The sequence below is a fragment of the Azospirillum sp. UFLA03-27 genome (genome assembly GCF_059803775.1).
This window is the reverse complement of the sequence record NZ_JAUQTX010000013.1, coordinates 1-49,638: the sequence shown is the minus strand read 5'-3', so window position 1 is coordinate 49,638 and position 49,638 is coordinate 1. Positions and strand designations below refer to the sequence as shown.

The 49,638-nt window shown below is 68.0% G+C and carries 45 protein-coding genes and 2 tRNA genes; 22 read left to right on the top strand and 25 right to left on the bottom strand.

Annotated features, from left to right (window positions below; translation table 11 throughout):
* From mfd to Q4I23_RS03745, 3 genes are all read right to left on the bottom strand, one after another.
* Positions 1-3,558, bottom strand: a 3,558-nt coding sequence (mfd, locus tag Q4I23_RS03755; RefSeq protein WP_498525349.1) for a transcription-repair coupling factor, incomplete at its 3' end; no start/stop codon positions are given.
* Between the two features lie 10 nt (positions 3,559-3,568).
* The gene (locus Q4I23_RS03750) at positions 3,569-3,871 is read right to left on the bottom strand and encodes an FAD assembly factor SdhE (RefSeq protein WP_038530795.1); all 303 of its coding nucleotides are present in this window, start codon (positions 3,869-3,871) and stop codon (positions 3,569-3,571) included.
* 132 nt (positions 3,872-4,003) lie between these two features.
* The gene (locus Q4I23_RS03745) at positions 4,004-4,795 is read right to left on the bottom strand and encodes a crotonase/enoyl-CoA hydratase family protein (protein WP_498525348.1); all 792 of its coding nucleotides are present in this window, start codon (positions 4,793-4,795) and stop codon (positions 4,004-4,006) included.
* Positions 4,796-4,993: 198 nt separating this feature from the next.
* Here Q4I23_RS03745 and Q4I23_RS03740 point away from each other — a divergent pair, with 198 nt between their 5' ends.
* The 3 genes from Q4I23_RS03740 to Q4I23_RS03730 all read left to right on the top strand — a co-directional run bounded on the left by Q4I23_RS03740 (position 4,994) and on the right by Q4I23_RS03730 (position 7,480).
* Positions 4,994-5,590, top strand: coding sequence for a hypothetical protein (locus tag Q4I23_RS03740; RefSeq protein ID WP_498525347.1), 597 nt, complete (start codon positions 4,994-4,996; stop codon positions 5,588-5,590).
* Positions 5,591-5,765: 175 nt separating this feature from the next.
* On the top strand, positions 5,766-7,064 hold the full coding sequence (egtB, locus tag Q4I23_RS03735) for an ergothioneine biosynthesis protein EgtB (RefSeq protein ID WP_454018512.1): 1,299 nt from the start codon (positions 5,766-5,768) through the stop codon (positions 7,062-7,064).
* Positions 7,065-7,147: 83 nt separating this feature from the next.
* A complete protein-coding gene (locus Q4I23_RS03730; protein ID WP_237903438.1) occupies positions 7,148-7,480 on the top strand; it encodes a (2Fe-2S) ferredoxin domain-containing protein in 333 nt (110 codons plus the stop codon).
* 61 nt (positions 7,481-7,541) lie between these two features.
* Here Q4I23_RS03730 and Q4I23_RS03725 read toward each other — a convergent pair whose 3' ends face one another.
* Positions 7,542-8,705 (bottom strand): nicotinate phosphoribosyltransferase, encoded by a 1,164-nt coding sequence (locus Q4I23_RS03725; RefSeq protein ID WP_145625986.1) that lies wholly within the window; start codon positions 8,703-8,705, stop codon positions 7,542-7,544.
* Between the two features lie 363 nt (positions 8,706-9,068).
* On the opposite strand from Q4I23_RS03725, the gene Q4I23_RS03720 reads away from it, so the two are divergent.
* From Q4I23_RS03720 to Q4I23_RS03710, 3 genes are all read left to right on the top strand, one after another.
* Positions 9,069-9,581 (top strand): flagellar basal body-associated FliL family protein, encoded by a 513-nt coding sequence (locus Q4I23_RS03720; protein ID WP_498525346.1) that lies wholly within the window; start codon positions 9,069-9,071, stop codon positions 9,579-9,581.
* Between the two features lie 112 nt (positions 9,582-9,693).
* Complete coding sequence (gene gor / locus Q4I23_RS03715; protein WP_498525345.1) at positions 9,694-11,046, top strand: glutathione-disulfide reductase; 1,353 nt, start codon at positions 9,694-9,696, stop codon at positions 11,044-11,046.
* 169 nt (positions 11,047-11,215) lie between these two features.
* Complete coding sequence (locus Q4I23_RS03710) at positions 11,216-12,112, top strand: manganese catalase family protein (protein WP_145699941.1); 897 nt, start codon at positions 11,216-11,218, stop codon at positions 12,110-12,112.
* Positions 12,113-12,254: 142 nt separating this feature from the next.
* Here Q4I23_RS03710 and Q4I23_RS03705 read toward each other — a convergent pair whose 3' ends face one another.
* Positions 12,255-13,598: an AmpG family muropeptide MFS transporter gene (locus Q4I23_RS03705; protein ID WP_498525344.1), complete on the bottom strand. Its 1,344-nt coding sequence runs from the start codon at positions 13,596-13,598 to the stop codon at positions 12,255-12,257.
* Between the two features lie 216 nt (positions 13,599-13,814).
* Here Q4I23_RS03705 and Q4I23_RS03700 point away from each other — a divergent pair, with 216 nt between their 5' ends.
* Positions 13,815-15,200 (top strand): class II 3-deoxy-7-phosphoheptulonate synthase, encoded by a 1,386-nt coding sequence (locus tag Q4I23_RS03700; RefSeq protein ID WP_014240660.1) that lies wholly within the window; start codon positions 13,815-13,817, stop codon positions 15,198-15,200.
* A gap of 99 nt (positions 15,201-15,299) precedes the next feature.
* Here the strand turns inward: Q4I23_RS03700 and Q4I23_RS03695 are convergent, their stop codons facing one another.
* The 6 genes from Q4I23_RS03695 to Q4I23_RS03670 form a co-directional block, all read right to left on the bottom strand.
* The gene (locus tag Q4I23_RS03695; RefSeq protein ID WP_454018516.1) at positions 15,300-15,752 is read right to left on the bottom strand and encodes a flagellar basal body-associated FliL family protein; all 453 of its coding nucleotides are present in this window, start codon (positions 15,750-15,752) and stop codon (positions 15,300-15,302) included.
* A gap of 141 nt (positions 15,753-15,893) precedes the next feature.
* Complete coding sequence (gabD, locus tag Q4I23_RS03690; protein ID WP_498525343.1) at positions 15,894-17,387, bottom strand: NADP-dependent succinate-semialdehyde dehydrogenase; 1,494 nt, start codon at positions 17,385-17,387, stop codon at positions 15,894-15,896.
* 141 nt (positions 17,388-17,528) lie between these two features.
* Positions 17,529-18,419: a pantoate--beta-alanine ligase gene (panC, locus tag Q4I23_RS03685; protein WP_498525342.1), complete on the bottom strand. Its 891-nt coding sequence runs from the start codon at positions 18,417-18,419 to the stop codon at positions 17,529-17,531.
* Positions 18,420-18,570: 151 nt separating this feature from the next.
* Complete coding sequence (locus Q4I23_RS03680) at positions 18,571-18,735, bottom strand: hypothetical protein (protein ID WP_014240656.1); 165 nt, start codon at positions 18,733-18,735, stop codon at positions 18,571-18,573.
* 231 nt (positions 18,736-18,966) lie between these two features.
* Positions 18,967-19,041, bottom strand: a tRNA-Val gene (locus Q4I23_RS03675).
* 132 nt (positions 19,042-19,173) lie between these two features.
* Positions 19,174-19,248: transfer RNA gene (locus Q4I23_RS03670), tRNA-Val, on the bottom strand.
* Between the two features lie 159 nt (positions 19,249-19,407).
* On the opposite strand from Q4I23_RS03670, the gene Q4I23_RS03665 reads away from it, so the two are divergent.
* The gene (locus Q4I23_RS03665) at positions 19,408-20,319 is read left to right on the top strand and encodes a DUF3108 domain-containing protein (RefSeq protein ID WP_498525341.1); all 912 of its coding nucleotides are present in this window, start codon (positions 19,408-19,410) and stop codon (positions 20,317-20,319) included.
* A gap of 4 nt (positions 20,320-20,323) precedes the next feature.
* On the opposite strand, the gene Q4I23_RS03660 is transcribed toward Q4I23_RS03665, so the two are convergent.
* Positions 20,324-20,602: a hypothetical protein gene (locus Q4I23_RS03660; RefSeq protein ID WP_200475224.1), complete on the bottom strand. Its 279-nt coding sequence runs from the start codon at positions 20,600-20,602 to the stop codon at positions 20,324-20,326.
* Between the two features lie 145 nt (positions 20,603-20,747).
* The gene (gph, locus tag Q4I23_RS03655; protein WP_498525340.1) at positions 20,748-21,428 is read right to left on the bottom strand and encodes a phosphoglycolate phosphatase; all 681 of its coding nucleotides are present in this window, start codon (positions 21,426-21,428) and stop codon (positions 20,748-20,750) included.
* Positions 21,429-21,734: 306 nt separating this feature from the next.
* On the opposite strand from gph, the gene glmU reads away from it, so the two are divergent.
* Positions 21,735-23,090 (top strand): bifunctional UDP-N-acetylglucosamine diphosphorylase/glucosamine-1-phosphate N-acetyltransferase GlmU, encoded by a 1,356-nt coding sequence (gene glmU / locus Q4I23_RS03650; protein WP_498525339.1) that lies wholly within the window; start codon positions 21,735-21,737, stop codon positions 23,088-23,090.
* A gap of 57 nt (positions 23,091-23,147) precedes the next feature.
* Positions 23,148-24,974, top strand: a complete 1,827-nt coding sequence (glmS, locus tag Q4I23_RS03645; protein ID WP_454018522.1) for a glutamine--fructose-6-phosphate transaminase (isomerizing) — start codon at positions 23,148-23,150, stop codon at positions 24,972-24,974.
* An 85-nt stretch (positions 24,975-25,059) separates the two neighbouring features.
* Here glmS and mepK read toward each other — a convergent pair whose 3' ends face one another.
* Positions 25,060-25,644: a peptidoglycan L,D-endopeptidase MepK gene (mepK, locus tag Q4I23_RS03640; RefSeq protein ID WP_498525338.1), complete on the bottom strand. Its 585-nt coding sequence runs from the start codon at positions 25,642-25,644 to the stop codon at positions 25,060-25,062.
* 370 nt (positions 25,645-26,014) lie between these two features.
* Between mepK and Q4I23_RS03635 the strand changes: the two genes are divergently transcribed.
* The 4 genes from Q4I23_RS03635 (at position 26,015) to Q4I23_RS03620 (ending at position 28,863) form a co-directional block, all read left to right on the top strand.
* Positions 26,015-27,334: a pentapeptide repeat-containing protein gene (locus Q4I23_RS03635; RefSeq protein ID WP_498525337.1), complete on the top strand. Its 1,320-nt coding sequence runs from the start codon at positions 26,015-26,017 to the stop codon at positions 27,332-27,334.
* 99 nt (positions 27,335-27,433) lie between these two features.
* A complete protein-coding gene (locus Q4I23_RS03630; protein ID WP_454018534.1) occupies positions 27,434-27,715 on the top strand; it encodes a rubredoxin in 282 nt (93 codons plus the stop codon).
* Positions 27,716-27,764: 49 nt separating this feature from the next.
* Complete coding sequence (locus Q4I23_RS03625) at positions 27,765-28,220, top strand: Lrp/AsnC family transcriptional regulator (RefSeq protein ID WP_454018535.1); 456 nt, start codon at positions 27,765-27,767, stop codon at positions 28,218-28,220.
* Between the two features lie 19 nt (positions 28,221-28,239).
* Positions 28,240-28,863: a LysE family translocator gene (locus Q4I23_RS03620; protein WP_498525336.1), complete on the top strand. Its 624-nt coding sequence runs from the start codon at positions 28,240-28,242 to the stop codon at positions 28,861-28,863.
* A 32-nt stretch (positions 28,864-28,895) separates the two neighbouring features.
* On the opposite strand, the gene Q4I23_RS03615 is transcribed toward Q4I23_RS03620, so the two are convergent.
* Entirely contained in the window at positions 28,896-29,024 is a 129-nt protein-coding gene (locus Q4I23_RS03615; RefSeq protein WP_256380053.1) for a hypothetical protein, read from the bottom strand.
* A 323-nt stretch (positions 29,025-29,347) separates the two neighbouring features.
* On the opposite strand from Q4I23_RS03615, the gene Q4I23_RS03610 reads away from it, so the two are divergent.
* A complete protein-coding gene (locus Q4I23_RS03610) occupies positions 29,348-30,394 on the top strand; it encodes a patatin-like phospholipase family protein (RefSeq protein WP_498525335.1) in 1,047 nt (348 codons plus the stop codon).
* Positions 30,395-30,400: 6 nt separating this feature from the next.
* On the opposite strand, the gene Q4I23_RS03605 is transcribed toward Q4I23_RS03610, so the two are convergent.
* Both Q4I23_RS03605 and Q4I23_RS03600 read right to left on the bottom strand, forming a co-directional pair.
* The gene (locus tag Q4I23_RS03605) at positions 30,401-31,360 is read right to left on the bottom strand and encodes an SAM-dependent methyltransferase (protein WP_454018538.1); all 960 of its coding nucleotides are present in this window, start codon (positions 31,358-31,360) and stop codon (positions 30,401-30,403) included.
* A 9-nt stretch (positions 31,361-31,369) separates the two neighbouring features.
* Positions 31,370-32,347, bottom strand: coding sequence for an alpha/beta hydrolase family protein (locus Q4I23_RS03600; RefSeq protein WP_454018782.1), 978 nt, complete (start codon positions 32,345-32,347; stop codon positions 31,370-31,372).
* A gap of 201 nt (positions 32,348-32,548) precedes the next feature.
* Between Q4I23_RS03600 and Q4I23_RS03595 the strand changes: the two genes are divergently transcribed.
* Complete coding sequence (locus Q4I23_RS03595) at positions 32,549-32,815, top strand: (2Fe-2S)-binding protein (protein ID WP_237903411.1); 267 nt, start codon at positions 32,549-32,551, stop codon at positions 32,813-32,815.
* Positions 32,816-33,326: 511 nt separating this feature from the next.
* Positions 33,327-33,647: a hypothetical protein gene (locus Q4I23_RS03590; protein WP_014240637.1), complete on the top strand. Its 321-nt coding sequence runs from the start codon at positions 33,327-33,329 to the stop codon at positions 33,645-33,647.
* A gap of 27 nt (positions 33,648-33,674) precedes the next feature.
* Here Q4I23_RS03590 and Q4I23_RS03585 read toward each other — a convergent pair whose 3' ends face one another.
* From Q4I23_RS03585 to Q4I23_RS03575, 3 genes are all read right to left on the bottom strand, one after another.
* The gene (locus Q4I23_RS03585) at positions 33,675-35,438 is read right to left on the bottom strand and encodes a sensor histidine kinase (protein ID WP_498525334.1); all 1,764 of its coding nucleotides are present in this window, start codon (positions 35,436-35,438) and stop codon (positions 33,675-33,677) included.
* Positions 35,439-35,571: 133 nt separating this feature from the next.
* Positions 35,572-36,174 (bottom strand): response regulator transcription factor, encoded by a 603-nt coding sequence (locus Q4I23_RS03580; RefSeq protein ID WP_237903409.1) that lies wholly within the window; start codon positions 36,172-36,174, stop codon positions 35,572-35,574.
* Positions 36,167-38,197 carry a sensor histidine kinase gene (locus tag Q4I23_RS03575; protein ID WP_498525333.1) on the bottom strand — a complete coding sequence of 677 codons (2,031 nt, stop codon included), beginning with the start codon at positions 38,195-38,197 and terminating at the stop codon, positions 36,167-36,169. The genes Q4I23_RS03580 and Q4I23_RS03575 overlap by 8 nt, the downstream gene beginning before the upstream one ends.
* A 150-nt stretch (positions 38,198-38,347) precedes the next feature.
* Between Q4I23_RS03575 and Q4I23_RS03570 the strand changes: the two genes are divergently transcribed.
* From Q4I23_RS03570 to Q4I23_RS03560, 3 genes are all read left to right on the top strand, one after another.
* Positions 38,348-39,358, top strand: coding sequence for a TRAP transporter substrate-binding protein (locus tag Q4I23_RS03570; protein WP_454018542.1), 1,011 nt, complete (start codon positions 38,348-38,350; stop codon positions 39,356-39,358).
* 122 nt (positions 39,359-39,480) lie between these two features.
* Positions 39,481-40,179, top strand: coding sequence for a TRAP transporter small permease (locus tag Q4I23_RS03565; RefSeq protein ID WP_454018543.1), 699 nt, complete (start codon positions 39,481-39,483; stop codon positions 40,177-40,179).
* Positions 40,176-41,474, top strand: coding sequence for a TRAP transporter large permease (locus Q4I23_RS03560; protein WP_454018544.1), 1,299 nt, complete (start codon positions 40,176-40,178; stop codon positions 41,472-41,474). Before Q4I23_RS03565 ends, Q4I23_RS03560 begins: the two co-directional genes overlap by 4 nt.
* A gap of 90 nt (positions 41,475-41,564) precedes the next feature.
* On the opposite strand, the gene Q4I23_RS03555 is transcribed toward Q4I23_RS03560, so the two are convergent.
* The 3 genes from Q4I23_RS03555 to Q4I23_RS03545 form a co-directional block, all read right to left on the bottom strand.
* Positions 41,565-41,921 carry a zinc ribbon domain-containing protein YjdM gene (locus tag Q4I23_RS03555; RefSeq protein WP_498525332.1) on the bottom strand — a complete coding sequence of 119 codons (357 nt, stop codon included), beginning with the start codon at positions 41,919-41,921 and terminating at the stop codon, positions 41,565-41,567.
* A 119-nt stretch (positions 41,922-42,040) separates the two neighbouring features.
* Positions 42,041-43,639 (bottom strand): methyl-accepting chemotaxis protein, encoded by a 1,599-nt coding sequence (locus tag Q4I23_RS03550; RefSeq protein WP_498525331.1) that lies wholly within the window; start codon positions 43,637-43,639, stop codon positions 42,041-42,043.
* A 60-nt stretch (positions 43,640-43,699) separates the two neighbouring features.
* The gene (locus Q4I23_RS03545) at positions 43,700-44,455 is read right to left on the bottom strand and encodes a transporter substrate-binding domain-containing protein (RefSeq protein WP_498525330.1); all 756 of its coding nucleotides are present in this window, start codon (positions 44,453-44,455) and stop codon (positions 43,700-43,702) included.
* Between the two features lie 223 nt (positions 44,456-44,678).
* Between Q4I23_RS03545 and Q4I23_RS03540 the strand changes: the two genes are divergently transcribed.
* Together Q4I23_RS03540 and Q4I23_RS03535 are read left to right on the top strand one after the other, a co-directional pair.
* Positions 44,679-46,730: a molybdopterin oxidoreductase family protein gene (locus Q4I23_RS03540; protein WP_498525329.1), complete on the top strand. Its 2,052-nt coding sequence runs from the start codon at positions 44,679-44,681 to the stop codon at positions 46,728-46,730.
* A 118-nt stretch (positions 46,731-46,848) separates the two neighbouring features.
* Positions 46,849-47,943 (top strand): NAD(P)H-dependent flavin oxidoreductase, encoded by a 1,095-nt coding sequence (locus Q4I23_RS03535; protein ID WP_498525328.1) that lies wholly within the window; start codon positions 46,849-46,851, stop codon positions 47,941-47,943.
* Between the two features lie 10 nt (positions 47,944-47,953).
* Here Q4I23_RS03535 and Q4I23_RS03530 read toward each other — a convergent pair whose 3' ends face one another.
* On the bottom strand, positions 47,954-48,991 hold the full coding sequence (locus tag Q4I23_RS03530; RefSeq protein ID WP_498525327.1) for a GGDEF domain-containing protein: 1,038 nt from the start codon (positions 48,989-48,991) through the stop codon (positions 47,954-47,956).
* 121 nt (positions 48,992-49,112) lie between these two features.
* Positions 49,113-49,625, bottom strand: coding sequence for a pentapeptide repeat-containing protein (locus tag Q4I23_RS03525; protein WP_454018551.1), 513 nt, complete (start codon positions 49,623-49,625; stop codon positions 49,113-49,115).
* Positions 49,626-49,638 lie beyond the last annotated feature (13 nt).

Here is a 49,638-nt window from a genome sequence, read left to right as displayed (position 1 = left end):
GTTATAGTCTCGTGGGCTCGGAGATGTGTATAAGAGACAGCCCTTCGGCACAGCCCCGCCGCCGGCCATCTGGGCGAGATCGCTCATCAACCGGTTGACGCCGCGCACCCGCTGGGCCTCGTCGGTCCATTCGCGGGTGTAGACCAGCTTGTGGTCGGGCCGCAGCTTCATCAGGCTGATCTGCTGGCTGATGTAGGTCAGCAGCTTGGCCGGCTCGGCGTAGCTGTTGTTGCGGAAGGTCAGCACGGCGCCCTTCGGCCCGGCGTCCACCCGCTCCACCCCCGCCTGACGGCAGAGCTGCTTGATGGTCACCACGTCGAGCAGGTTCTCCACCTCGCCCGGCAGCTTTCCGAAGCGGTCGATCAGCTCCGCCGCGAAGCCGTCGATCTCCGCCCGGTCCACCAGATCAGCGATGCGGCGGTAGAGCGACAGGCGCACCGTCAGATCGGGAACATACTCCTCCGGAATCAGCACCGGAGTGCCCAGGTTGATTTGCGGGGTCCAGGGCTGGTCCTCCGCACCGCTCGGCACCTGCCCGTCCATGTTGGCGCGGGCGTTGGCGACGGCCTCCTCCAGCATGTGCTGGTACAGCTCGACGCCGACCTCCTTGACGTGCCCCGACTGCTCCTCGCCCAGCAGGTTGCCGGCGCCGCGGATGTCCATGTCGTGGCTGGCGAGCTGGAAGCCGGCGCCCAGGCTGTCCAGCGTCTCGATGACGTGCAGCCGCTGCTGCGCCGTTCCGGTAAGCGGCTTGTTCGGCGCGTAGGTGAGGTAGGCGTAGCCGCGCACCTTCGACCGGCCGACGCGCCCGCGGATCTGGTAGAGCTGGGCCAGGCCGAACATGTCTGCCCGGTGCACGATCAGCGTGTTGGCGTTGGGGATGTCGATGCCGCTCTCGATGATGTTGGTGGCGAGCAGCACCTCGAACTTGCCCTCGTCGAAGGCGGTCATCACCTCTTCCAGCTCGCTGGCCGGCATCTGGCCGTGGGCGGTGACGATCTTGACCTCGGGCACCAGTTCCCGCACCCGCTCGGCGACCTTGGGCAGGTCCTCGACACGGGGGCAGACGTAGAAGGTCTGGCCACCCCGATAATGCTCGCGCAGGATCGCCTCGCGCACCACCACCGGGTCGTAGGGCAGCACGAAGGTGCGCACCGCCAGACGGTCCACCGGCGGGGTGGCGATCAGCGACAGCTCGCGAACACCACTCAGCGCCATCTGGAGCGTGCGCGGGATCGGCGTGGCGGTCAGCGTCAGGACGTGCACGTCGGCGCGCAGCTCCTTCAGCCGCTCCTTCTGCTTGACGCCGAAATGCTGCTCCTCGTCGACGATGACCATGCCGAGCTGCTTGAACTGCACGCCCTTGCCGAGCAGAGCGTGGGTGCCGATCACGATGTCGGCGGTGCCCTCCGTCAGCTCCTGCTTGACCTTGGTCTGCTCCTTGGCGGTGACCATGCGCGACAGTTGCACGATGCGCAGCGGCAACCCCGCGAAGCGCGTGGTGAAGGTCTTGAAATGCTGGCGCGCCAGCAGCGTGGTCGGCACCACCACGGCGACCTGCTGGCCGCTCATGGCGACGAGGAAGGCGGCGCGCAGAGCCACCTCCGTCTTGCCGAAGCCGACGTCGCCGCAGACCAGACGGTCCATCGGACGGCCCGAACCGAGATCGGTGAAGACCTCCTCGATGACCTTCAGCTGGTCGTCGGTCTCCGGGTAGGGGAAGCGGGCGGCGAACTCCTGATAGACGCCCTCCGGCGTGTAGACCGGATCGGCCTTCTTCAGCATGCGCTCGGCGGCGATCTTCAGCAGCGCCTCGGCCATGTCCTTCAGGCGCTTCTTGACGCGGGCCTTGCGGCCCTGCCAGCCGGCCCCGCCCAGCTTGTCGAGCTGCGCGTGCGCGTCCTCCGACCCGTAGCGGGTCAGCACCTCGATGTTCTCGACGGGGACATAGAGCTTGTCGCCGCCCTCGTAGATCAGCCGCAGGCAGTCGTGCGGCGCCCCGGACACCTCCAGCGTCTCCAGCCCGTCGTAGCGCCCGATGCCGTGGTCCATGTGCACCACGAGGTCGCCCGCGGCCAGCGCCGTGTATTCGGCGATGAAGTTGGCGGCCTTGCGCTTCTTCTTCGCCGCCGGGCGGACAAGGCGGTCGCCGAGGATGTCCTGCTCGGTGATGACGGCCATGTCGGCGGAGGTGAAGCCGTGCTCCATCCCCAGCACGATCATGCCGATGATGTTGCGGTCGAAGCGGCGGACGTCCTCGATGCTCTCCGCCGGCTCCAGCCCCGGAATGCCGTGGTCGCCCAGCACCGTCATCAGACGGTCGCGGGAGCCGGCGGAATAGCCGGCTACCAGCACGCGCCGCCCGTCGGCCCGAAGGGCGCGGATGTGGTCCTTCACCGCCTCGAAGACGTTGACGTCGGGGCGCGCCCGCTCCTCGGCGAAGTCGTGGCCGCGGCGCCCGCCGGCGTCCAGCGTGCCCTTGATGCCCGGCGGCGTGCCGAAGGGTTGGAGCTGCGCCACGGCGTGGGCGGCGAACAGGTCGTCCCAGGCCTGGGCGTCGAGGAACATCATGCCGACCGGCACCGGCTTGTAGACCGGCGATCCCGTCCGCTTCTCGATGACGATCATGCTCTCGCGGGAGGCGTGGAAGTCCACCACCTGAGCGATCCGCGAATCGCGCGCCTCCGTCGCCTGATGATCCAGCGACAGGATGGCCTTGGGCATGTAGGCCAGCAGCGATTCCATCGTCTCGTGGAACAGCGGCAGCCAGTGCTCCATGCCGCCGTACTTGCGCCCGGCGCTGATCGCCTCGTAGAGCGGGTCGTCGTCGGTGACGGCGCCGAACAGCTCGCGGTAGCCGGAGCGGAAGCGGGCGATCCCCGCCTCGTCCAGGAACACCTCCGACATCGGCTTCAGGTCGATGCCGTCGCGCTTGTCGGTGGTGCGCTGCGACATGGGATCGAAGCTGCGCACGGCCTCCAGCTCGTCGCCGAACAGGTCGAGGCGCAGCGGCTCGTCGGTGCCCGGCGGGAACAGGTCGACGATGCCGCCGCGCACGGCGAACTCGCCCGGCTCGCGCACCGTCTGGGCCCGGGTGTAGCCGTTGCCGGCCAGATAGCGCTGCAGCTTCTCCAGGTCGATCCGGTCGCGCAGCTTCGCCGAGAACACCGCGTCGCGGAAGGCGGCGCGGGGCGGCACCTTCTGGACCATGGCGTTGACGGTGGTCAGCACGACCAGCGGAGCCGCGTCCGCCTTGCGCGCCAGCAGGCGGGTCAGCGTGTCGATACGCTTCGCCACGATACCGCCGTTGGGCGACACCCGGTCGTAGGGCAGGCAGTCCCAGGCCGGGAAGACCTGCACCTCCAGCGACGGCGCGAAGAAGGCCAGCGCCTCCGCCAGCTGGGCGGCGCGGGTGTCGTCGAGCGCGACGTGGAGAAGTCCGGCGCTCCCCGCCCGCTTGGCGAGGTCGGCGAGGACGCGGGCGTCATGACCGGCGGGGGCGCCGCCGACCAGAAGGCGGCCGGAGCGTCCCGGCTGCAACTGTTCGAAGCTGGGCAAGGATCGGGCCTCAGGACCCCTGACGGGGCGTGTAGCGGAACTTGGTCAACAGCTGCATGACGTCGGTGTCATGCTCGGCGGGCAGCGGCTCGCGCCCGGCGTACCAGTTGTAGAGGTCGGGGTCGCTGAGTTCGAGCAGCGCCTCGTAGCGGTCGAGCTGCGCATGGTCGAAGTCCGGGACATGGGCGTCGGCGAAGCTGCCGATCAGCAGGTCCATCTCGCGCATGCCGCGGTGCCACGACCGGAAGCGCAGCCGCTTGCGCCGGTTTTCCAGGGATTCGCCGCTCTCGGACAGGGTGTTCTCGTCGCTCATGCCATCCACGCCAAAAAGCCCCGGCCCCGGAAGATAGGGGGCGGAGCGGTCCACATCCACCCCCGCATCCTGCACACCGGCACGCCCCCGCGCAAACCGAAATGCCGGACGATCCCCCGCAAGGAGCGTGATTCAGCGCGCCAGCCACGCCTCCAGCCCGTCGCGCAGGTCGGCCCCCGGTGCCAGCCGGGCGAAGCGCTCGGCCTCCACCGCCAGCCCTTCGCCGATGGTCATGTTCAGCCCGCGGGTCACCGCCCCCAGGATGCCGGACACCGCCGCCGGGGAATGCCGGACGATCCGCCCGGCCAGTTCGAAGGCCGCGGGCAGCAGCGCGTCGTGGGCCACCACCTGATTGACCAGCCCCACCGCCAGCGCCGTCGCCGGCGGGAAGGCGTCGCCGGTCAGCAGCCATTCCAGGGCCCGCTTGCGCCCGGCGTTGCGGGGAAGCCGCTGCGTCCCGCCGAAGGTCGGCATCATGCCGAGCTTGATCTCCGCCTTGGAGAAACTCGCCCGCTCGCTGGCCACGGCGAGGTGCGCCGCCTCCAGGATCTCGCAGCCGCCGCCGTAGCAGATGCCGTTGACCGCGGCGATGATGGGCTTGGGGAAGGACTCGATGCGCGCGCACAGCGTCTGTCCGGGCCGGAAGGCGCGCACCGCCGCCTCCGGTCCCCGCCGGACGGCCGGGGTGAACTCCGCAATGTCCGCCCCGGCGGAGAAGGCCCGCTCCCCGGCGCCGGTGACGATGATGGCCCGCACCGCCGCGTCGGCCTCCAGCGCGTCCAGTGTGTCGAGCATGGCGGCGGCCAGCGCCGTGCTGATGGCGTTCAGCTTGGCGGGGCGGTTCAGGGTGAGGGTGGCGATCCCCCCGGCGGTGACGCACAGCACGGGATTGGCGGGGTCGGCGTGTTTGGTCGTCAGGGACATGGCGCGGTCCTTTTGTCCTGCGTTTGGGATGCCCCACTGTCGAGCCCGAGCCAGTCCCTGACAAACGAGTACGCCGCGTGTTCGGGTGAGCAACGCTCACCTGAAACGGGGCCTCCGCCGCAAGCCAAAGCGTCACCTTGACAGAATCGCGACCGTTGGTAGACTGAACAGTCCCAGCCACTTTCGGTGGAGGTCGCCATGACCGACGGTTCGATCGGACGCCCAGAGCCTCTGATCCGCTCGGCCGGCGTGGTGGAGCGCACCGGCAGCGCGACCGACCGCAGGAAACGGCGGCAGAATCGGCAGGACCTGCAACAGCAGGAGCGCGAGCAGCAGGAGCGCCGCGACCAGGACGAGGCCAACCACAAGCGGCGGCGCCTCTACGACCTGCTGTTCGACGAGATCGATGAGCTGGACACGCTGAACGCCGGGCAGCGGGCGCGCATCAAGCAGAATCTGCGCGCGCAGCTCGCCAACCGCCGTCCGCCGCCGCACCTCGCCCCCAACCTCGCCCAGCCGCCGCCGGCGGATGAGGACATCGAACGCATCGCGGCGGCGCTTCTCGAGAAAGCCGTCGCGGCCCAGTCGGTCGACCATGACCACATCGTCGGCATGGCGGCGCCGACGCACCCGGCGCTTCCGCCCGGGCAGACGGCGGAGAATGTGGCTCTCGCCAATCAGCTCCGCGATTGCCTGGAGCAGCGGACGACGACATCGCGGCGCGTTGCCGTGTATCTGCGCCTTCTTCTGACGCTCGAAGGCGCCTTCCGTCCGCATCTGGTGGTGGACGCCTGACCACAGTCCCACCGTGGCTGTGATGCGCGAATTCGGAGAAAGCCCCCCTCCGATGCGCCACCCAGGATGGTTGGACCATGCGGCACAATGGGCCTGTTGTTTCTCCGGCGGGGTCCGGGCGCGTTCCCGCGCCGTTCCCGCCGCGGAAAACCCGCTCCCGCAGGGAGGTTCCCCCGTGCCCGACACCCATCTCGCCACGCACGCCCAGCCGTCCGGTGACGCTCTTCGCCAAACTCTCTCCACCCGTTTCCAGAAGATCCGCGCCCGCACCGCCGAACTCGCAGCGCCCTTGTCGCCCGAGGACTTGATGGTCCAATCGGTGGCCGACGGCGCGCCGGCCAAATGGCACCTCGCCCACACGACGTGGCTGTTCGAAACCACCGTCCTGGTGCCCTGCAATCCCGGTTACCGTCCCTTCGACCCGGCCTTCCTGACGTTGTTCGCCGCCCGCGACGACCGGTTCGGCAGCCACCAGCTTCCTTCCCCCACCCTGCGCCTGCTCTCCCGGCCCAACGCGGCGGAGGTGATGCGCTACCGCGACCATGTGAACGCCGCGGTGCTGCACCTGCTGAACCAAGCCGACGAGGCCGACCTGCCGGAAATCGCCGACCGCGTGATCGTCGGCATCACGCATGAGCGGCGCCACCAGGAACGGCTGCTGACCCACATCAAGCACGCCTTCTGGAGCAACCCGCTGCGCCCCGCCTACGACCAGCCGCCACAGGCGGTTCCGACTCCGCCGCAGCTGGAACGCTGGATCGAGCATGAAGGCGGCATCGTCGAGATCGGGTTGACCAATGCCGGGGCTGGCTTCGACCATGAGGGGCCGCGCCACCGCACCCATCTTGAACCCTTCCGCCTCGCCGCCCTGCCGGTGTCCTGCGGCGCCTTCCGGGACTTCATCGAGGATGGGGGCTACGCGAAACGCGCGCTCTGGCTCGCCGATGGCTGGGAGGCGGTGCAGACCGAGGGGTGGCAGGCCCCGCTTTACTGGGAATGGCGCGACGGCGCGTGGCAGATCTTCACCCTCTACGGCATGCGCCCGCTCGATCCCGCCGAGCCGGTCTGCCATGTCAGTTGGTTCGAGGCCGACGCCTTCGCCCGCTGGGCCGGCAAGCGTCTGCCCGAGGAAGCCGAATGGGAGGCCCTGGCGTCCCGCTGCGACAGCATGGGCAACCTGCTGGGCACCGGCAACCGCCACCCGCGCCCCAGCACCTGCCACGGCGACGGCCCGTGGCAATTGTTCGGCGACGTTTGGGAATGGACGCGCAGCCCCTTCGCCCCCTATCCCGGCTACCGTCTACCGGACGGGGTGGACGAGGCCGTTCATGGCCGCTTCATGATCAACCGCATGGTGTTGCGGGGCGGCAGCTGCGTCACCCCCTTCGACCACGCCAACCCGACGACCCGGCATTACCTGCGGCCGGAGTCCCGCCTGTCCTTCACCGGCCTGCGGCTGGCTGAGGATGCCTGACATATTGGAATCGTTTTAAACGGTGGCGCTGCACCGCAGCAAGCTCTATAACCATAATTAAATTATGGCCTATGGAGCCTGTGATGTCCCTCGATCTTCCTCCGGTGTTCCGCCACCACGTTTTCTGTTGCTCCCAGCAACGCCCGCCCGGTCACCCGCGCGGGAGCTGTGCGGCGAAGAATGCCCACCCGCTGTGGGAACAGCTCGGCCAGCGCATCCAGGCCAAGGGATTGTTGGACGTCGGCATGGCCTGGACCGGCTGCCTCGGCTTCTGCTCCGCCGGGCCGCTGATGGTGGTCTATCCGGAGGGCCTGTGGTACCGCCCGGAAACGCCCGCCGACATCGACGAGATCGTCGATTCGCACCTCGTCAACGACACGCCGGTCGAACGGCTGGTGATGGTGCTGACCCGCTGAACGCAAAAGCCCCTCCGCGGCGTGGCCGGCGGAGGGGCTTTCTTCGTGCTGAACGACGATGCTATTTCCGGAACAGGAACTCGCGGCCGACCTTCACGCGCTTCTCTCCGTCATATTCGATGATGTCGGCGGTGGCGTAGGTCTCGGTCCAGCGCTCGGGCAGATAGCTGCCGGTGCCGATGATGTCGACAGGGGCGTTGGCCTCCGCCATCAGGCGGCACTTCGCCGGGCCGAAGCCGGAGCTGGCGACGATTTTCACCGCCGGGAAACCGGCCTCGTCCAGCTTCTCGCGCATGAAATGGATCGCCGCCGCCGACACGCCGGTGCCGATCAGGTAGCGGAGCTGCGTCTCGTCGCGATAGCCGCGGATGGAATGGGGGGCGTGCCGCTCCAGCACCGCGTAGGAGCCCGGCGGGTCCAGCCCTTCCAGGAAGCGCCCGCCCGGCGTGTCGAGCCGCACCGCCAGCTTGCCCTGCGCGGCGAGGCCGGGGAAGCGGCGGCAGACCTCCATCGCGTCGGTCACCTCACGCCCGAAGTAATCGACCAGGACGGTCAGAGGCAGTTCGGGGAATGTCTCGTGGAACATCTCCGCTGCCCGCACGGTCGATCCGGCGTAGCCGATCAGCGCGTGCGGCATCGTGCCCATGCCCTTCTTCTGGCCGAAGAAATGGGCTGTGGCGTCGGTGGCGTTGCCGATGAAGCCCTTGGCGCCGACCTTGCGCTTCGCCCGGTCCGACCCGACCGAGGCGGCGTAGGCCATCATCTCCTCCATCTCCGTGCCGGCGCAGTGGCGCGCCTCCATGGCGAGGAAGGCGGTCTTCGGCAGGTCGGCGCACATGGTGAAGGCGTTGTAGGCGCCGACGCAGGCGGGGCCGAGCTTCTGCAGAATGATCGTCTCGGTGTCGACCAGATGGTAGAAGGAGCCGGTGATGTAGAGGATCGGCTCGCCCGCACCGACCCACTTTCCTTCCGGATAGTTCAGGACGATGTCGAGGTCGAACCCGCGCTCCCGCGCAACCGCCTCCAGCCATTCGATGGCGAGTCGCGGCGCGCAGACCACCGGGCGGCGCATGAAGATGGCGTAGGTGACCTTCTTGTCACCGAATTTCCCGACCGCCTCCTTAGTCCGCTTGAAATAGGTGTCGGTCCATTCGGTGATGGCCGACGCGGGCGGATGGCTGGCGGGCGCGTGACTGGCCGGCGGTTGGTTCCTGGTCTCGTCCATGGCGATGTCCTTGTCTTCCCGCTCTTGCCCTTCGCGACGATCACGTCCGGAGGCCGCCCCCACGGCGGAAACGGCAATCCGATTGAGAAACCAGCATTATACGCCCCGGCCCTCCGGTGGAAGAGGCTTCATCCGCTACGGCCAACCGCCGCAAGCAATGGTGATTTACCGAAAATACGCTACGAAATCCGGCGCATTTCAAACACAAAGAAGCTGAGAAGAGATGCGCAGTTCCTGACTGTAATGCGCTGTCACCAAAAAGTATAAAATACCTGTATTTGACGCCTTCCTTTTACCCATCCACTATACACCCAAGAACAGGCGCCACCCCCTTGCGGTGCCGGGAAAAGCGACGAGGTCGGCATGAGCCGGACAATCCGCCAGAATCCGCCGAACATTGCGGCAGGCCCCTCGACGGCAGCCACCTCGACGCTCGACCGCCTGAGCCGCCGGGTGGTGGTCGGGCTTCTCTGCACCATGGCCGGCCTGGCTGCGGCGGGCACCGGCGGGGCCTTCCTGCTGAAGCCCGGCACGGCGCAGGCCGGGCGTGTGGTGGGGGACACGCTGCGGACCGCCGCCAATTACGCGCGCCTGCCGGCGATGATCTTCACGCTGAGCGACGGCGACCGGCTGCGCGAGCTGCGGGTCCGCGTGGTGCTCGACATGGAGCCGACGGCCCCAGCCAAGACGGTGGAGAGCTACGGGCCGCGCATCGCCAGCGCGATGACCAACGTCATGCTGGAAACCGACCCCGGCGAACTGCGCGGGCGCAACGGCGCCTTCTACGTCAAGGACGCGGTGATGCGCACCGCCGCGAAGGAACTCGGCGCGATGAAGATCCGTCAGGTGCTGGTCCAGGAACTCGTCATGCGCTGAGGGAAGGCCAGCCAGCCGCCTCGATCCGCCATCTCGGCCAACGCTCGACAGGCGTTCCGGAATGGGGAACACTCCTGTCCCGTTCGGATCTTGGGATTGCAAGGAGACGGCCGTGGCCGAGTTCGATTTCGACCTTTTCACCATCGGTGCCGGCTCCGGCGGCGTCGCGGCCAGCCGGCGGGCCGCGGCCATGGGGGCCAAGGTCGCCATCTGCGAAGGCAGCCGGGTCGGCGGCACCTGCGTCATCCGCGGCTGCGTGCCGAAGAAGCTGCTGGTCTACGCCGCCCAGTTCCGCGACGCCTTCGAGGACTCCAGCGCCTATGGCTGGTCCACCGCCACGCCGGCCTTCGACTGGGCCACGCTGATCGGGCGCAAGGACGCGGAGATCGACCGGCTGAACGGCATCTACATCAGGATGCTGGAGACCTCTGGGGTCGCCCTGCACACCGGCTTCGGGCGGCTGATCGACCGCCACACGGTCGAGGTGGCGAACAAGCGCTACACCGCGAAGAACATCCTGGTCGCCACCGGCGGCTGGCCGGCGCTGCCCAAGATTCCGGGGATCGAGCACGCAGTCACCTCCAACGAGGCGTTGCAGCTCGGCACCCTGCCCCACTCGGTCATCATCCTGGGCGGCGGCTACATCGCCGTCGAATTCGCCGGGATCTTCCGGGGCTTGGGCGCCGAGGTCACGATCATGATCCGCGGCGAGGAGCTTCTGAACGGCTTCGACGACGACATCCGCGTCGCTCTGGCCCAGGAGATGCGCAAGCGCGGCATCACCATCCTTACCCGCACTCAGCCGGTGAAGGTGGAGGAAGGCCCCGGCGGCTTCACCGTCATCGACCAGCTGGGGCGGGAGCATTCCGCCGGCCTCGTCATGGCGGCGACCGGGCGCCGTCCGAACACGCGCGACCTCGGGCTGGAAGCCGCCGGCGTCGCGCTTGACGAGAGCGGGGCGATCCGGGTGGACGAGTATTCGCGCACCAATGTGGACAACATCTTCGCCGTGGGCGACGTGACCGACCGCATGGCCCTGACCCCCGTCGCCATCGCCGAGGGGCGCGCCTTCGTGGAGACGCTGTTCAACGACAACCCGACCAGCATCAGCTACGCCAACATCCCGACCGCCGTCTTCTCCATCCCGCCGCTCGGCACCGTCGGCCTGACCGAGGCGGAAGCGCGGGCGAAGCACGCGACGGTAGACATCTATAAGGCCGGTTTCCGCCCGATGAAGCACACCATGTCGGGCCGCGACGAGCGCGTCCTGATGAAGCTGGTCGTGGACGGCGAGAGCCAGCGCGTGCTCGGCTGCCACATGATGGGCATGGACGCGCCGGAAATCGTCCAGGGGCTGGGCATCGCCCTGAACTGCGGCGCCACAAAGAGGGATTTCGACCGCACCATCGCCCTCCACCCCTCTACCGCGGAAGAGTTCGTCCTGATGCGCGAGAAGGTGTCCTGACGATCGGACATAAAACCAAAGGTCAGGAGCCTGATTTCCTGGAACGCTTCTAAGAAGCCTGTGTTGAGGGCACACGACGATGGCGGCGGCGATCACGGCGGCGGTCAAGCACCCCCGCGGAAGCCGTTGCCTCCCATCCTTCATCCAGGCAGCGGGAGGGCTCCTACGCATGTTCATGCACAACAAGAACCTGATGTACACGGTCCGCGTCGCCGAACCGGACCCGAAGCTGGCCAGCCTGATGCTGGAACAGTTCGGCGGTCCCCAGGGCGAGTTGGCGGCGGCCTTGCGCTACTTCACGCAGGGCCTTTCCGACGAGGACCCGGGCCGCAAGGACATGCTGATCGACATCGCGACCGAGGAACTGAGCCATCTGGAGATCATCGGCAGCATCGTCGCCATGCTGACCAAGGGCGTGAAGGGCAAGTTGGCCGAGGGCGCGGAGGAGGTCACCGATCTCTACGCCGACATCGCCAAAGGCAACGGCAGCCACACGTTGGCCCTGCTCTACGGCGGTGGCCCGGCCCTGACCAACTCCGCGGGGCAGCTGTGGACCGGCGGCTACATCGACAGCATCGGCGAGCCGACCGCCGACCTGCGCTCCAACATCGCCGCGGAATCGCGGGCCAAGATCATCTATGAGCGCCTCATCAACATCACCCCCGATCCGGGTGTGAAGGACGCGCTGACCTTCCTGATGACCCGCGAGGTGGCCCACCAGAAGATGTTCGAGAAGGCGCTCTATTCCATCGAGAACAACTTCCCGCCGGGCAAGCTGCCGGGCAACCCCGAATACACCGACAAGTACTACAACATGAGCCAGGGCGACGGCGACATGCGCGGCCCGTGGAACCAGGGCGAGCAGTGGGAGTTCGTCAACATCACCCCCGACCAGGCCCCGGTCAGCGGCGGTGACGGCAACCCCTCGGTCCGGCTGGCGGCGGAAGAGATGAAGGCCGTCAACGAGGCCGCCAAGCGCACCATGTCGCGCACCGACGTGAACCCGGTGACGGGTGCCGACCTCGGCGCCGGCCCCGGCTCCGGCAAAATGACCCCGGTGAAGTAAGGCCCGATCCCCCTCTCCCCCCTGGGGAGAGGGCTGGGGTGAGGGGGCGTCCGTCAGGGCGTCCACGCTCTGCAAGGAGTCAAGGAGTTCGGCTTCACGGCCGCCCCCTCATCCTGACCTTCTCACCAGAGGGGAGAAGGAATTAGGCCTTCACCACCGCCTCGTCCCGCCTTGGCCGCGTCATCAGCCACAGCAGAACCAGCAGCCCCGGCACTGCCCCTCCGGTGGACAGCAGGAAGAAGCTGCTCCAGTCCATCCGCTCGGCCAGCCAGCCGGACGACGCCCCGAACAGGTCCCCGCCCAGCTTGTAGAAGCTGCTGAGCAGCGCGTATTGCGTGGCCGTGTAGGCCGTGTTGCACAGGCTCGACAGATAGGCGACGAAGGCCGCCGTCGCGATTCCACCGCAAACGTTCTCCAGAGCCACCGTCACCGCCAGCGCCGACACGTCGTGCCCGACCTGCGCCAGCATGACGTAGCCGAGGTTGGACAGCATCTGCATCAGCCCGCCGACCAGCAGCCCGCGCAACACGCCGATGCGCCCGACCAGCACACCACCGATCAGCCCGCCGATGATCGTCGCCCACACGCCGAACAGCTTGGTGACGTTGGCGATCTCCGTCTTCTCGAAGCCGAGATCGACGTAGAAGGGCGCCGACATCACCCCCGCCAGCACGTCCCCCAGCTTGTAGCAGGCGATGAACAGCAGGACCGCCGCCCAGGCCGGACGGGTCATGAACTCCACGAAGGGCGCCACGACCGCGCCGTAGACCCAGGCCAGCAGATCCGCCTTCCACCCCGTCAGGTCCGGGCGCGCGGCCAGCCAGTCGGCCACATGCCGTTCCCGCGCGTTGGACTCCGCGGTGTCCGCGACCTTCGGCTCGCGGTTCAGCAGGATCGTCACCATGCCGACCGCGACCAGCCCCGCCATGACGTAGTAGGCGACGTGCCAGCCGAAGAATTCCGCGAGGTACAGGGCCCCCGCCCCCGCCGCCAGCATGCCGAAGCGGTAGCCGAGCACGAGGATGGCCGCACCGGCGGCCTGCTGGCGCTCCTCCAGCACCTCGACGCGGTAGGCGTCGACGACGATGTCCTGGCTGGCCGAGAAAAAGGCGACGACCACGGCCAGCATGGCGGTCCACCACAGGTCGGCCACCGGGTTCGTGCTGCCCAGCCCGATCAGCGCCGCCATCAGCCCGGCCTGCGCCACCAGCGCCCAGCCGCGCCGCCGCCCGAACAGGCGGGTCATCACCGGCAGGCGCAACCGGTCGATCAGAGGCGCCCAGACGAATTTCAGCGCGTAGGGCATGGTGACCAGCGCGAACAGGCCGATGGCGGTCTTGCTGACGCCGCCCTCGCGCAGCCAGATCGACAGGGTGGACCCGGTCAACGCCAGCGGCAGCCCTTCCGAAAAGCCGAGGAACAGAATGGCCAGAACGCGCCGGTCAAGATAGACGGAGGCCGCCTGACCCCAGGAGGATGGTTTCACCCGTTCAACCCTTCCGCACACCTGCGTATCCGTCTGTATAGGCCCCGACCGGATGGCCCGGCCAGCGCGCTTTTTCGGGCACCGCGCCACATCATCCATTGCGGAAGTTGCGGTCGAAACTATGGAAAAATTTCTCGGAGACCGCTATACAGATTACCCCTCCGGCCGTCATCCGGCCCCGGGCGGAACCCTTAGCACAAGGAAAGAGCGGGCGTCATGGTTGAGCGTTGGTCCCCCGACAGCTGGAGGTCGAAGCCGGCGAAGCAGCTTCCGACCTATCCGGACCCGTCCAAGGTCGAAGCGGTGGAGCAGCGCCTGTCCTCCTATCCCCCGCTCGTCTTCGCCGGCGAGGCGCGCCGGCTGAAGGACAGCCTCGCCGCCGCCGCCGCCGGCAACGCCTTCCTGCTCCAGGGCGGCGACTGCGCGGAGAGCTTCGCGGAGTTCCATCCGAACAACATCCGCGACACCTTCCGCGTCCTGCTGCAGATGGCCGTCGTGCTGACCTTCGGCGCGGCCATACCGGTGGTGAAGGTGGGCCGCATGGCCGGGCAGTTCGCCAAGCCGCGCTCCGCCGACACCGAGGTGCTGGAGGGGATCGAGCTTCCGTCCTACCGCGGCGACATCATCAACGGCTTCGACTTCACGCCGGACGCACGCGTTCCCGACCCGGAACGCATGATGCAGGCCTACACCCAGGCCGCCGCCACGCTGAACCTGCTGCGCGCCTTCTCCCAGGGCGGCTACGCCGACCTGCACAAGGTGCACCAGTGGACGCTGGGCTTCGTCGAGCGCTCCCCCGCCGGTGAGCAGTTCCGCGAGATCGCCAACCGGCTGGACGAGACGCTGGGCTTCATGGCGGCCTGCGGCATCACCGCCCAGACCACCCCGCAGATCCGCGAGACCGAGTTCTTCACCAGCCACGAGGCACTGCTGCTGCCGTTCGAGCAGGCGATGACCCGCGTCGACAGCACCACCGGCGACTGGTACGACGTGTCGGCCCACATGCTGTGGATCGGCGACCGCACCCGCCAGCTGGACGGCGCGCATGTGGAGTTCCTGCGCGGCGTGAAGAACCCGATCGGCCTGAAGTGCGGCCCGACGACCGATCCGGACGAACTGATCCGCCTGATCGATCTGCTGAACCCGACCAACGAGCCGGGCCGCCTGACCCTGATCGTCCGCATGGGCGCCGACAAGGTGGCGGAGAAGTTCCCGCCCCTGCTGCGCAAGGTGCAGCGCGAGGGCCGCGTCGTCGTCTGGTCCAGCGACCCGATGCACGGCAACACCGTCAAATCCTCCAGCGGCTACAAGACCCGTCCGGTGGAGAAGGTGCTGTCGGAGGCGCGCGACTTCTTCGCGGTGCACGAGGCTGAGGGCACCCACGCCGGCGGCGTCCATTTCGAGCTGACCGGCCAGGACGTGACGGAGTGCACGGGCGGCGCCCAGGCGATCACCGATCACAAGCTGGCGCTGCGCTACCACACCGCCTGCGACCCGCGGCTGAACGCCAGCCAAGCGCTGGAGCTGGCCTTCCTGCTGGCCGAAGAGCTGAAGCGCGCCCGCCTGAAGCGCGACGCCGACCGCCGCGCGGCGGCGGAGTAAGGCGTTTTCCCTGGGGGCACTGCTGCCCCCACCCCGGCCCTCTCCCGCTTTCGCAGGGGAGGGTTAGGGAGGGGGCACAAGCGGCGCCAATGCCCTCTCCTACCGCACCACCATCCGCTCCAGCAGCACCTCGCGCACGCGAATGGCTTGCGCCTCGCGCTTCATCACGCTCGCCACGGTGTTCTTGATCAGGTTGGCGCCCTCGGCCCCGCTCAACTGGCCCGGCTCAATCTGGCGCAGCCGGTCGGCCATCTGGTCGGCGATGCGGGGAACGAAGGGGGTAGCCGGGTTCGGGTCCCCCGTGGGCTCGATCTCCAGCAGAATGCGGATGTCCACCAGACGCGCGTCGCTGCCCCCCAGCGTGAAGGTCATCGTCGGCAAGGATGCGTAAGTCTTCTGCGGCTTGCCGTCGCCACCGGTGCTACGGGCCCCGGATTTGACGGAGACCACGGTCCAGGTGCCCAGCGCGGCAAGCAGCACCAGGGCCACCGCGACGAGGACGGGCATCAGGGACACCGATTCCCCATCGGAGCGCCGCAGCAGGAACCGCACCGGGCTGCCTTTCCCCCACTATTCCCCTGATTGGGGTATGGGTAAATTTAACGATGATTTATTCTAGATAAAAAAACAGGGCTGGTCAAAGCGCGTCGCGCGACCAGCCCCGCCTTTTTACTTGAAGTCAGCGCCCGGCATTCAGCCTCTGATGCCGCCCATGCACAAATACTTGATTTCCAAGTAATCCTCGATGCCGTACTTGGAACCCTCGCGGCCGATTCCGCTTTCCTTCATGCCGCCGAAGGGAGCGACCTCGGTGGAGATGATGCCCTCGTTGATGCCGACGATGCCGTATTCCAGCGCCTCCGCCACCCGCCAGACACGGCCGATGTCGCGGCTGTAGAAGTAGGCGGCGAGACCGAACTCGGTGGCGTTGGCCATGCGCACGGCCTCCTCCTCCGTCTCGAAGCGGAACAGCGGGGCGACCGGGCCGAAGGTCTCCTCGCGCGCCACCTTCATCGCCGGAGTCACGTCGGCGAGGATGGTCGGTTCGAAGAAGCTGCCGCCCAGCTCATGCCGCTTGCCGCCCAGCACCACGCGGGCGCCCTTCTCCGTGGCGTCGCGGATGTGGTCCTCGACCTTCTCCACCGCGGCCATGTCGATCAGCGGCCCTTGCTGCGCCCCCTCCGTGGTCAGGCCGGGGCCGACCTTCAGCGCCTTCACCGCCTCGGCCAGCTTGGCCGCGAAGGCGTCGTAGACTCCGGACTGCACCAGCAGCCGGTTCGCGCAGACGCAGGTCTGGCCGGTGTTGCGGTATTTGGACGCGATGGCGCCCTTCACCGCCTCGTCGAGGTCGGCGTCGTTGAAGACCAGGAAGGGCGCGTTGCCGCCCAACTCCAGCGAGATCTTCTTCACCGTGCCGGCGCATTGGGCCATCAGCTCCTTGCCGATCTCGGTGGAGCCGGTGAAGGTCAGCTTGCGCACCGTCGGGTTGCCGGTCATCTCGCCGCCGATGGCGCGGGCGGAGCCGGTCACGACGCTGAGGATGCCCGCCGGAATGCCCGCCCGCTCCGCCAGCACCGCCATGGCGAGCGCGGTCAACGGGGTGGCGGTCGCCGGCTTGATGACCATCGGGCAGCCGGCGGCCAGCGCCGGACCGGCCTTGCGGGTGATCATCGCCGCCGGGAAGTTCCACGGCGTGATGGCGGCGGTGACGCCGATCGGCTCCTTCGTCACGACGATGCGGCGGCCCGGCAGATGCTGCGGGATGGTGTCGCCGTAGACGCGCTTGCCCTCCTCGCCGAACCATTCGATGAAGGACGCGGCGTAGGCCACCTCCCCCCGCGCCTCGGCCAGCGGCTTGCCCTGCTCGGCCGTCATGATGCGGGCGATATCCTCCTGGTTCGCCATCATCAGGTCGAACCACGTCCGCAGGGTCTTCGCGCGCTCCTTCGCGGTCAGGGCGCGCCAGGCCGGCCAGGCGCGTTCGGCGGCGTCGATGGCCCGGCGCGTCTCGTCCGCGCCCATCATCGGCACGCTGCCCAGGACGCTGCCGTCGGCAGGGTTGGTCACCTCCACGGTCTTGCCGCTGTCGGCGTCGACCCACCGGCCATCGACGAAGCACTGGAAGCGCAGCAGCTCGGCGTCCTTCAACCCAAGACGGCGGGCGGTGTCCACGGAATCGTACGGCATGGTGCCTTCCTTCCCTCGTTTCTTGCGCGCGGCCTCGCGGTCGGCCGCGCGGTCGGCAGAGAGTATAGGGCACCTCGCCCGCTCTGCGATCCTTCCCGTTGTGTGGGGAAGCCGTGCGGACCGGGGAAGAGAGGTCGGCGGTTACGCCGGAAGGACCAGGACGTTGTCGATCAGGCGGGCCTTGCCCATCCAGGCGGCGGCCAGCAGGCGCGCCGGACGCTCCACGCGGGTCACCGGTGCCAGCGTGTCGGCGTCGCGCAGCTCGACATAGTCGATGGAGCCGAACCCAGCGGCGGTGATGCGCGCCCGCACCGCCTCCAGCACCGTGTCGGCCTCCGCCCCGCCGGCCAGCGCCGAGGCGGCGTCGAGAAGCGCGCGGTTCAGCTCCGGCGCGCGGGCGCGCTCGTCGGCGGACAAATAGGCGTTGCGCGAGGACATGGCGAGCCCGTCAGCCTCGCGCACCGTCGGCAGCCCCTCCACCCGCACCGGGATGTCGAGATCGCGGGCGAAGCGGCGGATGACCATGAGCTGCTGGTAATCCTTCTCCCCGAACACCGCCACGTCGGGCTGGGCCTGCAGGAACAGCTTGGTCACGACCAGGGCGACGCCGCCAAACATCTGCGGCCGGAAGGTACCGCACAGCCCCTCCGCCGGGCCGCCGACCGAAATGGCCGTGGCGAAGCCCTCCGGATACATCGCGCGCACCGTGGGGGCGTAGAGCAGATGGCAGCCCGCCGAGGCGAGCTTGCGCGAATCCCCGGCCTCATCGCGCGGGTAGCGGTCGAAGTCCTCGTGCGGGGCGAACTGGGTCGGGTTGACGAAGACGCTGGCGACCACCTGGTCGGCCAGTTCCCGCGCGCGGCGCACCAAAGCGAGATGGCCGTCGTGCAGCGCGCCCATGGTCGGCACCAGGGCCACCGTCTTGCCGTCGCGGTGCCAGGCGGCGACCTGGGCGCGGAGATCGTCCACGCTGCGGACGATCGGCAGGGGCTGTTCCGACTCCGGCAGGCGGGCGGCGGCGAGGGAGGTCATGGCGGGTGCTCCACAGGCGTCATAAACGGCGCTGGGATAAACCGCCGGATCGGCGCTGTCCAGTCATGGAATTAACCGGGCGAGCCCGAATTTGAAATTTTTCCATCCTGCGGGCGGGTCGGACCGCGCGGTCTCCCGCCCGCGGGCGGGGTCAGCGCATCAGCGTGACGACGACCAGATAGGTCAGGTTCACCCAGGCGCCGAGCGTGGCCAGGAGGACCAGGGTGGCCGGAGACAGGACCACCGAACCGAGGATCACGACGAGCGCCACGACCAGCAGGCCGAGGGCGAGAAGGGTCACGCGCGTATCTTCCATGTCACTGCTTCCAGATGATTGAGCAAATCGGATGCTGGAAGCGATAAACGAAAACCCCACGCGCTGTAGCTGATCTGAATCAACTGCGGTGGCGTTCGTCTCAAAAAGGCACACGCGATTGGGCAAGGGTATTTTGTGGTGTTGCGTCCAAGCACAGGGCCACGCAACCGGCGCGACGACCCATTACTGGCGAATTCCAACGATGTCTGGGAGAAGAGGCGTTGTTTGGGATGGTGGGCGCAGTAGGGATTGAACCTACGACCCCACCCGTGTGAAGGGTGTGCTCTCCCGCTGAGCTATGCGCCCATCCCAAAGAAACAACCGCTGACGCACCGCAGAGACGGAAACACGAGGCCCGACGGACCCCGATCTTGACCGGCCCTTACGATGGAGGGGATGGTACCATCCGCAAAGCCCATGAACCATCGGACCTTGGGATGGTGGGCGCAGTAGGGATTGAACCTACGACCCCACCCGTGTGAAGGGTGTGCTCTCCCGCTGAGCTATGCGCCCATCCCAGTAAAACCGCGTCGGCATCAAGCTCGTTTCGCTGTCGCGTCGTTGCCACCGCTGCGGTGAGGCGGGTTTCTAAAGGCCCCGCCCCCTCCTGTCAAGCACCTGTTTCACACCAATATCAAAGAAGCCCTTCCGCCCGGAGCCCCCGATGAGCCAATGGACATGACGCACCGGATTGCGCTTCCCACCCGGCCCCCTATCAGGCGTCCCTCGGCCGCCCTCGTCGCCGGCCTCATCGCAGGAATGTGCGCGACGTTCTCCGGTCTGTTCCCCCTGCCCGCCCTGGCGCAGCGCTGGCAGTTGGACTACCGCGTCCATGTCGGTGGCGTGGCCGTGCTCGACGCGCGGGCGGAACTGACCCTGACCGAGGGCCGCTACAGCGTCCAGGTCAACGCCGCGACGGACGGCTTTCTGGGGCGCCTCTTTCCCTGGGAAACGCAATCCTTGAGCGTCGGCACGGTCGGGCCGGATGGCGTCGCCCCGATCCGCCATACCCAGTCCGGCGTTCTGCGCGGCTCCCCGCGGACCGTCAGCTTGGGTTATGGGGCGGACGGCCGCGTTCGCACGCAGGTCTCCCCGCCCCCGGAGGAGGAGGACCGCGACCCCGTCCCCGAAGAACTCACTCGGCAGACCCGCGATCCGTTGAGCGGTGTCTTGGAAATGCTGCTCGCCGGGCTTCACGGCGAAGGATGCCAGCGCACGGTGCCCATCTATGACGGGCGCCGCCGGTACGACATGATCTTCACGGATCGGGGGATGACCACAGTCGGGGCATCGCGCCATTCGGTGTTCTCGGGCGCGGCGCGGCAATGCCGGGTGTCCCACAAGCCGATCGCCGGCTACGAGCGCACGCCGCGCCAACCTTTCTGGCAGCGCGGCGGAGGCCGGGAGGAACGCCCGCCCGTCGATCTGTGGATCGCTCCGGTGGAAGGGGACGGCCCGCCCCTGCCCGTCCGGTTGGAAACCGACAGCGGATTCGGCGGGGTCGTCGTCCACCTCATCGCCACCCGCAAAACCGACCAGACGGCGGAACGTCCCGCCGAACCGGCGCCGTCACCGCTTCGTTGACGGGTCAGGCGCGCCCAACGCTGCCGCTGCAGGCGGTGGGATGGTACAGCAACTCGGCCATGGGCCGCTCGGCCAGCGCCTGTTCGCACAGGCGGTTGAACTCGGCCATCTTGCGCTGAAGGTCGCTGTGGTGAGCCATCATCCGATCGAAGTCGGCGGTGGCCGAGTCGATCTGGCTGTTGGCCGGGGTAAAGTTGGCGGTGTGGCCTTCGATGGACAGAACGTCGGCGGAGAGGGTGTTGCCGGTCTGGGTCTTACCGGGGAAGGCAAGGATCTGGGCCATCGGGTGTCTCCTTCGCTCACCACCATTCGATGCACCCATCCAACTACATTTACCTTTCGTTAGCCACCGTTAATCTCTCGTTAACCATGACAAGAAGGAGACCTACGGCGAAGCCCTCGCCGGCCTTGGCAGCCCGGCCGGCCGCTCAGCCGCCCAGCCGCCGCAGGGCGTCCGGCAGATCGGCGATGCGGTCGAGCAGGATGTCGGCGCCCAAATCCTGCACCGGCATGCGGGGATAACCGTAGGTCATCGCCACCACCGGCACTCCGGCGGCGCGGGCGGCCTTAACGTCGTTGCGGTTGTCCCCCACCATCGCGGCACTGCCGCCACCCAATGCCTCGACCACCCAGGACAGATGGCGCCCGTCGGGCTTCTTCACCGGCAGCGTGTCGCCGCCGGCCAGCGCGCCGAACAGCGACGACAGGCCCAGCGAGTCCAGCAGCTTGCGGGTGATCCGCTCCGGCTTGTTGGTGCACAGCCCCAGATTCACGCCGTTCGCCGCCAGCGCCGCCAGTGTTTCCGGGACGCCGGGATAGAGCATCGGGGGTTCGTCGTCCTGGAAATAGGCGTCCAGATAGTCGGCCAGGGCCGTCCGCAGCGCCTCGTCGGTCAGAGCGTCGCCGGTCGCCGCGAAGGCCTGACGGACAAGGGCGGCCGAGCCGTCGCCCACCATGCCGCGCACCTGCTCCTCGCTGACGGCGGGTCGCGCGAAGCGGGACAGTGTGCGGTTGAGGACGCGGGTCATGTCCCGCGCGCTGTCGATCAGCGTGCCGTCGAGGTCGAAGACGACCGCGGAGAAGGGAATGGCGGTGGGCGCGGCAGACATCGGCAGAAGTCCCATGGTGACGCGAAGACGGGCGGATACCCCTTTCGATAGCACGCCCTTCTCCCGGCGGCGAGCCCCTGTTCCCGCAATCCACCGCCGGCATAGGCCCTTCGGCACCGGCGGCGCGGGGTGCGTACACCCTTGGGCCGCGATTTGTGTATGTCAGATTGACACAAAAGTTGACTTGGGGTCCTGGCACCGGATGTGGCACTGAATGGCGGAAGACAGACGTTTTGTCCGGATTTTGATGCGCATGCTTTTCCGCCCGTCCGCCATAACCCGTTTCCAATACTGCAGGGATATCCGATGACTCAGCACCGCCCGCTCGCCTGCGTCATTCTCGCCGCCGGCAAAGGCACCCGCATGAAGTCGGACCTGCCGAAGGTCCTGCACCGCGTCGCCGGCCAGCCGATGGTCGGCCACGTCCTGTCCGCGGTGAGGGCGCTCGACCCCGACCATGTGGTCGTGGTGGTCGGCCCCGGAATGGACAATGTGGCCGACGCGGTCGCCCCCTACCCCACCGCCGTCCAGCACGAGCAGCGCGGCACCGCCGACGCGGTGCGCGCCGCCTTCGGCCTGCTGGAGGGCTTCGACGGGGACGTGGTGGTGCTCTATGGCGACACGCCGCTGGTCACGCCGGACACGCTGCGCGCCATGGTCGCCGCGCGGCGCCAGTCGAGCGACCCGGCGGTCGTCGTTCTGGGCATGCGGCCCGACGATCCCGGCGCCTATGGCCGCCTGATCCTGAACGCCCGCGGCGGGCTTGAGAAGATCGTCGAGTATCTGGACGCATCGGAGGAGGAACGGCAGGTCACCCTGTGCAACGCCGGGCTGATGGCCTTCGACGGCGCGCGGATGTTCGACCTGATCAGCCGCATCGGCAACAGCAACGCCAAGAGCGAATACTACCTCACCGACGTGGTGCAGATCGCCCGCAGCAACGGCATGGCCTGCGCGGTGGTCGAGGCCGCCCCGGCGGAGGTCGTCGGTGTGAACTCCCGCGCCGAGTTGTCGGAGGTGGAGAAGCTGATCCAGCGCCGCCTGCGCAAGGCCGCCATGGACAACGGCGCCACCCTGACCGACCCGGACAGCGTCACCTTCTGCGTGGACACCCGCCTCGGCCGCGACGTGATCGTCGGCCCGCATGTGGTGTTCGGCCCCGGCGTGGTCGTCGCCGACCGGGTGGAGATCAAGGCCTTCAGCCATCTGGAGCAGGTGCGGGTGGACAGCGGCGCCCAGGTCGGTCCCTACGCCCGCCTGCGCCCGGGGGCGGAGATCGGCCCGGACGCCCACATCGGCAACTTCGTCGAGATCAAGAACGCGAAGATCGAGGCCGGCGCCAAGGTCAACCACCTCACCTACATCGGCGACGCGCGGGTGGGGGCGAAGGCCAACATCGGTGCCGGGACCATCACCTGCAATTACGATGGCTACGCCAAGAGCCACACCGACATCGGCGCCGGGGCCTTCATCGGCTCCAACACCGCGCTGGTGGCTCCGGTCAGGGTGGGCGACGGCGCGATCGTCGGGGCAGGCAGCGTGGTCACCACCGACGTGGAGGGCGACGCTCTGGTCGTTGCGCGCGGGCGCCAGCAGGCTTACACCGGCTGGGCCAAGCGTTTCCGCGAACGGAAGCAAAACGAGAAAGCGAAAAAGGCGTAAGATTGCCCCGGTTGACCGTTCACCCGGCCCCGGCCATCATTCAGGAGTTGCAGGTTCATGTGTGGCATCATCGGCATCATCGGCACGCATGACGCGGCCCCCCGTCTTGTCGAGGGTCTCCGCCGCCTCGAGTACCGTGGTTACGACAGCGCCGGCGTCGCCACGCTGGTCAAGGGCGGCATCGAGCGCCGCCGCGCCGAGGGCAAGCTGATCAACCTCGACGCCAAGCTGCGCGAGGCCCCGCTGCCGGGCGTGATCGGCATCGGTCACACCCGTTGGGCCACCCACGGCGGCCCAACCGAGAACAACGCCCACCCGCACGCCACCCACCGCGTGGCCGTGGTGCACAACGGCATCATCGAGAATTACCAGGAGCTGAAGACCGAGCTGATCGAGCACGGCTACGTCTTCGAAAGCGCCACCGACACCGAGGTGATCGCCCACCTCGTCACCTATTACATGGAGAAGGAAGGGCTGGGTCCGGTCGAGGCCGCCTCCGCCTCCTTCAAGCGCTTCACCGGCGCCTTCTCGCTGGTGCTGCTGTTCTCCGGCCGGGAGGACATGCTGATCGGCGCCCGCCACGGCACGCCGCTGGCCGTCGGCTACGGCGAGGGGGAGATGTATTTCGCCTCCGACGCCTTCGCGCTGGCGCCGCTGACCAACCGCATCTGCTATCTGGAGGACGGCGACTGGGTGGAACTGACCCGCACCGCCGCCGTGATCCATGACGCCACCGACGCGGTGGTGGAGCGTCCGGTCAAGACCACCGCCCTGTCCGGCGCCCTGATCGGCAAGGACGGCTACCGGCACTACATGCTCAAGGAGATCTATGAGCAGCCGCAGGTCATCGGCGACACGCTGAACGCCTACATCAACCCGGAGACCGGCCGCGTCACCCTGCCGGAGACCAGCTTCGACATCGCCAAGGCGACGAAGCTGACCATCGTCGCCTGCGGCACCGCCTATTACGCCGGCGTGGTCGCGAAATACTGGTTCGAGACGCTGGCCCGCCTGCCGGTCGAGGTCGACATCGCCTCGGAGTTCCGCTACCGCGAAGCGCCGATGCCCGAGGGCGGCGTGGCCCTGTTCATCAGCCAGTCGGGCGAGACGCTGGATACGCTGGAGGCTCTGCGCTACTGCAAGCGCCAGGGCCAGAAGATCCTGTCCATCGTCAACGTGCCGGAAAGCACCATCGCGCGCGAGTCCGACGCGGTGCTCTACACCATGGCAGGCCCGGAGATCGGCGTCGCCTCGACCAAGGCCTTCACGACTCAGCTGACCACGCTGGCCTGTCTGGCGGTTACGGTCGGTCACGCCCGCGGCGTGATCCCGGCGGAGCGGATGCAGCAGATCGCGCAGGCCCTGCGCGAGGTGCCGGCCCGCGCCGCCGACGTTCTGGCCCACGACGAGCGCCTGCACGAGCTGGCGCAGGAGGTCGCGGAGGCCCGCGACGTGCTGTATCTGGGCCGCGGCGCGATGTACCCGCTGGCTCTGGAAGGCGCGCTGAAACTCAAGGAAATCAGCTACATCCACGCCGAAGGTTACGCGGCGGGTGAACTGAAGCACGGCCCCATCGCGCTGATCGACGAGAGCGTGCCGGTGATCGTCCTGGTGCCGTCGGACAACCTGTTCGAAAAGACCGTGTCCAACGTCCAGGAGGTCTGCGCGCGGTCGGGCAAGGTGCTGCTGATCGCCGACAAGAAGGGCATCGACAAGCTGTCCGACAAGGTCCGCTGGTCGCTGGAGCTTCCGGCCTGCGACCCGCTGGTCGCCCCGCTGCTCTACGCCATCCCGGTCCAGCTGCTGGCCTACCACGTCGCCGTGCTCAAGGGCACCGACGTCGACCAGCCGCGCAACCTCGCCAAGTCGGTCACCGTCGAGTAAGGCGACCCAGTCAAACAAGGTTCCGCCAAAGAAAAAGCCCCCGTCCGACCGGCGGGGGCTTTTTCGTTTCCTCACGGAAGGCCGGTCAGGATGCCCACTGGCGCTTCGGACCGACGTCCACGTGGACGAAATTGCTGTCCGGGTAATAGCCCACCCCGCCCCCGCGCAGGCTGAGCGCCGCGCGTTGCAGGGTGCGCAACGGCAGGCCGGGCACCCGCAGGTCGATGGCCTTGCCCTGCATGTGGAAGCTGTTCTGGGCGACGCCGCTGCCGTCCTGTTCACGCAGCCACGCGTTGGATTCGGGGGAGCGGTAGCCGGAGATGATGTGAACCGGAGTCTTGCTGCCGACCTTGCGGGTCAGGGCGTGCAGCAGGTCCAGAAGCTTCGGGTCGATGGGATGCACCGCACCGGTGCGGTGGTCGCGCAGGAGGTGGTTGATCTCGCGCAGGCCATCGCGCTGGTAGCGGCCCTTGGACCAGTATTCCGCCCGCACCCGCTCGCCAGTGTGGAGGTTGAGCAGGACCAATTGCCGCGGAGGGGCGCGCAACGCCGCCTCCGACACCTCCGGGGCCATCACCATCCCGGCGGCAGCCGTCGCCAGACCGATGCGCAACAGTTCCCTCCGGCCGAGCTTGGCTGCTGGGGTCGGTTGGAATTTGGCCTCGGTCATCATGCCTCCATGGGGTCCCGAACGGGGCTGCGCGCAGAGCACCCCCTTTTTGTCCGATGACTTTTGGCGGCAGAGCCCCCGCTTCTGTCAAGAAACCAATGGTTAATGTCTTTAAAAGGCCCGTGTTTCCTGGGCTTGCCAGGGCGGCCGTGCGATGGCCGGCAAGGCGACGGGTGCGTTACAGCGCTGAAACACAGCGCACCGCGCTTCCGATTCGCCCGAGTCTCACACTGGAACCGATCGTGACAAGGTCAGGGTAAAAAACGGCAACCATAAGGGGTAGCGCCGCGACCTTTACCGTTTAGCCTTCGGTAAGGAATCTACCCCCATAGTTTGGATAGCGAAAACAACTCCCGTCAGAATCCTGCCCGTGCCCCCCGTCGCCACCGCCCCTGCGCCGGCACCCTCCTATCTTCGGCCCGATCAGTTGGCCGAGGTGCTGGACCGGCATGCCCGTTGGATCAAGGGCCAGCCGGGCGGTGCGCGCGCCAATCTGGCGCTTGCCGACCTGGAGGGCGCCGACTTGGCCCAGCGGGACCTGCGCGGCGCCCGGCTGGTCGGGGCGAAGCTGGCGCGCTGCCGGCTCAGCGGCACCAATCTGGCCGGCGCCGACCTGTTCGGCGTGGATCTTCGCGATGCGGACATGACGCGCGCCAATCTCATGCAGACGGATCTGCGCGGTGCCCGGCTGCGCTCCGCCGATTTCTCGAACGCCAACCTGCGCGGTGCCGATCTGCGCGCCGGAACGCTGGAACCGGGCGGCGGCGCCCGCCGTGGCACAGGCCCGGACGCTCAGCCCGACGCCCAGGACGCCGAAGCCACCCGGCAAACCCACCGGACCGCCCTGGCCCGCCTTCAGGGCGGCGCCACGGCGGAGGGCGGCATTCCGACCGACCTGACCGGCGCCGTGCTGGCCGGTGCCAACCTGACGGAAGCCGACCTGTGCGGGGCGGTGCTTCAGAACGCCGACCTGACCGGCGCGGTGCTGACCGACGCCAACCTGTCGGGCGCGCGGCTGAACGGGGCCAACCTGACCGGCGCCCTGCTGGATGGCTGCACCTTCGACAACGCCGATCTGGTCGGTACACGGATGGTCGATTGCGACCTCTCGCAGGCCAAGCTCGGCTCCGCCTGTCTGACCCGCCCGATCGACAGCATGGGATCGGAAATCCAGCGGGCGATCTTTGACCATGAACGTTGGATCGACAGCGTCGGCCAGCGTGGCGAGCGCGCCGAACTGGATGGGACCGACCTCAGCCGCGCCGACCTGCGCGGCGTCAATCTCAGCGCGGCCTCGCTGCGCGGCGCCAACCTGTCCGACGCGGCGCTGACCGGCGCCCGGCTGATGATGGCCGACCTGTCCGGCGCCAATCTGGAGCGCGCGAACCTGATGGGGGCCGACCTGTCCGGCGCCAACCTGAGCTTCGCCCGGCTGGCCGGGGCCGACCTGACGCGGGTCAACCTTGGCCCCGCCGAGATCAAGGACCCCAGCGGGCGTCCCACCGGCCGCTCCTGGGCCGCCAATCTGATGGGCGCCGACCTGCGGCAGGCCATGCTGACCGACTCCCGCATGGTTCAGGCGAACCTGACCGACGCCGATCTGGAGAACGCCGACCTGGATGGGGCGGATCTGGCCGGCGCTAAGCTCCAGCGCGCCCATCTCAAGGGCAAGACGCCGCGGCGGCGCTGACCCGCTCCCCTTCGTTTCCTTTCGCTCCACGACCGTCATCATCCCGCAAAGGATCGCGGAGCATAGTGCGGCACCTCGATCCGCCGGATGCTCTCCGCCATGCCCACTCTTCCCCGCCCCCTTCAGCGGCGTGGCGCCTTGCGCCTGATCCCCGCCGTTATCCTCGCCCTGTTCGTCCGCCCCACGCGGGCCGAGGACCCGCGCCTGTCCGAAATCTGGCGGTGCGGCGGCGGTGACTGCCCCGGCTACGAGTATCACCCCCGCGACGGCGACCCGGAGCACGGCGCGCCGGCGGCCACCGCCTTTCAGGATTTGCCGGCGGATTGGTTCTGCCCACGCTGCGGCGCCGGCAAGCCGGATTTCCGCCGGATGGGCGACTGATCCGAAAATTGACTTGTCGTCACCTGTATAATCAGCAATTATTGCGGCTATGGACGATACAGACCGCAAAATCATTGCGCACATCCAGCAGGACGGACGCGCTTCCTACGCCGACATCGGGACGGCGGCCGGACTCTCGGTGTCCGCCGTGAACGAGCGGCTGAAGAAGCTGCAGGCCAACGGCGTGATCCAGGGTTGGGGGGCACGGCTGTCGCCCAAGGCCGCCGGCCTTGATGTGCTTGCCTTCGTCGAAGTGCTGCTCGACCGTCCGGAGCATGACGCGCCCTTCCGCGACGCCATGCGCGCCACGCCGGCGGTTCAGGAGTGCCACCACGTCACCGGGGACTGGTCCTATCTGCTCAAGGTGCGCGTGGCCGACACGGAGGCGCTGGAGCGCTTCCTGTCCGACCGGCTGAAGGCCCTGCCCGGCGTCGTGCGCTCCCACACCGTGATCGCGCTCTCCTCGGTCAAGGAAACGCCGATCCTTCCCATCGCTTCAGATTGAGCCACCCGGAGCACCCGCCATGGACACGCTGCCCGCCCTGCTGAAGGGCTTGATCATCGGATTCAGCATCGCGGCCCCGGTCGGGCCGATCGGGCTTCTGTGCATCCGGCGCACCCTGGCCGACGGGCCGGCGCATGGCTTCGTCAGCGGACTCGGCGCGGCCAGCGCGGACGCGGTCTATGGCGCCATCGCCGGCTTCGGGGTGGTTCTGGTCACCGACGCGCTCCTGAGCGCGCAGGTGGCGCTGAAGCTGGTCGGCGGGCTGATGCTGCTGTGGCTGGGCTGGAGCACCCTGCGCGCCCGTCCGGCGGAGCGCGCCGCGGACGCCCGCGGCGGCGGTGGTCTGGCCGGAGCCTACGCCTCCACCTTCGCGCTGACCCTCGCCAATCCGGCGACCATCCTCAGCTTCGCCGCGGTGTTCGGCGGGCTGGGCGTGTCGGCGGGCGACGGGAGCAGCACCGGCGTGGCCGCCCTGCTCGTGGCGGGCGTCTTCACCGGGTCGGCGATGTGGTGGTTGGGGCTCAGCGCCTCGGTCGGGGCGCTCCGGCGCCGGGTCACGCCCGCCGCCATGCTGTGGATCAACCGCGTCTCGGGTGCGGTGCTGGGAGTGTTTGGGATCGCGGCCCTCGCCTCCCTCCTGTGAGGAGACGGGATACGCCGGTCACCCGGAGCACATCAGAACAGAATGGTCACCGGGCCGCCCAGCGCGACCGCGGCGACGATCAGGATGGCCACCGCCGTCAGCTTCTCCGCCGCCGACCAGCGCTGCCAATCCTTCTTGAAACTCTTGAGATCCTGGGCCATGGCAACCTCCGCCATCCCTGATTGTCCGTGTTGAGAGCGACATTGGACGCTTCCAGTTGATGTTTGGTTAACGTCGCCCGGAAACTCTTTCATCCATCGCAATGCCACAGGTAATCGGAAGAAAAACTGATGCAAGTCAAATAGAGGGCAAAAGCGGGTACAATTTTCGGCATCCCCCATGAGGAGGGCTCCGGGCGCGTCCCGCGTCCCCCGGATGGAAGGGTTTCCACCGACGGTCCGATGCTCCAAATCCCTTTGGACACCCATCGACGCGTCGGCGCCGGACAAGCCTGACCAAGCCCACAAGACATGAGGTGCTGGCGGTGAGCGGACTGAAGATCGGACTGGCCCTGGGCAGCGGTGCGGCGCGTGGCTGGGCGCACATCGGCGTTCTGCGCGCGTTGGAGGAGATCGGGGTCGAGCCCGACGTGATCTGCGGGACCTCCATCGGCGCGGTGGTCGGCGCGGCCTACCTGACGGACCAGCTGGACGAGTTGCAGGCCTGGGCGCAGAGCATGGGCTGGCTCGGCATGCTCGGCATCATCGACCTGACCTTCCGCCGCGGCGGGCTGCTGGCCGCCGACCGCACCTTCGACCGCTTCCGCAACCATCGCACCGAAGTCACCATCGATCAGCTGCGCAAGCCCTTCGCCGCGGTCGCCACCGACCTCGGCACCGGACGGGAGATCTGGCTGCGCGATGGACCGATGCTCAGCGCGGTGCAGGCGTCGGCCGCCATGCCCGGCCTGTTCCCGGCGGTGCGGCGCGACGACCATTGGCTGGTGGACGGCGCGCTGGTCAACCCGGTGCCGGTGTCGCTCTGCCGTGCGTTGGGGGCGGACGTGGTGATCGCGGTCAACCTGAACAGCGAATTGTCGCCGTTAAGCCGCCCCTCGGGTCGCGGCGCCGCAAAGCTGCGCAAGGCGGCGGAGGCGAAGCCGGCCCAGATGCAGGCGTCTCAGATGCAGGAGGCCCAGATGCAGCAGCCCCAGCCCGTGCCGGAAGTGGCGATGGCCCCGGCGGGGGATGCGACCTCGCCCGTCTTCTCCACCCTGACCTCGCAGATCGCCTCCTGGATGGGACGGCGTCCGGCGGCACGCACGCGCTTCCTCGCCGACCAGCTGACGCGCCCCCCGGCTTCCAACGTCCCGCCCAATGTGATGGACGTGATGGCCGGGTCGATCGACATCATGCAGGACCGCATCACCCGCTCCCGTCTGGCCGGCGAGCCGCCCGACGTGCTCATCGCGCCACGCCTCGCCCACATCGGCATCCTGGAGTTCGACCGCGCGGAGGAGGTGGTGGAGATCGGCTACGGCGCCGCTTCGATCCTCAAACCCGCACTGGAGCTGGCCCTGCGCCGGGCGTAGCCTCGCTCAGACGGGAGCCGCCGGCCACATCCAGGTCAGCTCGTGCTTGTTGTGGTTCAGGTGCAGCACCCGCCCGCCGGGGATCGCGGCGAAGGCGCGGGCCGTCTCGTGGTCCGTCTCAGCCTGGAACTTCAGCGTGCAGATGAAGCGCTTGGCCAGCCCGCTCTCCATCCACTGATTCACCAGCCGCAGCAGGCGCGTGGGGTAGCAGATCACGTCGCAGCACAGCCAATCCACCGGCCCGACGTCCTGCGGCTTCAGGCCGAAGGCGCTCTCCTGGCGGAACTCGATGCGCGGCAGGGCGGCGATGGCCGGATCGAGCGGCGCCTTGTCGACGCTGACCACGCTGGCGCCCAGCTCGTGAAGCACCCAGCTCCAGCCGCCGGGGCAGGCGCCGAGGTCGATGCAGCGGTCGCCCGGCCCCGGCTGTTCGCCGAACAGGGTCAGCGCTTCCCACAGCTTCAGATAGGCGCGGTTGGGCGGCACCGTCCGGTTCTCGACGAAGGTGACCTCGCCGTGGCGGTAGGGGCTGGAACAGCGCGCCGCCGCGACGATGGTGTTCTCATCCAGCAGCGTCCAGGAGCCCAGCGGGGCGGTCGGCAGCGGCGATGGGAAGACCACCGGCTTGGCCGAGACATGGGGCAGGTTGTCCTGGATCAGGCTGGCCCGGCGGTGATGGCGCAGCGTCCAGAGCGCCCAGTTGCGCTGGATGGAGCGCAGGGCCCGCGCGCCCTCCTTGATCGACGCGAACTCGATCCGCACCGGGTCGTGCCAGATGTTCTGGGCCCAGGCGGCGGAACGCGCCGGCCCGTCGGCGAAGACCAGCCGGTCCTCCACCGCCGCCACGTCGCCCAGTTCGGCCACGAGGTCCTGAACGAAGCCCTCGGGCGCCAGATAGATGGTCTGCCCCAGGGGGGTGTGCGCCGGCAAGGGACGGGCGGACGAAGTGTCGGATGAGTCGCTCATGCCGAGGGGCTAGCGCCCCTGGCGTTCGATTGCAAGAGCGCGGTCGAAGAAATCGGCGATCTCCGCGTTGAGCCGCTCGTGAAAGGCCGCGCGGTCGAAGCCCGGCGGGTCCCAGGCGGGCGGCCCGAGCTCCGGCGCAAGGGGCGCCGGCACCGGCATCATGAAGGCGAAGTGCCCGGCATCGCGCACGACGTCGTATTCGGGTGGCACGGGCAACCGGTCACGCAGGCCCTCGACCTGGGAAGCCGCGATCTGCTCGTCCTGCTCCGCCCGGTACAGGCGGATGGGAATCGTCACCCCGGCGAGGCCGTCCTTGGAGAAAGGAACGCCGACCGGCGCCATCAGGACGGCGGCACGGATGCGCCGGTCGCGCGCCTCGACACGAGCCTGCGTCTCCTCGTTCCCAAGATGGCAGAAGCGCTCACCGGCGGGCGGGGTGTGGCAATGGGCGGCGATGCGTCCCAGCTCAGCCACCCCGCCGGCGGCCACCAGAACCGTGTAACCGCCGGCCGAGAAGCCGAGCGCGCCGACGCGTTCGCCGTCGAGCCGGCCGGCCAGATCCGGGTCTGCCAGAACGTGATCGAGCGCGGCGGAAAGCTGGGCCGGGCGGTTCCGCCACATCCGTTCCGTGCCGGCGTCCCGGTCGTCGTCGAAGGCGTTGCCCCGGTGATGGACCGTCGCGACCACATAGCCCCGCCGGGCCAGAGCCATGGCGGTGTCCGCGTGGCCGAAAGCGCTTCCCCCGGACCCGTGGGACACAACCACCAGCGGGTGGCGCCCCTCGGCCACCGGCCCGCCCTCCGCCACCCGGAACGTGAAGGGGCCGCGCCGCACCGGCGTTTCCGGCGCGTCCGTCGGATACCAGACCACCGCGCGGGCCATGCCGCCGTCCGCCGGATCGGTGAAGGCCAGCACGCGCATGCCCATCTCCGCCGCGGCAGCACCAGCCCAAAGGACCGCGCCCCCGGCGATCAGCAGCCACCCCATTCGCAGCACCACATCCTCCCACCGCGTGAAGAAAGGCATCGACGACGGAGGTAGCCGCATCCCCCGTTCGCCAGGGCTGTGACATTCCGCCGCAATCCGCTCAAATTTGGTCGTCATGATTCAGATCAATTGACAATCATTCTCAGTCGCAGCACATTGGCCCCAGCACGACCGCACAACACGCACCGCTGCCGGGGGCCCATGTACGTCTGCATCTGCCATGCGCTGAACGACAAGCAGGTTACCAAGGCGCTGGAGAATGGCGCCCGCACCCCGGCCTCCGTCTTTCGGCATTACGAGCGTCAGGTCCAGTGCGGCAAATGCGTGCCGATGATGCGGGAGATGGCCCAAAGCCATTGCGCGAACCAGTGCGAGGCCTGCCCCAGCCACGCCGCAACGCAGCAGCCAGCCCTGTTGCCGGAGCCGGCCAACGCCGATAGCTTCCCCTACGGCGTCGCGGCCGAGTAACGGGCGCCGCCCTCCCCCTCCCTCCAAGTCACAGCAACAACAGCCGCCATCCCTTCGACGCAAACGTCTCCTTTAATCCAGAAGTCCGCCGATTTATTTCGAGGCTGGCTCACCGTTTTTGTGCCGCATTTCTGCCTCTCGGCACCAATCGGGATCTTCCATTGGGCTGCGACAAATCGCCATAGTCTTATACCCCTGGCCCGCTTGACGGGGCGGGGCCGATGATGCAGAAAGAGTCCGGACGGATTCAAGAAATCCGAAGACTTCGGAGCGGAATGGAACGCTTCCGATTGGGCCAGATACACAAAACGTCAAGTTCTTGGGAACTGGAAATGCCTTTCATACGTCTATGAAAGGCAACCAGAGGGATTTCTTATTTTGGCGCCGCAGCAGAGATTTTGCTGCAACGCACAGAATGCGGAAAATGTCATCCGCAGTGCAGCGCCGCCCCGGACCATAAGCCTGACGATCAGGCGAACGGCCCCAAGCGATCCGAAGGGAGGAGCGAGAGATGAGCTGCCGCAACCGGCACGCTTACGACGTCGAATGCCGCGACCTTCTCCAGGCAACCGCCGACCGGCTGGACCGGCTGCGGTCGCTGGTGGAGCGGTCCGGTCCCGAGGCTCGTGAAGCCATGAGCCGGGAGGACATGGAACGCGCGCTGGACGCCCTGCGCGGCCAGCACAACCGGCTGTGCGCCCGCGTCGAGGCGGCGCGCATCGCCACGGACGATGCCTGGGCCTTTGCCCGCGCCATCGCCGACCAGGCCGCGGAAGAGCTGGTCAGCGGCCTCGACCACATGGAAGCCTGCCTGAGGCGCAAAGCGGCCTGACCGCCACGGACCCGGCACCGGACCGCATCACTCCGCCTTGAACAGCAGGACGGCTCCACGTTCGGCGGGCGGAGTGGGCGATGGGGTACCGGGAAGGACGATGTTCACCACCGTGCCTTCTCCGGGGGCGCTGCTCAACGTCAGCCGACCGCCGTGGGCTTCCACAAAGCGCTTGGCGAGCGGCAGCCCCAGCCCCGTGCCGGAGTGGGCCTTGGTCATGTAGCTGTTCACTTGGCGGAACGGCTCCAGCGCGATCTTGATGTCCTCCGGTGACATGCCGATGCCCGTGTCGGCGACGGTCAGCGACACGCAGCCGTCCCCGCCACGCGCCGCATCCACACGCACCCGTCCACCCGCCGGCGTGAATTTGATGGCGTTGGACAGCAGGTTCAGGACCGCCTGCCGCAAGCGCATGGCGTCGGCCATCACCATCAGGCCGGATTCGACGGGAGAGCATTCCATCCGCACCCCCTTCTGGCCGGCCAGCGCCTCCACCAACTCGACGCACTCGCCGAGCAGGACGGCGACCTGAACCGGCTCCGGATACAGTTCCAGGCGCCCCGCCTCCACCTTCGCCATGTCCAGCACGTCGTTGACCAGCGACAGAAGATGCTGGCCGGAAACATGGATGCTGGCGATGTACTCCTGATGCTTCGGCGGGCTTGAACCGAACAGGCCGGACATCAACGCCTCGCTGAAGCCGATGATCGCGTTCAGCGGTGTGCGCAGTTCGTGGCTCATGTTGGCGAGGAAGTCGGACTTTGCGAGGTTCGCGGCCTCCGCATGCTCCTTTTCCGCCTCCAGCCGGCGGCGCTGCTCCGCCAACATGGCCTCGCGGGCCTGACGGGCCTCGCGCTCCGCATGGCGGCGGCGGCGGACATGGCGCGTCACCACCAGCGACAGCACCAGCGTCGCCAGACCGGCCCCCGCCGCACCGGCCAGGACGGTGGTGCGCGTCTGGTTCAACTGCCCGCTGATCTGCTCGAACGGGACGGCCACGATGATCGACCATCCGGTCTGCTGCGAGCGGTGGACGAGGACCAGCGCCTCATGCCCTTCCCGGGTCGTCGCCGAGAACAGCTTCGGATGCGGCTCCATCAGCCGGGGCACCATCATATCCCTGACCTTCTGACCGACATGCAGGTCAGGGTCATGGGAGCGCGCGGCGATGACCATGGAGGGATCGACCACCGACACCGTCCAAGCCGGAGGAATTCCCGATCCTCGCAGCACGGCGCCCAACCCATCCAGCCCGACCGCCAGCGACAGGACGTGCCGGACGGGCGCGCCCGGAGGGCCTTCCGGGTCCAGGATCGGCGCACGGACGATCAGTGCCGGGCGTCCCGGCGGCCCTCCCGGGGGCAAAACCCCACCGACCACCGTCCGTTGCGTGGTGACCACCTGCCGGGTCACCTCGTCCAGACGCGGGGGCGGCAGGGGGACGCCCAGCGGATATTGGGTATGGAATTGAAGGGACATATCCTCCACCCTCACCATTCCGATCGCCAGCCAGCCCGGCTGGCTTCGCACGGCCTCCGCGGCCTCCGACTTCAGCAGGGCGAGATCGTCCACCGTGTTGCGGCTCAACGCGGCCAGAAGCTCCAGAGGGCGGGCCTTGCTTTCCAGCTCCCGGTCGATGGCGACCATCACGGAACGGGCCTGCGCCGCCAACTCCGCCGCCAGCACGTCCTGCTGCCGGAGATCCAGAATCCAGACCACCACCGCCAGAAACAGCAGCAGCGGGGCGATGGCGGCTAACCCCAGACCAAGCGTCGATGAGGGCAGGCGCAAGGCACTCTCCGACCTTTGACGGAAATGGAATGGCGACCGGACTGGACAGGGGAAGGCAGCATGCACGTCCTACCCCAATGGGTCGCCCGCATCGGTCCGCCTGTCAAGCCCGTCGGTTGCTTTCCTTTGCTCCTCACCCCACCGCCGCGAGTATGCGGGCAAGCTCCACCGCCGTCTTGACGCCCATCTTTTCGAAGACGTGGGCGCGGTGCACCTCGACGGTCCGCATGCTGATCCCCAGCTCGTCGGCGATGACCTTGTTCAGCTTGCCGGCCACCACCAGCCCCATCACCTGCCGTTCGCGCTGGGTTAGGGTCGCCAGCCGGGCGGCGACGCCGGCCTGCCCGGCCTGCCGCGCCCGCTCCCCGGCGTCGAAGGCCAGCGCCTCGATCACCCGGTCGACGAGGTCGTTGTCGTTGAAGGGCTTCTCCACGAAATCGCGGGCACCCTTCTTCAAGGCCGACACGGCGATGGGCACGTCGCCGTGGCCGGTCAGGAACAGCACGGGCATTCGGCAGCCCATGGCGGACAGCCGGTCGAACAGCTCCAGCCCGCTCATCCCCTCCATGCGTATGTCGAGCAGAAGGCAGCCGGCCATGGCCGGATCGTAATCGGCGAGGAACGCCTCCGCCGACGGCCAGGAGGCCACCGGAACGTTGCGGGACTGGAACAGCCAGCCGAGAGCGTCGCGGATCGCCTCGTCGTCATCGACGATGTGCAGCTTTGGCTCACACATCAGTCGCTCTCTCGTCGTGGGAGTCCGCCGCGCCGGTCACCGACGGGTCGCACAGGACCGGCAGGGAGAAGAGGAACACGGTGCCGCCGTCCGCTGCGGGCTCGAACCACAGGCGCCCCTGATGATGTTCGATGATGGACCGGCAGATGTTCAGGCCCATGCCCATGCCCTCGGTCTTGGTGGTGAAGAAGGGAGAGAACAGTTTTTCCGCATTTTCGGGCGAAATGCCACAACCGCGGTCCTGGATGCGCGTCAGGACCGCCCCGTCCATCGCCTGCACCGTCACGCTCAGCCGGCGGCGGTCGCGGCGGGTCGAGGCCATCGCTTCGATGCCGTTGCGCATCAGGTTCACCACCACCTGCTGCAGCAGGATGCGGTCGGCCATCACCGCCGGCAGGTCACGCCCGATCTCCAGCACCAACTTAACCCCTTGCTGGCGGGCGTCGGCCTCCATCAGCGCCACGCAATCCTCCAGAACCTCGGACAGGCAGCAGGGAGCGACGTTCGGTTCGCTCTTGCGCACGAAGTCGTGGATCCGGCGGATGATCTGGCCGGCACGCTTGGCCTGCCCGGACAGCTTCTCCAGCGCCGTGGCCAGCTCGTCCGGCCGGATGCTGCCGGCTTGGAGGCGGTTGAGGCAGCCGGTGCAATAGCTGGCGATGGCCGACAGCGGCTGGTTCAGCTCATGAGCCAGGGTCGAGGCCATCTCGCCCATGGTGATGAGCCGTGCCGTCTGCTGGAGCCGTTCCTGCTGCTGGCGGGCCAGCTCCTCCGCCCGCTTGCGCTCGGTGATGTCGAGGACGGAGCCCATCCAGCCGGTGTGCCGCCCCTTGGCGTCGATCAGCGGGGCCTCGTAGATCAGCGCGTCGAACCGCTCGCCGTTGGCCCGGCGGAAGCGCAGCTCGAAGCCGTTGGCCGGCGCGTTGCCGGCCAGGACGGCGCGGAAGACCTCCTCGGTGTGGACGAGATCCTCGGGCAGCCAGTAGGGCATGATCGGCCCCGCCCCCACCAACTCCTCCGCCGACCAGCCGACCATGCGGCAGAAGGCCGGATTCACATAGATGATGCGCCCGTCCAGGTCGCGGGCGCGCATGCCCACCGTCAGACTGTCCTCCATCGCCTTGCGGAAGGCGTGCTCGGCGCGCAGGGCCTCCTCCGCCCGGATTCGCCGGGCGATGTGGCGGCGCACCGCCCACAGGCTCCACAGGGCCGAAACGGTCAGCGCGAAGATGGCGGCGATCAGGATGTTGCGCCCGAGGTTGCCGGACAGCTGATGCAGCGTGGCGACCAGGGTCAGGCCATGCCCCGGCGGATCGAAGGGCACGATATGGCTGCGCCGGGGCTCCGGCATCGCGATGCGCGACTTGGTCCCTAGCACCCCGCCGTAGGGGTCGATGACTTCCAGCTGGTAGCGCTGGGCGAACCACCAGGGCACGTGATGGGTCAGCAGGGCGTCGATCGACAGCACGCCGGCGAGCGCGCCCGCGAACTGGTCCCCGCGGAAGATGGGGATGACGATCTCGAAGGCGGTGTCCGCGGCCCCCAGCCGGTAGGGCGCCGAATAGGCGCGGCGGCCCGAGGAGCGGGCGATCAGGAAGGCGTCGGCGCGCGGGCTGGGGCCGAAGGCGTCGTCCAGCGCCGGCCCATCGTCCACCGGCGGCTCCGACCGCACCGGCCGTCCCTGCGGGTCCAGCCGCACCACCCGCTGGATCGCCGGATTCACCGTCACGATGTGGCGCGCCATCACCGAGTAGTTCACCGGTGTGGTGTCCTCGCGCCCCAGCGATTCGGCGAGATACTGCAGCTTCTCCTCGTCGGAGGTGAGCTGGAAATGCAGGTTCTGCTCCACCCACAGCACGTCCTTGATGAGGGTGAGAGTCTCCTCCTCCCGCTCGCTGCGGTGGAGCACCCACAGGAAGACGCCGAACAGAAGGACGACCAGCGCCATCGCCACGATGGGCATGGCCTGGACCGGGCCGCGCTGGCCGAGGCCATGGGCGGCGCTGGCCGCACCGCCGGTCATGGGGGGGAGAGGTGTTGGCACGGCAACCAATATGTCACGTTCACAGCTACGGATTTCCACAATAGCGTCAGGGGAGAAATTATCGAACAATGAAAGAATACCAAAGGCCGGACCATCAGTCTGACCAACAACAAGTGGAGGATGACCCCTATGAAGTTCGTTTCGCTGCTGTGCGCCACCGTCGCCGCCGGCTGCCTGATGGCCGCCACCGCCGCCACCGCGCAGGAGCCGATCGTCATCAAGTTCAGCCACGTCGTCGCTCCGGAAACCCCGAAGGGCAAGGGCGCCGAGAAGTTCAAGCAGCTGGCCGAGCAACGCACCGCCGGCAAGGTGAAGGTCGAGGTCTACCCGAACAGCCAGCTCTACAAGGACAAGGAGGAGCTGGAGGCCCTGCAGCTCGGCGCCGTGCAGATGCTGGCCCCGTCGCTGGCCAAGTTCGGCCCGCTGGGCGCCAAGGAATTCGAGATCTTCGATCTGCCCTACATCTTCCCCTGCAAGGCCGCCCTGGTGAAGGTCACCACCGGCACGATCGGCAAGCAGCTGTTCCAGAAGCTGGAGAACAAGGGCATCACCGGTCTGGCCTATTGGGACAACGGCTTCAAGATCATGAGCGCCAACAAGCCGCTGCACGCCACGGCGGACTTCAAGGGCCTCAAGATGCGCATCCAGTCGTCGAAGGTGCTCGACGCGCAGATGCGTGCGCTCGGCGCCCTGCCGCAGGTGATGGCCTTCTCCGAGGTCTATCAGGCCCTGCAGACCGGCGTCGTCGACGGCACCGAGAACCCGCCGTCCAACATGTACACCCAGAAGATGCACGAGGTGCAGAGCCACGCCACGCTCTCCGACCACGGCTATCTGGGCTACGCGGTCATCGTGAACAAGAAGTTCTGGGACGGCCTGCCGGCCGACGTCCGCACCCAGCTCGACGGCGCGATGAAGGAGGCGACCGAGTACGCCAACAACATCGCCCAGGAAGAGAACGACAAGGCGCTGGAGGCGATGAAGGCCGCCGGCAAGACCAAGTTCTACGAGCTGACCAAGGACGAGCGCGCGTCGTGGCGCCAGGCCATGCTGCCGGTCCACGAGGACATGGCGTCGCGCGTCGGCAAGGAATTGCTGGCGAGCATCAAGACCGAGACCGACGCCGCCAAGTGCGAGTAACACGGTTCGGGTAACCGGGCGGCACCCCCGCCCGGTCTTTCAAGAAAACAAGACAAAAGCACGGCCTTCGGCAAGCGCCCGCGCACTCGACGCGGGCGCTTCCTCCTGCGCGCGGAGCCACCATGCCCATGAAAATCCTAGACCATCTGGAGGAGATTCTTATCGCCTTCCTGATGGCCGCGGCGACGACGATCATCTTCGTCGCTGTCGTCCACCGTTATGCGTCCGGCATCCCCGTCATCCAGGACTACATCCTGCATTGGAATCTGGCCTGGGCGCAGGAACTCTGCATCTACATGTTCGTCTGGATGGCAAAGTTCGGCGCCGCGTACGGCGTTCGCACCGGCATCCATGTGGGTGTGGACGTGCTCATCAACAAGCTGTCCGTCCCGATGCGGTCGAAGTTCATCGTGTTCGGCCTGCTGGCCGGCGCGACGTTCACCGGCGTCGTCGGCACGATGGGGTCCACCTTCGTCTGGCACATGTCGAACACCGAGCAGGTCTCGGCGGACCTGGAATGGCCGATGTGGATCATCTATCTGGCGATCCCGGTCGGCTCCTACCTGATGTGCTTCCGTTTCCTTCAGGTGATGGTCAACTTCCTGCGCACCGGCGAGCTCCCGCACCACGACCACGGCCATGTCGAGGGTCTGGAGGAGGACACCACCGACCCGCAGCGCGCCGCGCAGGACGTCAACTGGTACGAGATGGACGACAACCTGCACCCGCACGACATCGCCCATCACGAGGGCCGCAAGCCCGGAAATGGCCCGGCCGCTGGCCCGACCGCCGGTAAGGGACCGAAGGAGAACGACCGATGAACGCCGCCATCATCTTCGGCCTTCTGCTGGTTCTGATGCTCACCGGCATGCCGATCTCGATCTCGCTCGGCCTGACGGTTCTGACCTTCCTCTTCACCATGACCCACGTGCCGATCGAGGCCGTGGCGCTGAAGCTGTTCACCGGCATCGAGAAGTTCGAGATCATGGCGATCCCGTTCTTCATCCTGGCCGGCAACTTCCTGACGCACGGCGGCGTGGCCCGTCGCATGATCAACTTCGCCACGGCGATGGTCGGCCACTGGCACGGCGGCCTCGGCCTCGCCGGCGTGATGGGCTGCGCCCTGTTCGCAGCGGTGTCCGGCTCCAGCCCGGCGACGGTGGTGGCCATCGGCTCCATCGTGCTTCCGGCGATGGTCGCCCAGGGCTTTCCGAAGCAGTTCGGCGCCGGCGTCATCACCACCTCGGGCGCGCTGGGCATCCTGATCCCACCGTCCATCGTGATGGTGATGTACTCGGTCGCCACCAGCGGCAGCCCGCAAGCCGCCTCGGTCGGCCAGCTCTTCATGGCGGGCGTCATCCCCGGCCTGATGCTGGCCTTCGTGCTGGGTGGCGTCACCTGGTACCGCGCGCGCAAGTTCGGCTACCCGCGTCTGCCGAAGGCCAGCCTGGCCCAGCGCCTTAAGGCTCTGCGTGAAGCGATCTGGGGCCTCCTGCTGATCGTCATCGTCATCGGCGGCATCTATTCCGGCGTCTTCACGCCGACCGAGGCCGCGGCGATGAGCGCCGTCTACGCCTTCATCATCGCGGTCTTCGTCTACAAGGACATGCCGCTGCGCGGCGTGCCGAAGGTGCTGCTGTCCTCGGCCAGCATGTCGGCGATGCTGCTCTACATCATCACGAACGCGGTGCTGTTCTCGTTCGTGCTGACGTCGGAGAACATCCCGCAGGGTATCGCCGACTGGATCGTCGCCCAGGGGCTGGGTGTGATCGCCTTCCTTCTGGTGACCAACATCCTTCTGCTGATGGCCGGCAACTTCATGGAACCGTCGTCGATCGTGCTGATCATGGCGCCGATCCTGTTCCCGGTCGCCATCAAGCTGGGCATCGACCCGGTCCATTTCGGCATCATGATGGTCGTGAACATGGAGGTGGGCATGTGCCATCCCCCGGTGGGCCTGAACCTCTACGTCGCGTCGGGCATCACCAAGATGGGCATCACCGAACTGACCGTGGCCGTCTGGCCGTGGCTGCTGGCGATGCTGGGCTTCCTGGTGCTGATCACCTACGTGCCGATCATCTCCACCTGGCTGCCGCGCGCGCTGGGGATGATGTAATCCCCGGCCCCGGGCGATGGCCCCTAAGGAAAACCCCTCGCCGGAGCGCTCCGGCGAGGGGTTTTCTCTTTTCGGGGAAGCTGGAGGACGTCACGCCTTTTTGACGAATTCCGACTTCAGATTCATCGCGCCAATGCCGTCGATCTTGCAGGCGATGTTGTGGCCGTCCGCCCCGTCGACCAGACGGATGTTCTTCACCTTGGTGCCGCCCTTGACGACCAGGGACGAGCCCTTGACCTTCAGATCCTTGGTGACCGTCACCGCGTCGCCATCGCTCAGCGCGTTCCCGTTGGCGTCCCGCACCCCCTGATCCGCCGCAGCCTCCGCGCCCGCGCCGCCTTCGGCCTGCGGGTTCCATTCATGGGCGCATTCGGGGCAGATCCACAGCATGCCGTCCTGATAGACATGCTCGGAGTTGCATTTCGGGCACTTCAATCCGTCGTCCATATCATCCTCGCCTTTCGGGAGCGGCATCCTAGTGCGGCGAGGCGAAATCGGGAAACGCAACTTGGCCGCGGCGGGCATGCGCGCCCATCGCAGGCAAGTTGCGTGTCATCGCGGGCCGTTTACGCCGCCTTGATCGAGGCCAGGAACTTCTGCACCTCGTCGCGCAGATCGACGAAGCGGGCTTGGAGGGTCTGGGCGACCTCCACCGACTCGCGGGCCGCCGTCGCCACCTCCGACGAGGCGCCGGAAGCGACCGCGATGCTGCGGGTCACGGTGTCGGCCTCGCCGGCCACGGTGCGGACCTTCTCGGCGATTTCACCGGTCGCGGCCAATTGCTGCTGGACCGAGGCGGCAATCTCCGCCGAACGCTGGCTGAGCTGGCCGATGGTTTCGGTGATGGCGCCGATGGCGGACACGGTCTCCTGGGTGACCGACTGGATGGCGCCGATCTGGGTGGCGATCTCCTCCGTCGCCTTGGCGGTCTGGCTGGCCAGATTCTTCACCTCGGACGCTACGACCGCGAAGCCCTTACCGGCCTCCCCGGCCCGCGCCGCCTCGATGGTCGCGTTCAGGGCCAGCAGGTTGGTCTGCCCGGCGATGGAGGTGATGAGGCTGGTGATCTCGCCGATCTTGGCGGCGCCGGCGGCCAGCGCCTCCACCGTCTTGCGGCTGGCGTCGGCGCGGTCGATGGCCTGGGCGGACATGGCGACCGACTGCTTCACGCTCTCGGCGATGCTGCGGATCGACTGGGTGAGCTGCTCCGCCGCCGCGCTGGCGGTCTGGACGGTGCGGCTGGTCTCGTCGGCGGCCCCGGCCACCGAGGCGTTGCACTGGTCGGCGCGCAGCGCGCTCTCCAGCATGCTGCCGGCGCTGCCCTTCATCTGCGAGGCGGCGGTGGAGGCCTCGCCGACCGTCGCCTGGACCGAACGGTCGAAGGCGGCGGCGAGGCGGGTCAGCCGCTCGCCCCGTTGCGCCTCCTCCACCTGCCGGGCCAGCTTCTCGGCTTCGAGCTGCTGGCGGTGCTGGGCGTTCTGGCGGAGCATGTCGATGGTGCGGGCCATGGCCCCCATCTCGTCACGGCGGTCCAGCGCCGGCACGGCGACCGCGTAGTCGCCCTGGGCCAGCCGCCCGACCATCGCGGTGATCTGCATCAGCGGGCGCGTGATGGCCGAAACGACGAGGTAAAGCGCCGCCATGATGGCGAGGAAGGCGACCGCCCCGACGGCGATCTGGGTCACCGCGTCGGCGGTCACCCGCGCCTCCACCCGGTCGGTGCGCAGGCGCAGGACGAACTCGCCGATGGTCTTGCGCTGCCCGGCCTGCCCGCCGACGATGGGCTTCACCACCTCGATGAAGCCCTTCGCGGCCTTGGTGTCGCCGACCTCGGCGACCACCTTGGCCTTGTCGTCGCGCACCTGGACGCCGAGGAAATCGGGGTCGGAGGAAGGCGCCTTGGCGACCTCGCGCACCTGCTCGGTGTCGAAGTCGAAGAGCGGGATCGCCGCCGCGCGGGCCTGCAGCGACGCCACCATGTCGGCGCGCGCCGCCAGCGTCTCCTTCGCCTGGTTGGCCGAGCTGTGCACGCCCCAGGCGATGGCCAGCACCTGATAGACCAGCAGAACGCCGCCGATCAGCAGCAACGCCCGCAGGCGCAGCCCCAGACCGCCACCTTGATTCCCGCTGCCCTGCGTCCCGTCTGCCGCGCCGCTGACCGTCATGATCCGCCCTTTTCTCTTGCTGAACAATCGGTTGCCGAACGGTCGGCGTCCGCCTCGGCGCTATTGGGTCGCCTTGAACCCGGCTTCGAGCTTCGCCAGAACCGCCGCGGCGTCGGGGGTCTTCTTCGACACCACGATGTAGACGTCCAGGCTCTGGACCGGCGTCGCCTTGAGGTCGGCGAGCGTCTTCCCGCCCAGCGCCTGCTGCATCGGCAGCGAATATTGCAGCAGGGTCGGCGCCCGCCCGGCCTGGAGAAGCTGCAGCGCTTGGTCAGCGGTGCGCGCGTCGACCAGCTGCACCTTGTTGGCCGGGTCCTCCATCCAGGCGCGCCAGCCGCCGTAGGAATAGCCGTTCAGCGCGATGACCGCCTTGCCCGACAAATCCTCCTTCGCCTTGACCGCCGGGGCTTCGCCGATGCCGTAGGCGTTCAGCTCGATCCGGGCGATCGGGGCGGCGCTGATCAGCGTGGTGCCGTCGAATTCCTTGACGGTGCGGATGCCCAGGAAGATGTTGAACTCGCCGTCCGCGATGCCGGAGAAGAGGCGGCGGGCCGGGGCCGATTCGGCGGTGTAGGCGATCCCGGCCGCCATGGCGGCCTTCTCGAAGGCCTCGATCAGGCTGCCCTTCGCGGCCCCGCCGTCGGTCTGGGTGTAGGGCGGGAATTCCACATAGCCGAGCTTGACCCCGTCCGCCCACGCCGTGGCGATCCCCGGAGCGGCCATGCCGGCAACGGCTCCGACCATGGCACCGAACAGGCTGGCGAACACCCCGGCCCGCAGCGTCCGCCGGGCGCCTCCGGCAACATTCGCGATCATACGGCTTCCCCTTGCTGTGTCGTTCCGCGCTCGCCTCGGCGCACAGGCCGCTTTATGCGAGTATTTTCAGAAAAACATACATCTTTCCGCGACGCACCTCCACAAGGATAGGGCTGCAATATTGAAATCTGATGGCAGTTCTTAAACAATCCTGACCGGTTGCGGAATGCCGGACGCCGGACATAAGCTGACCGTCGCTTTTTCCCCGCCGAGGCGTCCCTCCGTGAACTCCGTCTTCCTGCCGACCGCCTGCCCGCACGATTGCCCCAGCACCTGCGCCCTCGAAGTGGAACAGGTCGCGCCGGACCGCATCGGCAAGGTCCGCGGGGCCGCCGCCAACAGCTACACGGCGGGCGTCATCTGCGCGAAGGTCAGCCGCTACGCCGAGCGCGTCCATTCTCCCGACCGGCTGAGGACGCCCCTGCGGCGCACCGGCCCCAAGGGGTCCGGCCAATGGGCGGAAATCGGCTGGGGCGAGGCGTTGGACCGCATCGCCGACGCATTTCTGAACGCCGAGCGGGTCCACGGCGCGGAAGCCGTCTGGCCCTATTTCTACGCCGGCACCATGGGGCTGGTGCAGCGCGGCGGCATCCAGCGGCTGCGTCATGCGAAGGGCTATTCCCGGCAGATCAGCACGGTCTGCGACACGCCGGCCAACATGGGCTGGCTGGCTGGCCACGGCGACATCCGCGGCGCCGACCCGCGCGAGATGGCCGACAGCGACCTGATCGTGAACTGGGGCGGCAACCCGGTGGCGACCCAGGTCAACGTGATGACCCACGTCAGCCGCGCCCGCAAGGGCCGCGGGGCGAAGCTGGTCACCATCGATCCCTACCGGACCGGCACGGCGGAGGTGTCGGACCTGCATCTGATGCTGCGCCCCGGCACCGACGGGGCGCTGGCCTGCGCGGTGATGCATGTGCTGTTCCGCGAGGGGCTGGCCGACCGCGCCTATCTCGACCGCTACGCCGCTGGGGCGGACCGGTTCGAGGCGCATCTCGCCACCCGCACGCCCGAATGGGCGGCGGCGATCACCGGCCTGACGGTGGAGGAGATCGTCGGCTTCGCCCGGCTTTACGGCACGACCAAGCGCAGCTATCTGCGGCTGGGCTACGGGCTGACGCGCGCCCACAACGGCGCGGCTCAGATGCACGCGGTGTCCTGCCTGCCAGTGGTCACCGGCGCCTGGGCGCACAAGGGCGGCGGGGCGCTTTACTGCTCCTCGGGCATCTACAGCATCGACCGCACCCTGTCGGAGGGGCTGGACCGGTTGGACACCACCGTGCGCGGCTTCGACCAGTCGCGCATCGGCGCGGTGCTGACCGGGGAGGACATCGCCAGCGGTCCGCCGATCACCGCCATGCTGATCCAGAACACCAACCCGGCGGCGATCTGCCCGGACAGCGCCCGCGTGCGCCGCGGTTTCCTGCGCGACGACCTATTCGTGGCGGTGCACGAACAGTTCATGACCGACACGGCGCAACTGGCCGACATCGTCATCCCCGCCACCACCTTCCTGGAGCATGACGACCTCTACCGCGGCGGTGGGCAGATGCACATCCTGATCGGCCGCAAGGTGATCGAGCCGCAGTTCGAATCGCGCGAGAACCACTGGGTCATTACCGAACTGGCCCGCCGCGTCGGCGCCGAGCATCCGGGCTTCGGCATGAGCGCGCTGGAGATCATCGACTCCATGCTGAAGACCTCCGGCCTGACCGACGCCGCCACCCTGACAGAGCGGCGCTGGATCGATGCCCAGCCGGATTTCGAGACCTCGCATTTCCTGAACGGCTTCGCCTTCCCGGACGGGCGGTTCCGCTTCGCGCCGGATTGGGCGGCGCTCGGCCCCTACGGCGCCGGCCAGTTGCCGGACCTGCCGGACCACATGGCGCCGGGCCGCCCGGCCGATGCGGAGCATCCCTTCCGCCTCGTCACCGCCCCGGCCCGGCAGTTCCTCAATTCCAGCTTCACCGAGACGGTGACCGCCCAGCGCCGCGAAGGCCGTCCCACCGTCCTGATCCATCCGGAGGACGCGGCGGACCTCGCCCTGGCCGAAGGCGACGCCGTGCGCCTCGGCAACGGGCTGGGCAGCGTCGTCGTCCACGCCAAGCCCTTCGCCGGGGTGCCGCGCGGGGTGGTGATCGTGGAGGGCATCTGGCCGAACAGCGCCTTCCTGGAAGGGATCGGGATCAACACCCTGACTTCGCCCGAGCCGATTCCGCCGGCGGGCGGTGCCGCCTTCCACGACACGGCGGTGTGGCTGCGCGCGGCGTGACGTGGCTATGGCCTCCCATCACCGGACATGATCCGTACCATCTGAACAAATCATTTTTCACGATGGCCGGACTGCCCTAGCCTCCCTCCGCGGACCATTGAAAGCGGAGGGCGGCGCGATGCCGGTTTACACCACACTGACCCAGCGCCTGGGCCTGTCCCACCCCATCGTTCAGGCCCCGATGGCCGGGGGCGCCGACACGGCGGACCTCGTCGCCGCGGTGGGCGAGGCGGGTGGCATCGGCTTCATCGGGGCGGCCTATCTGACCCCGGACCAGATCGCCGAGCGGGCGGGCGCGATCCGCTCCCGCACTTCCCGCCCCTTCGGGATCAACCTGTTCGCCCCGCTGCCCGCGCCCGAAGCACCGGACGCCGGGAGGATGGACGCGGCGGTCGCGACCATCGCGCGCTACCACGCCGATCTCGGCCTGCCCGCTCCCGGGACACCGGTCCTGGGAGCCGACGGCTTCGCCGCCCAATTGGCGGCAGCGCTGGACTGCGGGGCGGCGGCCTTCAGCTTCACCTTCGGCATCCCGCCCGCCGACGCGCTGACCGCCATCAAGGCGCGGGGCATGCTCCTGATCGGCACGGCGACCGGCGTCGAGGAAGCCATTGCGCTGGAACGGGCCGGCATGGACGCCGTGATCGCCCAAGGGGCCGAGGCCGGCGGGCACCGCGGCAGTTTCGCTACGGGCTCGGGAGAGGTGGACTTCGCCGCCGGTCTGGTCGGCACCATGGCATTGGTTCCACAGGTGGTGGACGCGGTGAACCTGCCCGTTCTGGCATCCGGCGGCATCATGGACGGGCGCGGCATCGCGGCGGCGCTGGCTCTGGGCGCCGCCGGTGTGCAGATGGGAACCGCCTTCCTGACCTGCGCGGAGGCCGGCATCCCCGAGGCGCACAAGCGGGCGATCCTCGACGCCCGCGAGACGCAGACGCGCGTGACCCGCGCCTTCTCGGGCCGCCCGGCGCGCGGGATCGTGAACCGGGTCATGGAGGACATCGCGGACGGCGACGCCCTGCCCTTCCCCCTTCAGAACGCGCTGACCCGCCCGATGCGCACCGCCGCGGCGCAGCAGGGGCGCCCCGAGTTCCTCTCGCTGTGGGCCGGACAGGGCGTCCGTCTCGCACGGCGGCAGACGGCGGCGGAACTGATGGCGCGGCTGGTCGACGAAACCGACGCCGCGGTCCGGCGCCTGACGGGAATCACCTGATGGGCGGCGCTCAGCCCGCCACCGTCCCCTCCGCACAAACGCGGTTCCGCCCGCCGCGCTTGGCGGTGTAGAGCGCCTCATCGGCGCGGCGCATCAGAGCCAGCAGATCCTCACCGGGACGGTACTCCGCAGCCCCGACCGACAGGGTGACCGAGCCGTAATTGGCGTTGCGCGACCGGTTGATGATCTGCCGCGACCCCACGGAGGCGCGAAGCTGTTCGGCCAGCTTCACGGCGTTCTGAAGCCCGGTGTGCGGCAGGACGACGCTGAACTCCTCGCCGCCGTAACGGGCGACGGTGTCGCGCCCCTTGACCCCTTCGGTCAGCACCTTGGCGACCAGCTTCAGGACGTGGTCGCCGACGAGATGGCCATGGGTGTCGTTGAAGCGCTTGAAATGGTCGATGTCGACCATCAGCAGGGTCATCGGCATTCCGGTCTGCGCCGCCTCCTCCGCGGCGGAGGCCAGCGCCAGATCGAAGCCACGCCGGTTCGCGATTCCGGTCAACCCGTCGGTCATCGCCTCGCGACGCGCGGAATCCAGGACAACGCGCAACTCGGCCAACTGCTGGCTGGATTCGAGAAGCTGGCTCTGCAGGCGGGTCTGGCGGTCCACGATGGCGGTCGTCTCCGCCGCGATGGCCGCCACCATGGCGCGCAGCTCGGCCAAGCTCATCGGCTGGTCCAGTTCCCCCCGGAAACCGGCCAACGCCTGCCCGTAGCGGTCCGTCTCCGAGCCAACACTGCCCAACTGGTCGAGGATGCGCCCCAAGGCGACGCGCGCCCGCTCCGACGTTTCGCGGATGGCCTGGGCTTCGGCGTCGAGCGTGAAGAAGCGTTTGTACAGTTCGTCGCAATGGCCCTGCGACAGCCTGGCGCCGTCGCGCTGAGCCAGTTCGATGGCGCGCGTCAGGTCCGGGTTCTGCCCGCCAAAATAGGCGTACCAGAGGGTAAAGTTCTCCGGGTTCGGCAAAAGCCCATGGACGGCGATCCGATCCATGGCGCGGCTCGCGAGAATCCGCGCCGTCTCGAAATCCTCTTCGCCCGCCATTGCCGCCGCCTTTCCACTGCTCATAGGGAAAAAAGGCTACCGCAGCGGGAAAGAGGCGGGCAAGCAACTTTCGGGTAAGGTTATTATAATACGGTAAGAGGCAAATTTACTTGCCGTTTCATCAGTTGCACTGTCCCACGGATTTCTCGGCGCACACCGTCGTGCCGTCGATCCAGGTGGCGCCCGACAGATCGGCGTGCCGCAGGTCCGCACCGCCCAGCCGCGCCCCGGTGAAGTCGGCCTTTTGCAGGATGGCGTTCACCAGCTTCGCGTTGCGCAGGTCCGCTTCCTTCAGGGATGCCCCGGTCAGGTCGGCGCGGGTGAAATCGGCCTCGATCAGGCGGGCGCCGTCCAGCTTCACCCCCGGCATGGTGGCGCTGAAGAACTTCGCACGATAGCCGTCGGTCTCCGACAGGTCGGCATCCTTCAGCGTGGCCCGCTGGAAAGTGGCGTCGCGCAGCATCGCCCCGGCAAGTTTCACAGACGACAGATCGCGCCCGTCGAAGTAGCAGCGGCGCCAGTTGACCTTCGGCTGCGCCGGGTCGGTGCATTCGGCCAGAGCGACGGAGGGAACCAGGGCTGTGCCCAGGAAGGTGGCAAGTACCGCGAAGGCGGCGAAAATTGTCGTCTTCATGCGCCAACAGATA

What these genes read in the sequence shown, in the direction of transcription:
- Q4I23_RS03750 (WP_038530795.1), bottom strand. Translation starts at nt 3,871, where the DNA reads ATGAGCGACGAGAACACCCTGTCCGAGAGCGGCGAATCCCTGGAAAAC.
- Q4I23_RS03745 (WP_498525348.1), bottom strand. Translation starts at nt 4,795, where the DNA reads ATGTCCCTGACGACCAAACACGCCGACCCCGCCAATCCCGTGCTGTGC.
- Q4I23_RS03740 (WP_498525347.1), top strand. Translation starts at nt 4,994, where the DNA reads ATGACCGACGGTTCGATCGGACGCCCAGAGCCTCTGATCCGCTCGGCC.
- Q4I23_RS03730 (WP_237903438.1), top strand. Translation starts at nt 7,148, where the DNA reads ATGTCCCTCGATCTTCCTCCGGTGTTCCGCCACCACGTTTTCTGTTGC.
- Q4I23_RS03725 (WP_145625986.1), bottom strand. Translation starts at nt 8,705, where the DNA reads ATGGACGAGACCAGGAACCAACCGCCGGCCAGTCACGCGCCCGCCAGC.
- Q4I23_RS03720 (WP_498525346.1), top strand. Translation starts at nt 9,069, where the DNA reads ATGAGCCGGACAATCCGCCAGAATCCGCCGAACATTGCGGCAGGCCCC.
- Q4I23_RS03710 (WP_145699941.1), top strand. Translation starts at nt 11,216, where the DNA reads ATGTTCATGCACAACAAGAACCTGATGTACACGGTCCGCGTCGCCGAA.
- Q4I23_RS03700 (WP_014240660.1), top strand. Translation starts at nt 13,815, where the DNA reads ATGGTTGAGCGTTGGTCCCCCGACAGCTGGAGGTCGAAGCCGGCGAAG.
- gabD (WP_498525343.1), bottom strand. Translation starts at nt 17,387, where the DNA reads ATGCCGTACGATTCCGTGGACACCGCCCGCCGTCTTGGGTTGAAGGAC.
- panC (WP_498525342.1), bottom strand. Translation starts at nt 18,419, where the DNA reads ATGACCTCCCTCGCCGCCGCCCGCCTGCCGGAGTCGGAACAGCCCCTG.
- Q4I23_RS03680 (WP_014240656.1), bottom strand. Translation starts at nt 18,735, where the DNA reads ATGGAAGATACGCGCGTGACCCTTCTCGCCCTCGGCCTGCTGGTCGTG.
- Q4I23_RS03665 (WP_498525341.1), top strand. Translation starts at nt 19,408, where the DNA reads ATGGACATGACGCACCGGATTGCGCTTCCCACCCGGCCCCCTATCAGG.
- Q4I23_RS03660 (WP_200475224.1), bottom strand. Translation starts at nt 20,602, where the DNA reads ATGGCCCAGATCCTTGCCTTCCCCGGTAAGACCCAGACCGGCAACACC.
- gph (WP_498525340.1), bottom strand. Translation starts at nt 21,428, where the DNA reads ATGTCTGCCGCGCCCACCGCCATTCCCTTCTCCGCGGTCGTCTTCGAC.
- glmU (WP_498525339.1), top strand. Translation starts at nt 21,735, where the DNA reads ATGACTCAGCACCGCCCGCTCGCCTGCGTCATTCTCGCCGCCGGCAAA.
- glmS (WP_454018522.1), top strand. Translation starts at nt 23,148, where the DNA reads ATGTGTGGCATCATCGGCATCATCGGCACGCATGACGCGGCCCCCCGT.
- mepK (WP_498525338.1), bottom strand. Translation starts at nt 25,644, where the DNA reads ATGACCGAGGCCAAATTCCAACCGACCCCAGCAGCCAAGCTCGGCCGG.
- Q4I23_RS03630 (WP_454018534.1), top strand. Translation starts at nt 27,434, where the DNA reads ATGCCCACTCTTCCCCGCCCCCTTCAGCGGCGTGGCGCCTTGCGCCTG.
- Q4I23_RS03625 (WP_454018535.1), top strand. Translation starts at nt 27,765, where the DNA reads ATGGACGATACAGACCGCAAAATCATTGCGCACATCCAGCAGGACGGA.
- Q4I23_RS03620 (WP_498525336.1), top strand. Translation starts at nt 28,240, where the DNA reads ATGGACACGCTGCCCGCCCTGCTGAAGGGCTTGATCATCGGATTCAGC.
- Q4I23_RS03615 (WP_256380053.1), bottom strand. Translation starts at nt 29,024, where the DNA reads ATGGCCCAGGATCTCAAGAGTTTCAAGAAGGATTGGCAGCGCTGGTCG.
- Q4I23_RS03605 (WP_454018538.1), bottom strand. Translation starts at nt 31,360, where the DNA reads ATGAGCGACTCATCCGACACTTCGTCCGCCCGTCCCTTGCCGGCGCAC.
- Q4I23_RS03600 (WP_454018782.1), bottom strand. Translation starts at nt 32,347, where the DNA reads ATGGGGTGGCTGCTGATCGCCGGGGGCGCGGTCCTTTGGGCTGGTGCT.
- Q4I23_RS03595 (WP_237903411.1), top strand. Translation starts at nt 32,549, where the DNA reads ATGTACGTCTGCATCTGCCATGCGCTGAACGACAAGCAGGTTACCAAG.
- Q4I23_RS03590 (WP_014240637.1), top strand. Translation starts at nt 33,327, where the DNA reads ATGAGCTGCCGCAACCGGCACGCTTACGACGTCGAATGCCGCGACCTT.
- Q4I23_RS03580 (WP_237903409.1), bottom strand. Translation starts at nt 36,174, where the DNA reads ATGTGTGAGCCAAAGCTGCACATCGTCGATGACGACGAGGCGATCCGC.
- Q4I23_RS03575 (WP_498525333.1), bottom strand. Translation starts at nt 38,197, where the DNA reads ATGACCGGCGGTGCGGCCAGCGCCGCCCATGGCCTCGGCCAGCGCGGC.
- Q4I23_RS03570 (WP_454018542.1), top strand. Translation starts at nt 38,348, where the DNA reads ATGAAGTTCGTTTCGCTGCTGTGCGCCACCGTCGCCGCCGGCTGCCTG.
- Q4I23_RS03565 (WP_454018543.1), top strand. Translation starts at nt 39,481, where the DNA reads ATGCCCATGAAAATCCTAGACCATCTGGAGGAGATTCTTATCGCCTTC.
- Q4I23_RS03560 (WP_454018544.1), top strand. Translation starts at nt 40,176, where the DNA reads ATGAACGCCGCCATCATCTTCGGCCTTCTGCTGGTTCTGATGCTCACC.
- Q4I23_RS03555 (WP_498525332.1), bottom strand. Translation starts at nt 41,921, where the DNA reads ATGGACGACGGATTGAAGTGCCCGAAATGCAACTCCGAGCATGTCTAT.
- Q4I23_RS03550 (WP_498525331.1), bottom strand. Translation starts at nt 43,639, where the DNA reads ATGACGGTCAGCGGCGCGGCAGACGGGACGCAGGGCAGCGGGAATCAA.
- Q4I23_RS03545 (WP_498525330.1), bottom strand. Translation starts at nt 44,455, where the DNA reads ATGATCGCGAATGTTGCCGGAGGCGCCCGGCGGACGCTGCGGGCCGGG.
- Q4I23_RS03535 (WP_498525328.1), top strand. Translation starts at nt 46,849, where the DNA reads ATGCCGGTTTACACCACACTGACCCAGCGCCTGGGCCTGTCCCACCCC.
- Q4I23_RS03530 (WP_498525327.1), bottom strand. Translation starts at nt 48,991, where the DNA reads ATGGCGGGCGAAGAGGATTTCGAGACGGCGCGGATTCTCGCGAGCCGC.
- Q4I23_RS03525 (WP_454018551.1), bottom strand. Translation starts at nt 49,625, where the DNA reads ATGAAGACGACAATTTTCGCCGCCTTCGCGGTACTTGCCACCTTCCTG.